Origin of the sequence: Streptomyces sp. NPDC059909, assembly GCF_042730885.1 — a bacterium.
Lineage (GTDB): Bacteria > Actinomycetota > Actinomycetes > Streptomycetales > Streptomycetaceae > Streptomyces.
Window position 1 is genome coordinate 1 of the sequence record NZ_JBHWKX010000051.1, and the last position, 52,873, is coordinate 52,873.

The window sequence follows — 52,873 nt, forward strand, 5'->3', positions numbered from 1 at the left end:
TGAGCCCCCACCGGGTCCGTCGGGGATTTCGGCATCTGCGGGATCGGCTGGGCACCCCGAGCCATCTGCCGAAAAGCAGTCGCCCCGGCCCCGGGCGACCACGCGGCGGGAAGAACACCCCGGCGCGACGACACCCCGTTACAACAAAAGCGATCAAAAAGGACACCGAGAAGACCAAGGGGCGCAAGAAGAAGGGTTAAATCTCAAGCTGAAACCGCGCAGGGCACTGAGGCCGGTCAGGCGGAGGTCTGGCCGGCCTCACGCTGTAGCCGGATGAGGAGGGCCATGAAGTCCAGCTCACCCAGGCCAGTCGACATGCAGGCCTGAAGCAGCTGCTGCACGACGCCGGTGACCGGCAGCGGAACTCCACCGGCTGCCGCCGACTCGAGGGCCAGGTCCAAGTCCTTGCGCATAAGCCGCGAGCTGAACGTCGACGTGTAGTCATCCGCCAGGAGGGGCCCGATCTTGTACTTCACGAACGGTGACGCGACCGCCGAGGCGCCGACGATCTCCAGAAGCTTGTCCCGTCGCACGCCGTGGGCCTCGGCCAATGCGACGCACTCGGCGAGGAGTTCGGCCGTCCCGGCGACCATGAGGTTGAGAGCCAGCTTGATGATGCGGGCAGCTTCCCCCTCGCCGACGTTGAACACATGGGGACCGATGTCGCGGAGGAGACCTTCGACGGACGTGAAGACGGCCTCCTCGCCCGAGGCGAGGATCGTGAGGTTCCCGGCACGTACGGCACCCGGGTTTCCGCTCACCGGAGCGCGCAGGTACCGGACGCCGCCGGCGGCGGCCGCGGCGGCCACGTGACCAGAGACCTCCGCCGAGACGGTGCTCATGTCGATGAGCGTCTTCCCCCTGCCGGCTGCGGCGTGCACGAGCCCGCCGTGGGGTGCGAGCGCGACATCGGCCAAGGCATGGGAGTCAGCGACCATCGTGATACAGACGTCCGACCGGGCCCACGCCTCGGAGGACGCGTCCAGCTCGAACGCGCCCCTGGCCACCAGGTCGTCCGCCTTGCCCTTCGACCGATTCCAGACGCTGACCTTGTGGCCCGCGCTGATGAGCCGTTCGGCAATGGCGGATCCCATCTGACCGAGACCCAGTACGGATACGTCCACGTTCATCTCCTGGGGATGTGGTGCGCGACATGCGCATAGGGTTGTTGATCGCACCCGGGCCAAGACGCGAGGTGATGCGCATGGCCGGCCCGGGCGCCTGGGCGGGGTCCCGCTACATCGACGCAGCGAGCTGCCAGTCGAACGCGAGCTGCGCATGGGAATGGGGATCGCAGAGGCTGCCGAATTTCCCACCGAAATAGACGAGCGGGTTCGAGTCGACGGAATAGCCGCAGCTGACGACCTCACCGACGAAAATGGTGTGGTCTCCCCCGGCGAACTCTTCCTTCACATTGCAGGCGAAGTGAGCGACGGCGCCTTCGACGACGGGGAGGTCGTGGTCCGCTCGCAGCCCGATGCCGGCGAACTTGTCGTCACACCGGCTCGCGAACCGCAGCGCGTGCCGTTCCTGGCCCTGTGAAAGAACGCTGACGGCGAAGACGCCGGAGCCGGAAATCGCGTCCCTCGTCGCAAGGGTGTTTCCGACGCACACCAGCAGCATGAGCGGATCGAGCGAAACGGACGCGACAGCGCTGGCCGTCATCCCCGCCGGCCCGTTCGGAGTCCTGGTGGTCACGATCGTCACGCCGGTCGTGAACCGTGCCATTGCTCCGCGATAAGTAGCGCGCATCTCCTGCGCGGTCAATGCACCCATCTTGCCCTCCGTTGCCTGTAACGAGACGGCTGAGCATTTCCTGCAACCCGGTGCTCGAGTGTGACTCACCGCGTGTTTACCGAGGCGAAATCGGCCAGGGCTATCGGCGCAGTTGCATGACGAGCCGGCGAACCTCGTCGGAAGGCGGCACTCCGAGCTCCCGCATCCGCGCGACGTACTGCTGGTAGAGCGCCAGCACGCCGTCGTCGCTGCCGCTGGCATGCGCAAGTCTGATGGCGAGCTGCCAGGCCTGCTCGCGGTACGGGTCCTCGCGAAGCACGCTGTCGACCAGCCCCTTCGCCTCGCGATAGCGGTTCATCCGATAGGCGAGCTTGGCCGCGTCGACCCGCGCCGACACGAAGGTCTCGGCCAGGACGACGCGGCGCTCGGTGACCCACTCACCTGAGATCGTCGCCAGGTAGGGCCCCTTCTCGGCGCTGCTGAGGGCGCGCGACAGCGTCTGGAGACGAATCTCTCCGTTCTGTCTCCCGGCCTGGGCAACGAGGTCGACCGCCCGCTGTGCCGACCCCCCGGCCAACGCGGGGCCGGCCATGTGAAAGACATCGCCGTCCTGTGCCGGGCCCAATCCGTCGGGAAGTGCCTCGCGCAGCCGGTACAGCGCCTGCCGTAGATAGCTGCGGCCGGCAGCGTCGTTGCGGCCGCCGAAGAGCGCCCCGAGAAGCTCTTCGCGAGTGGCTCTGCGGTCGGGTGTCCACAGCAGGTAGCTGAGGAGTTCGAGACTCTTCGTCAGCCGGGGCTGAGTCACGTGTCCGTCGACCGTGAGGACCGGCTCGCCGAATTCCTCGAGCACGAGTCGGGGCGTACTCACATTCACGCGTATCGGATGCTGGCCCGAGAGGGCGGCGAGGATCTCGTGCCAGGGCGACATACGACTGGACTTGGTGTCCGCGGCTCTGGCGGCGACCGAGGGCACGTCCGCCAGGGCCGTCAGCAGCAGGTGCTGAGTTCCGTGGGTCGAGGCGGAAACCATCGCGAGTTCGGCCGTGGCGTCGGACTCCTCCTCGAGGCCGAGCCGCCATTGCGCCTCGGAAAGGTACACGGCAGCCGTCGGAAGATCGAGATGGCGGTCCCCCTTCTGCATGCTCCTGAGGCATTCCGCGAGGTGCTCGTGTCCCTCGGCGTCCCGGTTCTGCAGGAGCATCGACAGACCCGACCACATCTGCCACATCTCCCGGGTGAGGGTGTACTCCGAGGCTCCGTTGGCGGTCGCCTCAGCCAGCACGCGGTCGGCGCGTTGTGCGTCGCCCTCGAGTCGCAGCCACAGCTTGGCCTCGACGAGCAGGCTCAGGTTCTTGTACACCCGCGAGCCGGTCGACGCGATGAGCTCCCTCCCGCGCTCGATGGACGCACGGGCCTCCTCTCCGCGGCCGAGGTCAAGCATGAGATCGACGGCGTCGACGGCATGCAGCCAGACCGGCTGTGACGAGCCACGGCGAGGCTCGAACATCGACATCGCGGCGTCGAGCCGCCCGGTGACGCGCAGCGCGGCAACGACCCAAGGGCCGCCGAGTATCGTGCGCCACGGATCGAACGACCCCGGGTCGTCGAGTCCGTCGAGGCGGCCACGCAGGAAGGCGAGCCGCATCAGCAATCCGTCGAGCGGGCCGGACGGCGTGGCCGAGAACTCGGGGAACGGTGGCGGCTCCTCGCCTGTGGCCAGCGCGATCAACGTCTGCGCGATGAGCCGGTTGCGGCCCGACGGCAGCTGATCGGCGATGGATCGCGCCTCCTCGATCCTCCCGGAGTGCCAAAGGCACCAACAGGCCAGGACGCGGGCCTCCTCGAAGTCGGGGGTCCTCGGCGCCGGAAGCCAGTCGAGTCCATGGCGATCGACGAGTTTCACTCCGCGATCACACTGCTCGAGTGCGAAAGCGACGCGCAGGATGACCGCACCCATCTCCGGGGTCAGAGTCCGCACCGACGCTCCCAGTGCGTCGAGCCACCGTGCCGCCGGCGCGAAGTCCATCCGCGCGACGAGGCTGGGGAGGGCTGCGGCAGCCAGCCGCCCTGCCGCCTCCAGGTCCCCGAGCCGGAGCAACTCGTCGACCGCTTCCTCGTGCGCGCCGCCAGCGATCAGGACCTCTGCATGCCTGCGACGAACCGCGGCGAGCGTCTTGACGTCCTCCCGTTCCAGGGCCTCGAGCAGAAAATCGCGGAACACGGGGTGCGGCGTCATGCGAGAGCCGTCCGAGGACCACGTCACCGGAAGATGCCGCGCACGCAGGCCCGCCATGACCTGCGCCGCGTTCTCCTGGCCCAGGGCCCGGGCGCCCCCGACCGAGACCTCCCCCAGCAGACTGGTGTGCAGGAGGAACGTTGTCTCCGTCAGGGTGAGTGAGTTGAGGACGTTCGCCGCGACATAGGACCGCAGCAGGTCGGGATCCAGCCCGCGAGACTGTGTATGGCGCCAGCCCTCGAACAGGACCCCGGTGACCCAGCCCCCCGTCGCCGCCACCGCCTGAGCCGGGTGCACGTCGACGTGACCGACGGTTCGCAGTGCCGCGGCGGCTTCCTGGGCGTCGAAGGAGAGGTCGCTCTCGACCAGCTCACCCACCCGGTCACGCTCGCTCGTCGAGCCGGTGTCGAGGCGGACGTCGACGCGTGAGACGAGCACCAGGTTCACGCCGGACGGCAGGTAGCGAGCGAAGGACGACAGCACCGAGATGCAGGCCTCGTCGGGGGCGATCCGTTCCACGTTGTCGCACACGAGGACGAGCCGGCTCCCCTGGAGGCTCTCTGCCAGCAGTCCGGCCGCCTCACCGATGTGAAGACTGCTGCGCAGGGCATCGGACGCAACATCGGCCGCGCTGGGGACGGCACCCTCGACAGCCGCCTCGAGGTAGACGAGCAGGCGGCCCGCCGCCTGCTCCGTACCGTCGAGTGACAGCCAGGCAACGGGCCTGTCGAGGTCGCGGACAGCCAGGGCCACTGCCGTCGTCTTGCCGGCCCCGGCTGTCGCGAAGACGTTCACCACGGTGTGGCGGTCGAGCAACCCCCTCAACCGTTGACTGAGCCTTTCGCGAACGACGATGTCCTTCGCCGGCTCCGGCATGGCCAGCTTCCGCCTGATGATCGCCCGATGCTGTCGACCTGGGGCCTTCGAGCCGCTCGGTCGATCGGGAACGGAGTCACCCATCGATCGTCGCGCCTCCGTGATTCTCAGTGCTCTTCCGGGAGCTTACGCCAGTCGTCCGGGAAGAAGAACCCGTCCGAAGTGGGAGGAATCGGCGACTGCACCTCGATCCAGCGGGCTGGCTCATTACGTTCGTTGACGAACCCATGTGTGCCGTTGGTGCCCGCCCACACCAGATCACCTGTCTCGACGACCTCGTCGTTGCCGTCGAGGGTTCCTCTCATCCCGCCGGAGGTGAAGTAGTAGATCTCCTCGAACGGGTGGTAGTGGACCTTCGCCGCCTGGCCCGGGCCGGACTTCGGCGCGATCTCGCACACGAAGACCGTGTGATGCTGTGCCCCCAGGAGCTGGTCGACCATCATCCTGAGGCTGATGTTCTTGACGTTGGGACCGTGGTAACCGGGCATCGACAGCTGCGCGTACGGGGCCATGTCCGAGTCCTCGAAGTGCCCGACGAAGCGATGCCGGGGATCCGTCTCCGACGGACGGCCGAGGTTCTCACCCGCAGCGGGCTTGGCGGCGATGCTGTTACGGGCACCGTCGAACGTCGGCGGCTTCGGTGCGCGCACGCCGAGCCACGTCAGTCCCTCATCACCCGCGGACAGCGCATGAGCGAGGCCCACGGGCGCCACACCGTAGTCGCCGGAACCCAGTTCGTAGCGCAGACCGGCAAGGGAGGCTTCGCCGTTTCCGCCCGTGATGAACCACGACTCCTCGAACGGGCAGCGGGCCCAGCCCGTCGTCGCCCCGGGAGCCAGCTCGTACAAGCTCACCTCCAAGTGCGCAGCACCCTGCTCATGCCCGACCAGGAGCGCCTGCCGAAGACCCGGCACGCCCTCGACATCGAAGAACTTCCGATCCGCCGCACGTGCGATGTAGTAAGCCATGTCAACCTCTCCGTTCATACGCGAAGGAGCCCGGGCCGGCATCCCTCGCCCAGTCGCTGCTTTTCCTCATCGGGCCCCTGCCCAGGGGAATGCTGAGGACGGCGGTCCGCGGCCGACACCGGCCGCGAACCGCCCCTGCTCGGTCGCCGGCTCAGCGGACCCGTGAGCCCTCAAGCCGCACGCCGTCAAGGCGGCGGGCGTATTCGGCCTGCTCGGTGTAAGCCGTCACCTCGGGAGCCTCGGGCTTCTGAAGGCCGCAGGTCTTCCGGGCGAGTTCGGTGAGCGGGCCGGCGGGTGACAGCTCCGAGCGCTTCATCGTGAGCATCCGGGTGGCGAGCATCGGAGTCCCGTTGAACTGCTCGAAGGTGCTGATCCGGTCGCCGAAGTCGGACAGGAAGAGGTCACGGATGACGCGCGAGATGCGCAGGCGGTCGTAGGGCTCGCCGACCGCACCCGCCTGCAGCGGCGCGAGCCAGTCATGGAGCTCGGGGTTGTTCCACTGCTCCTCGGTGGGGAACAGCAGCGAGGCACGACCGGCGAGGTCGATCACCTCGTTCCTCATCTCCGCGTACCTCTCCAGGTAGTACGACCGGCCGAAGTCGAAGAGCAGGACGTTCGGCTTGTAGAGCCCCGACGGCGAGATGAACCCTTCCGTCTCGGACGCGATCACGTGGGCTCGTATCGTCTGGTAGAACTCGACGAGACGCGCCAGGCGCGCCTGGACCGGCGGAAGCTGATAGGTGCCGAGGTGCTCGGTCATCAGCATCGCGAGGCCGGCCATGAGTTCGGCCCGGACCATCGTCCGGATGAGCGCCTCGTAGTGCACCCAGTCGAAGATGCGCTGCGGGTACAGCGAAGCGTGCTCGGGACTTCCGATGTGGAATACAAGCTCCCACGGGATGAACACGTTGTCGAAGATGACGGTGCATTCGAGCTCGTCACCGGCCGAAGCAATCGGGTGGTTATCGGGGTCGTCACGCACCGTCGCCTCGCGGGAAACTATCGTGACGCCCGGCTCGTTGGCCGGGCAGGCGCCGTAGATGACCTGTTCGCTCTCGATTCCCGGGCGGTAGAAGACGCCGATGTGAATGTAGTCGGCGAACGGCGTTCCGGTGCTCACGGCTTTGACACCGTTGACCACGATGCCGTCGTCGCGCGTCTCCACGACACGCAGCGCGGTCTTGGCCGCGTGCTGCTTGGACCGGTCGATCTGAGGGTCGATGAAGGCGAAGGCGCAGTTGAGGTCGCCCTCCTTCACCAGATCCAGGAACTTTCGGATGCCCACGGTCAGGTCACGCCCGCCAGTGCCCACGGACTGGTCGCTCCACGGCTGCGGGTCCTCTTGGTAGGTGATCAGACCGTAGTTGTTCGCGCACGGGGTCCGGCCCGACGATCCGCCGTCGAGCTCCCTGACCACGGTCTCCAGGTACACACGCTTGCGCCGCAACCCCTCGGCGTCCCCGTGCTTGAACCACATCATCGAACGACGCACCCCGTCGTCATCGAGGAAGGTCATGATGTCCTGCATCTCGGGCACGTGATGCAGGTCGTAGAACTTCGCCATACGCTTGGCCTGCGCCCTGGTCAGCGGGTGGGTCGTGACGTCGTCGATCCGTTCACCTCCGACCCAGACAACGCGCCCGTCCCTGAGAGACTCCAGGTACTGCTCGCCAGTTCGCATCAAGTGCCACCTCTCCACTTCACCCAAGTACCGTCGTGCACGCACTGTTCTCGTCGGGATCGTCAGTCAATTTCCCATCGATAGAACCTCGCTGGGAAGCTGCCGCGAACCCGTTTATGAACTTACTCTCAAGGCGTTAGAAGCTGGGAAATCAGCGTCACAATCGACTGGCCATTCGGAATGCTCGATCGGAATCTTCGAAAGCGCATCCTGCCCAGAAGTGGGGGACTCGTTCGGCCGTTGGTTCCTTCGACTTTAGCCACGAGATGTTAGTGGGGTGTTAATCGCGGCGAAGAGCCGTCGGCGGTGCCGTGAGGAAGCCTCTCAGCGGAGCATTGCGAGCTCGACCGGCGAAGAGACGACCGGCCTGTTTCACGACCGTGGCGGGTCACACGTGGACGGTGGTCACGCCGACTGCTGCCGCGAAGCTTCAGGCCTTCCTCGTCCGGGCACGGGGTGAGGCCGGCCGGACTCCTGTCCGCCCGGCCTCATCGACCTGCGAGGTTTCAGAGCTGAGCATCCACCGGTGCGGGCGGCGCCGGCATGTCCAGCTCGAAGGCCATGACACGGTGGAAGCGTGACAAGGCGTTCCACATGCTGATGCACATGACCAGCTCGACCAACTGTGCCGCGTCGAACACCCGCTGCACGTCGTCGCGGACACTCGCCGAGACACCGGTGAGGCCCTCGGCCGCGGGGACGGCCGGAAGGGAGACCGTCATCTCCTCGGCCAGCTGAAGTGCCAGCTGCTCCTGCTCGGTGAAGCCTTCGAGCTTGCCGGTCGCCACGGCTGCGAGCTCGTCGACCTCCACCCCCTTGGCCAGGGCCGACGTGCAACGGTGACTGGTGGTATAGCGGCAGTGGTTGAGCACGGCGACGCGTACGGCGACCAGGTCCTTCAAGCGCCCGTCCAACGCGCCCGGGCCGTTGAGCTGCCCGAGGAAGGGGAGGTACTTGGCGAGCAGGCCGGGGCTGTTCCCGATGGCCCCCCAAGTGTTCAGCACCTCGCCGTAGACCTTCACCCCCTGTGCGAGAGCGGGTTGGTCGGCCGATGAGAACTGATCGGATGTGAGGATCGGCACCAGCGACATGAGAATCACCTTTCGACGGTTCCTGCCTGGAAGCGACAGGGCTCGGGTTGAGGGTGGGGCGGCACGCTCAGGGGCCGCAGGGCGGCGTGAGCCCGGCATGATCCGCCGGAAACCCCTAGGGAGTGGCCCTGTCTGCGGGCGAGGTCCGGCGGCCCGGTGAAGCGCCGGGTTTCCGCAGGCCGATCGCGATCCCCATCGTCGCGTTGAGCCACGGCACGAGGAAGGTTAGGGCGACGCGCGAGGCGAGCGCCCATGTGAACGGGCCGTCCCGGACCTGCGAGTACAGGTTGACCATGAACAGAACCGACCCGACTGCCAGGGCGGCCACGATCGTCTGCGTCAGTGACCTGCCCCGTAGGGCACTGCGCAGCGCCACGCTCCAGGCGACAGGGGGAGTCTCCGTTCGAGGGTCTTGCTCAAGCCGGCTCATCGTGTCCCTGAACGCTCCGGCCTCACGCCACCATCCTTCGTGCTACGTCTCCCGTGGGATGCCTCGATGCAGCAGACCTCCATCACCCATCCCTCCTTCACCCTCGGAACAGGCTGAGCGCGGGCCAGTGTGCGCCTCCCACCGTTAGCCGTCGGGAAGGTGCGAGGTGGCCCGACTGCCCACGTGTGAACCCTCCGTTAACCGCGCTTGCAGCGGCCTCAGCTCGTCAGATCCACTCTGCAGCAAGCAATTGACCGCTGACTGGAGGGGCCGAACATGGCTGCAGGTTGGAACTTGGAGGGCCGCACGGCCTTCGTGACCGGTGGTAGTCGAGGCATGGGCTTCGCCATCGCACAGGCGCTGCTCGAGCGTGGTGCCAAGGTGGCGATCGCAGCCCGGGACGAAGCGGCGGTCAAGGCCGCGGCCGGTCGTCTCGCCGAGGGATCCGGCGCGGAGGACGTGCTCCCCATCGTCGCGGACGTCACCGACGCGGATTCCGTCAACCGCGCTCTGGCAGAGGTGCACGCGTGGCACGGCGCCCTCGACATCCTCGTGAACAACGCAGGGCCGCAGCTCACGCCGTCCCCGCTCGAGAAGATCGACGAGCAGAGCATCGCTTCCGCCTTCGACACGAAGCTGATCGGGTACCTTCGCGTCTCGCGGGCCGCTCTGCCCTTCCTGAGCCAGACCGGCAGCGGCAGCATCGTCAACGTCGTCGGCGCGACCGCACACGCGCTGATCCCCAACACCGGTGCCACGGCCATCGTGAACGCGGGCGCGGTCGCGCTCACGAGCTACCTGGCGGCCGAGGCGGCTCCCAGCAACATCCGGGTCAACGCGATCTCCCCCGGAATGACGAAGACCGAGGGCTGGCTCACCAAGACCGAGGCCATGGGCAAGCAGCAGGGCAAGAGCCCTGAGGAGGTCCGGGCCGGCATGGTTCAGGGGCTTGGCATCCGCCTCAGCCGCTGGGCCGAGCCCGCCGAGATCGCCGCCGCGACGGCGTTCCTGGCGTCCGACGACGCCTCCTACGTGACCGGTCAGGTGCTGCGCGTCGACGGCGGGCTGTCGAAGCCCGTCGCCTGATCGCAGACTCCCGGACAGGCGCCATCCAATGCCGCAGTCGCCTTGGATGGCGCTCCTGGTTTGCCCACCTGGGCATCCACCGCAGCTCGGGAACATCGACACCCTGGAGTGTTGAGCATGCTGATCGGAATCGTGAGTGAAGCCCGCCGTGGCGAGACGCGCGTTGCCGCGACTCCCGCCACGGTGGTCCAGCTGGTGAAGCTGGGGTACGACGTCGTCGTGGAGGCGGGTGCCGGTGCGCTGTCGAGCTTCCCGGACGAAGAGTATGTCGAGGCCGGTGCGAGGGTCGGTGACCCGCTCGCGGCCGACGTCGTGCTCGGTGTGGACGCTCTCTCGTCGGAGCAGTTGGACGGGTTGAAGCCGGGCACGACGGTCATGGGCATCATGAGCCCGGCGTGGAACCCCGCGCTGGTGGAGGACCTGGCGAAGCGGCCGATCACGGCGTTGGCGATGGATGCGGTGCCCCGCATCTCCCGCGCGCAGTCGTTGGACGTGCTGTCGTCGATGGCGAACATCGCAGGCTACCGGGCGGTGGTGGAGGCCGCGCACGTCTTCGGCCGGTTCTTCACCGGTCAGGTGACGGCCGCGGGCAAGGTGCCGCCGGCGAAGGTACTGGTCATCGGTGCGGGGGTGGCGGGTCTGGCCGCGATCGGTGCAGCAGGGAGCCTGGGTGCCGTCGTGTACGCCACCGATCCGCGGCCGGAAGTCGCCGACCAGGTGAGGTCGCTGGGTGGCGAGTACCTCTCGGTCGAGGCGGCGGACACCGGCGAGGTAGAGGTATCCGCGACGGGTTACGCCAAAGAGATGTCGGAGGACTACAACACCCGCGCGGCCCAGCTGTACAGAGACCGGATCACGGAGATGGACATCGTGATCACAACAGCGCAGATCCCCGGCCGGCAGGCGCCGACGCTGATCACCGCGGAGATGGTGGCGTCGATGAAGGCGGGCAGCGTGATCGTGGACATGGCCGCCGCGAACGGCGGCAACGTCGAGGGCACGGTCAGGGACGAAGCGGTGGTCACGGCCAACGGTGTGACGATCATTGGCTACACCGACCTCCCTGGTCGGTTGCCCGCGCAGGCGTCCCAGCTGTACGCCACCAACCTGGTCAACCTGATCAAGCTGATGACCCCGGGCAAGGACGGCCGGCTGGTGCTGGACTTCGACGACGTGGTGCAGCGATCGATGACCGTGGTGCGCGACGGCGAGTCGACCTGGCCGCCGCCACCCGTGCAGGTCTCCGCCACTCAGGCAGCCGCTCCCGCCCTCGCACCCGCTGAGGTGAAGCCGGTCGGCTCCAAGGCCGAGGTGCCAGTGTCGGCCCGGCGTAGGTTCACCGTGGCCGGGGTCGGCGCCACGGCGCTGTTCCTTCTCGCGGCCCTGTCCCCGGCGGCGCTGCTGGGACACCTGACGGTGTTCGCGCTGGCGATCGTGATCGGCTACTACGTGATCGGGCAGGTGCATCACGCCCTGCACACGCCTCTGATGAGCGTGACCAACGCGATCTCGGGAATCATCGTGGTCGGCGCCCTGCTGCAGATCGGGCACGGCGCGACCCCGAACGGCGAGGTGGTCACGGCGCTGTCGGCGATTGCGATCCTGCTGGCCTCGGTCAACATCGTCGGTGGCTTCGCGGTGACCCGCCGGATGCTCTCCATGTTCTCGAGAAGCTGAGGGGGCCGTCATGTCTGATCTGATGACTGTCGAAACAGCCGCTGCGGCCGCCTACATCGTCGCCGCACTGCTCTTCATCCTGTCGCTGGCCGGACTGTCCCGTCACGAGACCGCCAAGGCCGGCAAGTCCTACGGCATCGGCGGCATGGCGTTGGCCTTGGCCGCGACGATTGCGCTGGCGATCCACCAGGACATCTCCGGAGTCGGTCTGGCGTTGATGATCGGCTTCATGGCGGTCGGTGCCGCGATTGGGCTGTGGCGGGCACGCGTGGTGGAGATGACCGGGATGCCCGAGCTGATCGCCTTGCTGCACTCCTTCGTGGGTCTGGCCGCGGTCCTGGTGGGCTGGAACGGGTACCTGCACGTCGAAGCCACCCTGAACGGCCCGGTCAGTGGCGAGGCCGAACTGCTGAAGGCCCAGGAGCTGCTCGGGATCCATTCCGCCGAGGTGTTCATCGGCGTCTTCATCGGCGCGGTCACCTTCACCGGCTCGATCGTGGCGTTCCTCAAGCTCTCGGCACGGATCACGTCGTCCCCGCTGATGCTGCCCGGCAAGAGCTACCTCAACCTCGGTGCCCTGGCGGCGTTCGCGGTGCTGACCACGTGGTTCGTGATCGACCCTGCGCTGTGGCTGCTGATCGCGGTCACGGTCGTCGCGTTGGCCCTGGGCTGGCATCTGGTGGCCTCGATCGGCGGCGGTGACATGCCGGTCGTGGTCTCGATGCTGAACTCCTACTCCGGCTGGGCGGCCGCGGCGTCGGGGTTCCTGCTGGAGAACGACCTGCTGATCATCACCGGCGCCCTGGTGGGCTCCTCGGGTGCCTACCTGTCCTCCGTCATGTGCAAGGCGATGAACCGGTCCTTCATCTCCGTGATCGCCGGCGGGTTCGGCACCGAGGCCGGCCCGGCCGACGACAAGGACTACGGCGAGCACCGCGAGATCACCGCCGAGGGTGTCGCCGAGCTCCTCGGGTCGGCCGACTCGGTGATCATCACCCCCGGCTACGGCATGGCCGTGGCCCAGGCCCAGTACGGCGTCGCCGAGTTGACCCGCAAACTCAGGGACCGGAACGTCAATGTGCGCTTCGGCATCCACCCGGTCGCGGGACGACTGCCGGGCCATATGAACGTTTTGCTCGCCGAGGCCAAGGTTCCCTACGACATCGTCCTGGAGATGGACGAGATCAACGACGACTTCGACCACACCACCGTCGTCCTCGTCATCGGCGCCAACGACACCGTCAACCCCGCCGCCACCGAGGACCCGGGCTCACCCATCGCCGGCATGCCCGTCCTCCAGGTCTGGAACGCCGAGAACGTCATCGTCTTCAAACGCTCCATGGCCTCCGGATACGCCGGCGTCCAGAACCCGCTCTTCTACCGCGAGAACTCCTCCATGCTCTTCGGCGATGCCAAGGATCGCGTCGAAGACATCCTCCGGGTCCTCTGATACCAGCCTTGCCGAACACCGGCGCTTGGCCACGCATGTCCCTTTCACCTTGCACGTCCCTGAAAAGGAGTCCCCCCATGAGCGCGTCGGCAGAACCCCGCACTCACGCCGACTTCCCCACCGACTTCCGCGGCGCGGTGCTGCGGCCCGGCGACGTCCTGTACGACGCGGCGCGTGCGCTGTACCAAGGCCGTGCCGCCGATGAGGGACCCGCGCTGATCGCACAGTGCGTCGACGAGGAGGACGTCGCGACCGTGCTCCGCTATGCCTCGGCACACGCCATTCCGGTGGCCGTGCGCGGCGGTGGGCATGGTTCCGACGGCTATGCGATGCCCGGTGGCGCGCTGGTCATCGATCTCTCGGCGATGCGGGCGGTCACCGTCGACCCGGAGACCCGCCTGGTCCGGGCCCAACCGGGCGTCAGGCTCGGCGAGATGGACGCCGCCGCGCAGCTGCACGGCCTGGCCGTACCCGCCGGGACGGTCAGCAGCACCGGTGTCGCCGGGCTGACCCTGGGCGGCGGTATCGGCTATCTGATGCGGCGCTACGGGGCCACCGTCGACAATCTGCTGGCCTGTGACATGATCACCGTGGATGGGCGCAAGGTTCGCGCCGACGAGACGGAGAACCCCGACCTGTTCTGGGCGCTGCGCGGTGGGGGCGGCAACTTCGGGGTGGTCACCTCGCTCGAGTACCGTGCGCACCCGGTCGGCCCCGACGTCGTCGCAGGACAGCTGATCTTCCCGTTCGACCAGGCCGCCGAAGTCCTCGGCAAGCTTGCGGCGCACCTGGCCACAGCCCCGCGGGAGCTGGGCCTGCTGGTCGCGATCGCTCCTGCTCCGCCCCTGCCGATGCTGCCCGATGAGGTGCACGGGAAGCCGGCGCTGATTCTCGTGGTGGTCCACACCGGGGAGCCGGCCACGGCCCATGAGGTCGTCGAGCCGCTCGCCGCGCTCGGCCAACCGCTCGCCAATCTTGTCGCGAAGACCATGTGGGTCCGGGCGAACAGCATGCTCGACGCCGTCGCCCCCTACGGCAAGCGTATGAACCTGCGTGGTGGGTACCTGCCGACACTGTCCGGCGATGCCGTCGACGTGCTGCTGGAGCACGTTGCCACCGTGCCGGCGAACCCCGGCGACATCTACTCGTTCAACATCTCGTTCATGGGCGGCGCGATCTCCGAGGATGTCGACGAGGACGCCATGGCCTTCTCCCGTGCGGGAGCCGCCTGGCTGTGGGAGGCCATCTGCAAGTGGGACGCACCCGAGTCCGACGCGCAGTACGACGACTGGGCGACGGCCCTCACCGAGGCGATGCGGCCGCACACACTGACGAACGGCTACGCCAACCTCACCGACGACCTGGGCGAAGAGTGGCGGCGCGGAGTGCACGGCAGCGAGGCCAAGCACCAGCGGCTGCGTTCGATCAAGGCCGCCTGGGACCCTCACAACCTGCTCCGCTTCAACAAGAACATCGCCCCTGAGACCACCGACTGAACGCATACCGGCGGAGCGTCACACGAGCGGCCCCGCGTGTCGCTCCGCCCCTCGCCCCGTACCGGCGGGGTGAACTCCGGGATCTCCGCGGCAACCGGACTGCGGACCTCGACGCAGAACCTCCGGTGACCATATCCGGCGTTCCGGGAGTTCGCCGGGTGCTTCCGGACCCAGGCGTCGCGAGTTCGGCGAACCGCTCGAGTCCGGCCTCCTCGGTCGCCGCTCCGTCCAGGCGCTCGAACGCGACGTCCGCAGCGCGGCCGTCGCCATCGGTGAGACGGCCGGTGCCGCCCGGTTCAAGTCGAAGGATGCGTTCGCGCACTTCATCGGCACGGCTCCCATTCCCTGTGGTCGTCGAACAAGGTCCGCGTCCGCCTCAACCGGGGCGGGAACCGTTCGATCAACCATGCACTGCACATGATCGCGGTCACGCAGGTCCGACGCGGTGGTGAAGGCTCCGACTGGCACCAGCGCCATCTCAACCCCGCCCGCAAGACCCGCGACCTCGTCCGCCAGCTCCAGGCCCTCGGCCACCAGGTCACCCTCGAACCCGCGGGTGCCTGACCGACCCATCCCGACATCCGGTCCGCAAGCGGCCCGGATGCTGCCGCCTGCCCTCCCGAAGATCGATTTTCCGATCAGCATCGCCGAGCTCGACCGGCCACATCTACGCTCGTGAGATTCATCGACGAGCACCGGGACCGCTTCGGCGGCGTCGAGCCGATCTGCACCGTACTCACCGAGCACGGCGTCAGCATCACCCCTCCACCTACTACGCCGCCAAAACCCGTCCTCCGTCACGGCGGGCCACCCGCGACGCGGAACTGAAGATACTGATCCAGCAGGTATTCGACGCCAACTACCGTGTCTATGGCACTCGCAAGATCTGGCCGGAACTTCACCGGCAAGGCCACCAGGTGGCCCGCTGCACGGTGGAACGGCTCATGCGCGAGCTGGGCATCGCCGGAGCGGTCCGCGGCCGGAAGATCCGCACGACGATCGCAGACCCTGCTGCCGAGCGTGCGCCGGACCTGGTGGAGCGCGACTTCGTCGCCGACGCCCCGAACCGGTGCTGGGTCGCGGACTTCACCCATGTCGCGGCCTGGGCCGGCACCATCTACGTCGCCTTCGTCGTCGACACCTTCTCCCGCCGCATCGTCGGCTGGTGCGGAGGAGGAGCCGCCCTTCCGTCCCGGTGAGCACGGACGACAGTCCCCGGACGCATTCCAGGAACCGGGTCAGTGTGTTGTCGACGCAGGCGTGCTCGCCGGGCCAGCCCGACCCGAACAGGGCCCGTCCCGCGTTGTACCAGTCCGCTCGGGTCGGTACGCGGAGATTCTTCAGAAGGGGTGCCCTGCGGCCGCCGCTCTCCAGTGCGTGGGAGACCGCACAGGCGTAGCGCAGGCATGCGAGGCGTACGCCGTCGGCCACACCGTTGGCGCTCAATGCGGAGGCGACGACCTCAAGTACCCGGTCGGCCCCGTAGTCATGGACGAGGTTCGTGCTCCTGAGCCACTTGCGGCAATGGGCTCACCGCTTGCCCTGGGCTCTCCGCTTGCGGCCCTTGCTGGACCAGGCGATGCCCTCGTGTGCGAAGTGCAGGCGGTCGGACAGCCCGTCGGGCAGGGGTGCAAGGGAGCCGCCCTGCGGGGCGTCGCGGTCGAAGAAGACGCCTTCCCCGCCGGCCGAGGCCGTCGTCGACCGGGAACTGATGATGATCCGCTTGCCGGCCAGGGCCGACCCGTCAGGGAACGCCTGGGAGAGGTCGTAGTAGAAGTCCGCCCACCATCCGGGATCGAAAGGGCGCACAACTCGGCCACGGTGTCGAGCAGCAGGTCGTTCCACGGCACCGCCTCGTTGAACGAACGGCGGTTCATCTCCGCGAAGAACGGTGCGTGGATGTACCCCCGGACGGGCGCGAGGATCTGCTCGCCCGTCGGCAGGAAGGTGTAGAGCCGCCCGGCCCCCAGGGGATCGCCGGCCGGGACGGCCACGCGTACCTCAGGCTTCTTCTCCCAGGCCGCCCAGTCGCGCCGCATCCCGCTCTTCTCCATCGACGCGGCGATCGCGTCCCGGGCCCGGTCCCCGTCTGCCTTCCCGCACACGACGATCAGCCGAATCCGCCGGCGCGGCGTGACCTGCACCTTCAGGCCGCCGGAGTGGTGCGGCACCTCCACCTGACGGTCGTACGTCCTGCGCCGGGTCTCCCCCGTCGCCCGCCACTCCAGCCGCACACGTTCCAGGCGGTCCAGGAACAGTTCGAACGGGGCCGTGTCATCCATGAGCTCCCGCAGCTGCGCCCCTGGCGGCCGAGCGCGCGTCGGCCGACTTCAGCGGCAGGCTTACGACGGTGACGAAGCCCCGGCGCGCGAGGCGCTGGGCGGCCGCGGGGCGTCCTCCAGGAAGACCGGCACCTTCAGCGTGAGCAGGTTCTCCCTCAAGTGGGCCCCGAAACCGGTGCGTTCGGGCGCCACCTCCCGGGCGAGCGCGTCGAAGTCGTCGAGCCGGGCGAAACGGAAGGTGAACCCGTCGAGGATCCGGGACCCCTCCCGTGCCACGCTGTAGACCTCGGGGGCGTCACACAGGTGCAACACGCTCTTGAAGCCGACGCCCTTGTGACCGGTCCCGGAATCGGCACGCTTGCTGGACAGGGCGATGCTGCAGAGTGCATTGAAGTCCCTGCCGCCGAACGGTTTGCCGCCGTTGGCCACATAGAGAGTGCCGTGCTCTCCCTCGTCCTCGTCCTCGTCCTCGTCCTCGTCGAAAAGGATCTCGATGCGCCCGTCAGCGCTGCGCGCCGGGTGGGCGTCGTGCGCGTTCTGCAGCAGCTCGACGAGCACCCGGCCCTCGCACTCGGGCGAGATGATCGTCTCGGCCGCGCACGCACAAAACCGCAGGTCAGGAGCCCTTCGCGGCCGGTTCCAGGATTGCGACATTTCTGCAGGCTGCCTCAGCGCCCACGCTGCGCCGGGGACACCGGCTGATGCGGTCGTGTCCTCCACCTCCTCAGCACACCGCGCGATTATGAGAGGTCGGACAGCAATGTGTCGAGGATCGTCTCCTCCTCGACACGTACGCCTAGTTCCCCGAGAGCCGGGGACAGCTCCGGGTCCCAGGGCGCCTCGGTCGGCCGGCCGGTAAGGGGCGGACCGGCGATACCCGCGCGCACCGCGTCACGGTAGTCGGAGGCGGTGAAGCGCCAGGGGCGCCAGGGGACGTGGCGCAGCAGCACGGAGGCGATGCGCAGCCCACCCCAGTCGAAGTCCCCGTGATAGTGGAGCGTTGTTCCGCGTTCGTGAAGGTGGCGAAGGAGGACAAGGGCAGCAGCGGACGGCTGACCCTGGAGGCACACGAGCGGCGCGGACCGCAGGCCGTGTGTGTCGGCCGCAGCCGCGAGCACGGCGGGGTTCTCGCACAGCCGGAGCATCGGCACGGAGGCGGCGGGCGGACACCGGGACAACTGTCGCAAGGTCAATACCGCCGGCTCGCCCTGATCCGCCATCCAGTCCAACGCGGGTGTGCCGCGGAGGTTCAGGGTGAGGACGGTCGAGGACAGCTCGTCGCGGAGCAGGCCCGCTGACGCCCATGCCTGCCGGCGCCACTCGCCTCCAGTGCCGTCCGAAAAACCGGTCAGTGCCCGGACACCAGACAAGGTGAGCGTGGCGAGCGGGCTTCCGTCGTCCAGAGCGTGGGCGTCGCCCAAAGCGCGGGCCGCGAAGGCGGGAAGGGACTCCGGCTCGCCCACGGGGAGCGCGGACAGAGCCATGGCCACCCGCTCCAGCAGCTCACGAGCTGCGGCTGGGGTCCCGGCGAGGCGCCGTACCAGTCCGTCGCCGCGGAGCCGGTCGGCCCAGGCGGCGAGGGCCGGATCCCGGTCGGCGAGGGCGTCGATCACGGCGTACGTCTCTCGCCACGCCCGCTCCTCGGCCTCGCGCGCCGGGCCGAGCGGCACGACCGGCCCGGTGAGCACGATCACGGCTGCACCCAGGCCGTCGCGGCTGATGCCGGAACGGCGCAGAACCGCGTCCACCACGTCGAGCCGGACCGTCAGGGAACGCCCCCGCCCCGGGGAGCGACCCAGCAGGCGCTCGGCGGACGCCCGCTGGTCCTCTGTCGGCGTGCCGAGGGAGACGGGGCCGGTGAGCGGCTGCCCGCGCTCCAGGCGGCGTCGCGCGCGCTCGACCAGCCAGGCGAGGCCGGGGTCGCCGAGGAGACGGCGCAGCCTCAGCTCGTCGACGGGTGCGGTGGCAGGTGTCAGATCCACCGTTGGTCCCGCCCGGCCGTGGCCTCTGCGCGCGGTCCGGGCACGGAGGACCCGGGGCGAACCGGGTCCTCGCCCCGGGTCCTGCGGCTGCCGTCCCACTCCCAGCGGGTGACGAGCACCGCCGCGACCTCGTCGATCCGCGACAGCTGGGCAATGGCGATCCCGGGCACCTGCGGATAGCAGGCCCATTCGCGTTCGCTGGTCATCACCACGTCGAGGTCGAAGGCGTGCAGCAGGCCCAGGCACTTGGCGCGCGAGTCGTCGTCCACCCCGGCGAACGCCTCGTCGAGGGTGACGAGACGCGGCGCGTGGGGACTGCCCGCGCTGGCGTAGTGCGAGGAGGCGGCGGCGAAGAGGGGTACGGAGACGGCGAGGACGCGTTCGCCGCCCGACGCCGGCCCGGTGGCGGGGATCCAGCGGCCGTGCTGGTGCCGCTCGACGCCGAACTCGTGCCAGGAGCGGTAGTCGAGTGCGGCGGTGAGGTGTTCGAGCCAGCTTCCGGAGGTGTCGTCGGTCTGCTGGCGGGCGATCTGCGCCTGGAGGAACTCGCCCACGGCCGCGCGGTCCTCGGGGGTCCAGGCGTCCGCCGACTGGCGCAGCCGCTCCCGGGCCTGGGCGAGACCGGGCGGTGCCTTGCGGGAGGCCCGCCACACCAGGCGCAGCTTCATGCCGGTGGAGGTGGGACGGTCCTCAAGCTCGGCGTTCATGTCCCGCACCTGGCGCTCCGCAGCGCCGATCAGCTCCTGGAGGGTGCCCGCGACCTCGGTGATCAGGTGGGTTTCGAGGAGCTCGCGTTCGCGCGCGGAGAGGATGCGGGTGAGTTCGGCGACCTCGGCGGCCAACGCCTCTGCGAGTTCCGGGACGGCCCGCTCGCGGCCCTGGTAGACGATGTCGACGACCATGCCGTCCTCCACCATGCGCGCGGAGGCGCTGTGCCCGTGCCGGGACAGGGTGTCCTGGAGGGTCTTGAGCTCCTCGCTGAGCCGCCGCTGGACGCGCTCCCAGGCGCCGTCGGAGTCGTCGGCCGTCGACAGCCCGGCCTCGATGGCGCGGGCGAGTGCGATGGCGGGGGTGGCCGCCCAGGGGCCGTCGTCCACGGCGGGCACGGCGAGGTCCGGCAGGGAGACCGCGATCAGGCCGGTGGCGGTGAAGCGCTGGAGGGCCGCGATGGCCTCGGCTCGTGCCGCGGCGGCGTCCTTGAGGTCCTTCTCCAGCTGTTCGATCCGTCCTTCGGCGCGGCTTGCCGCCTTCTCCGCCTCTGTGTGGCGCCCCCGGGCGAGCCCTCGGTCCGCGTCGCAGGCGGCGAGCGTCTTGGCGGTTTCCACGAGACGTCGCTCGAGGTCGGCGACGGCGGCGCCGACCGTGGATCGCAAAGTGGTGTGGCGCTCGTCCGCGCCGACCGCCTCCCGCTCGGCCTCCTCCGCACGGAGCGACAGCTCAGCCACCCGCTCGGCCGCCTGTCCGGCCTCGGTTCGCTCCTCCTCGACCTGGCGGGACGCCTCTCCTCGCTCCCGCAGGGCCGGCCACAGGGATGCCAGGACGGTCACAAGGGAGCCGAGGGCCTGGCGTACAGCAGTCAGCCCGGGCCGGTCGGCGGGCAGGCCGAGGTCTGCGGCGCTCTCGGCGAGCTCGATGGCGGACCGCTCCGCGCGTTCGGTGGCCACAGCGAGGGCCGCAGCCCGCTCGGCGCGGCGGTCGCGGGCCCGGCGCACGGTCTCGGCGGCGGTGGTGGCCTCGACATGTGCCCGGGTGAGCGGGCCGTCATCCGGTACGTCGGCCAGCTCGGCGTCGAGGGTTCGGCGGCGGGCGGCGACGGCCTCCGCCCGAGCCGCGACAGCCTCCGACTCCTCCTGGAGCGCGGCGAGTTCGGTGCGCAGCTCGGCGATCCGGGCTCGGCGCGCAGCTTCCCGGGCACCCTCGCCGATGTACTCGGCGGCGGGCTTGGCCCAGCGGCCGGTGAGCGCGCCTGCCCGGAAGCGGCCGTCCTCCGTCACCCAGGTCCCCGCCGGGCTGTCCGTGCCGACGCCGACGGCGGCGAGCAGCCGGTCGACCGTCTGCTCGCCCACCGCCGCAGCTTGTACGTCGTCGGGGTCCGGGGCGGGACGGAGCAGCAGGGCGAGCGAGGGCCCCTCAACCGGTCCGGTTGCCGGGGCGAGCAGGATGTCGTGCCCGTCGGCAGCGAGAACGTGACCGTCGGGCAGCACCCACGCGTCCAGCAGCCCCGAGGCTTGCAGGGCTGCTTCCAGACCGGCCTGCTGCGGTTCCGGGAGCCCGTCGTGGAAGTCCACCAGGCGCCATAGCGTGGCCCCGGGCAGCCGCTCGCGCAGCCCCGGGGTGCGGGTGGGCGGGGGTTGGGGCGCCCGGCGCCCGCCCTCCTCCAGGACGGTCAGCTCCTCGCGTACGCGAGCGGTGCGGGCGGCCAGCTCCGACCGGAGGCGTGCGGCTTCGGCGGCTTGGTCGGCCAGGCGTGCCGAGGCGGCGCTGTGGGCGCGAGCCGCGTGCACGCGGGCCGGGTAGGGTCCGTGGAGGTGTCCGGTCCACTCCTGGAGTTCGTCCAGCAGGCCGACCGGGTCGGGGTAGGCAAGTTCGGTCCAGGCCCGGGCGCGGTTCCGTACGTCGTCGATGAGTGCCAGGCCGGCGACGGCCGCGGCCTCCACCGCCCGCAGCTGTGTCCCGGTCGCCTGATCGAGCTCTGTGTCGGCCTCGTCGAGGCGTACGGCTTCGCCCCGGCGTACGGCGGCCGCTCGCTCGGCCGCTTCGGCCAGGCTCTCCACGTGCGCGAGGGCGCGGCTCCGGCGTTCCACCGACTCCTGGGCTGCACGGCGCAGTTCGGGCTCGGGCAGCCGGTCGTCGTGGGGAAGGTCGATCCGGGCGGCAGCGGCGTCCTCCCGCGCACGGCGGTAGGTGTCCTCGGCCAGGTGTTCGGCGGTACGCAGCCGGTTCTCGGTGGTGCCGAGCCGCCCCAGCGCCTTCGTGTGGTCGTGCGCGGCCCGGTCGCGGTCGCCCCTGGCCTGGTTCAGGGCGTGGGCTGTGCGCTCGACCGCCTGGGCCGCCCGCTCCAACTCCCGGGCATCGCGCATCTCGGGGCCCTCGCGCAGCGCGGCGTCCTGGGCGCGTAGGCGCACCTCGGTCTCGTCGATCGCGTCGAGGTGCCGCTCGGCCGCCTCCCGTTCCTCCTCGGCCTGCGTGAGCTCGGCCTGCGCCTCGGCGAGATCCCGCTGCAGGTGCTCGTAGCGTGAGTGCTCGACGCGCGGCAGGCGGGCCCGGCGGCGGGTGGCGATCCTGGCGTAGCGGCGGTAGTGGTCGAGGAAGGCGGAGGCGGCCCGCTCGGCGGCGGAGGCGGCGGCCAGTACCTCCTTCTCTTCGTCCAGCGAGCGGAACGCCTCGGCCACGTCGGCGATGACCGCCTGGTCCATGGGTGGCAGGGCTTCGGTGAGGGCGCGGGAGAGGGCGGCCTCGTTGGGGCGTTTGGACAGCTGGGGCTGACGGAGCTGGATGAGCAGGTCGACGAGGGCCCCGTACCGCTGCTCGCCGAGCCCGAACAGTGCCTCGTCCACGGCCCTGCGGTAGGTCCTGGCCTGGTCGTACACCATGCCGTGCCCGGTGACCGTCTCGGCGAGACGGTCCCTGGAGAGTGCGGTGCCGGTGGCGTCGACGAGGCTGAGAGACCCGGCCGTGGCGGCTCCCGGGCGGTGGTCGACGCGCTGGCCGGTGACCGCGTACCAGTGGCGGGCGATGCCACGTCCGCTGACTGCCTTCAGTCCGCACAGCAGCGTACGGAAATGCTGCTCTCCGCCGGCCCCGTCGCGTCGGCCGAACTCGATCCAGGTGTAGCCGAGGCGTTCGGGGTGCGGGTGTTCGCCGCCGAGGAGCAGGTTCCACTCCATCCGCTTTCCGGGATCGCCGTCCGGTTCGACGCGACGTGAGGCGAGGTCTCCGTCGAGGAGGAACGGCAGGGTCAGGGCGAGCACTTTGGACTTGCCGGTGCCGTTGTTGCCGCGCAGCAGCAGTCGGCCGTCCCGGAAGTGGAACTCCTCCACGTCGTAGTGGAAGAGGTCGACGAGGCCGATGCGCAGGGGCTGCCAGCGGGAACGCTGGGGGGCGGGGAGGTCGGTCACGGCTGGCTGGCCTTTCGCTGCGCGGGCATCCGCGTGGTGCCGGGGGTACGGGCTTCGATGACGACGGCCTCGCCGACCGCGTATCGGGAGAGGGCCGGGCGGGGTGCCACCCCATTTGCCGTGCGGGAGACGAGCCCGAGAGCAGCGAGCCGCGCCACGGCCTGCTCGACGAGTTCGCCCTCCATGCCCGGTTCACGCGCGGACTTGGCCCAGAAGCCGGCGTGCTCATCGGCGAGTTCGCGTACCCGCTGGGCCAGTCGCTCGGTGGTGACCGAGCCGGTGGCGGCGGCCAGGTGCTCGGCGAGCAGCAGCGTGATGTGCCCGTTGGTGCCCTGTTCGGGCATACGGACGTCGGTGAGGTCGTCGTCGGGGTCGACCATGGCGATGCCCTCGGCGCGGACCTCAGGGACCAGACCGGTCAACTCGGCGATACGGGCGGTGAGGAAGCCGCGCTGGCGGGTGAGGTAGCCCAGTTCGGCGTCGGTCAGTTCGTCGTAGTACAGCACGGGGTCGTCCAGAAGGCGGCGGGTCAGGTGCCATCGCAGGGCTCGGAAGCGCAGTTCGTCGCTGTCCAGGGCTGTCTCGGCGACGAGTTCGCGCAACCGGTCGTCGAAGGACTCGGCGTGCACGGTGGAGGGGCCACGCCGGGGGGCGAGCAGCCCGGCCAGCACCCGCCGCTCGACGTCGTACAGGACGTCTCCGGCGCCGCTGACGTACGCCTCCTCGTCTCCCGCGACCCGGCGCAGTACGCCCTGGCTCAGCAGGAACCGTACGACGGCAGCGAGGTCGAGGCGCTCGTCACGCCGGTCCAGGGTGAACTCGACGCCGACGCCGACCAGTTGGGGGTCGGCTGCGTCGAGGACGATCTGGTCGGCGAGGCGGCCGAGGGCGATCTGGGCCTCCGAGCGTTCGAGGGCCGCGAGAGCGAGGCAGAGCAGGACGTAGCGGCGGCGGGTGAAGGGGGAAGCGGCTCGGGTGGCCTCGCGGGCGGGGTGAGTGGGGTCGGTGGGGACGCCGGGGATCTTGCGCAGCCGGGCGGCCTCGGCGTCCACCTGCAGGGACCAGCCGGTGTTGCGGTCGAACCACTCCCGCAGTTCGGAGGCGTGGCGGCGGACGAGGCGGAACTCGTCGGCGTAGCGGCCGCGCGCGAGCAGGAGCGGCTGCTTCAGCAACGCACGGGCGGCCTTGCGCAGGTCGGCGGCATGCTGTCCGTCGAGCACCTCGGCGAGCGGGGTGGTCACGGGTGGACCCTCCTCTCCGTCATCGGTCGCGGTCTCCGTCCGTCAGATCGACGATCTCGATGAGGTGGTCGGGGCCGCGGAAAGTCCCGGAAGGGGTACGGATCTGCGCGGTGCCGCCGTCGGCGAGGGCGCTGAGCCGGATCTCCATGGAGCCGTCATTGCTGGTGGCCACCGTGTGCCGCATGCCGGGCCGCCAGGTGGCCAGGGCGTCGCCGAGCAGCTGGAGGAAGAGCCCGAAGGCCATCGGGTCGAGTTCGCCGAGCTCGGAGAGCCGCGTGGTCCCGCCGGTGACGAGCCGGGCGCGGGCCGCCGCGGTCTCGGCGGCCTGTTTGGCGGCGACTTCGGCGAGATGCCGGCGGCGCTCCTGCCGGTCCTCGACCTTGCGTGGCTTGCCGCGCCGCTCGTAGCTGCCGGTGCGGCGCAGCTGGGGGCTGATGTGCAGCGGCTCGGCGGCGGCCCAGGGCGTGGCGGCGGGCACCGGCCGGGCCGCACGGGCGGCGAGGGTGTCGGCGTCGACGGTGAGATGGCGCGCGGGGTGGAGTCCGAAGGCGGTACGCCACAGCCGGTGGCGGGCGTCGTCGTCGGGGGCCTCGGCGAACCAGCGGGCGAGCGTCCGGAAGTCCGCGGACCGGTCGGAGCGCCCGGCCCGGCGCTCGCCCAGCGCCCTGACGACGGCGAGCAGTTGGGGGATCGCCCCGAGCGCCCGGCCGCGCAGCAGCCGGGCCTGCGACTCGCGCCCGTCCCGGCTTATGAACCACGCCCCGAGCCCGTCCCAGCGGCTGGCCCAGCGTTCGTACGCCTCCTGCTCGGCGTGCCCGGCCTCCTCGGGCGCGGCGTCGGCGGCCTCCCGTCCGGCGGCAGCCCGCAGCAGGATCTCGATGCGGCCGCCCTGCTCCAGTTCCAGGATGAGCTGGGCAATACGCCCGCCGAGGGTGATCAGGTCTTGGATGAACCGCTCCAGGTACTGGATGAGCCGGTCCTTGTAGGCGAGGAAGACGTCCTCCTCCACCTCGTGCAGGTCGATGGTGCGCTGCAGCGAGCCCATGAACGCGCGGGCGTTGTCGGCAAGGGCGCCGAAGCGGCTGGCCAGCGCGTCGAGCGCGAGATGCGTCTTGGCGGGGTCGGGCCGCTCGTCGGCGGAGAGCACGAGGAGGGCACGCAGCTGGGTCACGATGTCGTGCAGCGCGACGGCCTGGAGTGCGCCGCGCCGCCCGAGCGCCTCGTCGTATCCGGCGAGGGCCTCCTCGGCCGCTTCCCCTGCACGAGTGAGCTGGTAGATGAACCGCTTGCGGTAGAAGTCCTCGACGGCGGTGACGCGGGCGGTGTCGGGGTCGGCCCGCAGGTTCCCCCAGTGGACCAGACTGTCCAGGGCCTTGACCACGGCGTCCGGCTCGGCCGGACGCGCGTCGGCGGGCAGCGCGGCGTGCACGTCCTCGGGCCGCAGATGGACGGCGAACCGCTCCTTGGCGCCGACGAAGAGCCGCATCACCTGGCGGTAGAGCAGCATGTTCGGGGCGGTGAGGTGGGCGAAGGGACTGTACCCGTCGGGCCGGGGCTCGGTGGCGGTGGCGGTGGCGGTGGCGGTGGCGGTGGCGGTGGCGGTCATCGTCGGTCATTGTCCCGTACGCGGGTTTCGCGCGGGCGCGGTCGGCGTATTCAGGCCGCTGCCGAATCCGGCCGCGGTCCGTCGGCCGGCCGGGAAGGCCGGGGCCACACCCGAACGGAACGAGGACGTCACCGGTCGCACCAGAGGATGCGCACCGGCTCCTTGAGCACGGCGGCAGCGGAGCAGCCTCGGGTCCCCTCCCGCTGCTGCCACTGCGTCGGCCTCCCTCGCCGCTCGTCACCCCGAATGCCCTGGTGAGCCTATCGCCATGCGCTGACAGCACGGTTCGCTCACGTCGAGGCGGTCATGGCGCCGGAAACAACGACTCAGCCGGCAATGACTGGGAGCGGATCGGGGCCGACTACGCACTTCGCCGGGGCCTGTACCCTGTCGCGCCGTGGGCAGGTACGGGCTCTCTCCCCCTGCCACGCGGCGATCCGCGACCGCGTCTCCGTAGCCGCATCCCCCGCAGGCACCAGCTCGCGTCCTGTGCGAAACGCTGACAAAGACCTTCCTGCCGTGCAGCCTTGATCTGACAGCCAGGCAGAGCAAGCGGGTTTTCTGCCTTAGAGCGTCCGGCAAATGGTGGGGCGAGGGCTGTGCGGGCGGCCCCGAACGCAAGGCAGGCACGAGCCGGAGTGATCATGGAGTTCTTGACGCTCAGTGATCACTCGGAGGGCTCGTGCCTGCGGTCCCATCATGCCTTCTGGAGCCCTTGTGGGACCAGTTCGCCGCTCTGCTGCCCACGCGGGGCAGGTACGCCGAGAGCCATCCGCTGGGCTGTCACCCGCGACGGGTTCCGGACCGCACCGTCTTCGAGCACATCGTGCTCGCGCTGGTCCACGGCTCCGGCTATGAGCGCATCTCCAGTCCCGGATGCTCCGACCGGACGATCCGACGCCGCGTCAAACAGTGGGCTGAACTGGGGATATCCGAGAGCAGGGGTTGAAACGCTCGGTCGCCTCCGATGCCTGCGGTGTTCCGCTCGGGATCGTCTCCGACGGTGCCAACCGGCACGACTCACCCCTGCTCGGGCCGACCCTGGAAGCCGCGAAGGAGCAGGTCGGCGCGCTGCCGGAGGCCGTCAACGTCAACCTCGACCGCGGTTACGACAGTGCGAAGTCCCGCGTGCCAATAGCGCAGTTGGGGTTCACGGCCGAGATCGCCCGCAAAGGCATACCGGCCCCGATCCAGGCCGGCAAACGCTGGGTGGTGGAGCGCACGCACTCGTGGATGAACGACTACGGCAAGCTCCGGCGTTGCACGGAGAAGAGCGGGAGCGTCGTGGACTTCTACCTCTACCTCGCCGCCACACTCGTCACCCTCCGCATGCTCATCCGCCGAGCAACGAACCGCTACCGCTGGGACGGCCGCCCCACCACCCGACGCCTCAAGTGATCCATTTGCCGGTCGGTCTTAACCATCACCTCTGTAATCAGAACCATGCGGGTGGGGCCAGTCCTTCGGGTCGAGCGTCATTTGAGCGTCAAGAATCCTGAGCGATCCCCCGACACCGTAGCCGGTGCCGTCCTTGCCCTGCCGTAAACCTTCAGCCCCGCGCCACCGCCAGACCGAGACCGACGCCCGCGCCGCGCGGGGCGTCGCCGTAGCGCTGGAAGGCGCCGAATATGCGGTCCTTGGCCTCGTCGGGGACGCCGGGGCCGCGGTCGACGACCCGTAGTCCCAGGCGGTCGGCCAGGGCGCTCGCCGAGACGATGACGGGCTGCCCGGGCGGGCTGTACTTGACCGCGCTCGACGGGGTGTCGATGACAGTCCGGCCGACGCCGAGGCGCGGTGGGCGTCGAGGTCGGCCTGTACCCCGGCCCAGCAGCGGGGGTAGGCAACCGCATGACGTCACCATGACACACCACGCGGTGCCTCGGGGAACAGCTCGGCCAGGTGCCGCAGGGCGGATTCACCGATGGCAGGTCGAACCAACCGGCGGGCAGATACCGGGCGACGAACGACGGGTCCCCGTCGTGCACGCGCAGCACGTACACGGTGAACAGCACCTGGTTGACGTAGACCAGGCCCGTCACCAGCGCCGGCCACACGGCCGGCGAGAAGACGCGGCGGCCCGCCACCCCGAACGGATCGGGGCGGCGGGCCAGGACACGCGGGGCATCGCCAGGGCCGATACGACCAACGCGATCACCACCACGTCCACGAGTACCCGCATGTCCATCACGTGTGCAGAGCGCGAGACCTGCCCCTGTTCAGAACCGGCGCGGACCTTCGTAATCCCAGTGCTCGATCAGGGAAGGGACTTGCGTCCAGACAATGACGAGCACCACCAGAAACGTCAGGGAGACCACCCAGGCAGCCTTCCATCTGCGGGACACCACGGCGGCGGCCAGCAGAAAGAAGGCGGAGAACAAGAGGATGAAATTGGCCCCGGCGATGTCGTCGGGGTCACTCGTGGGCCCGACCTCATCACCCATGAACGGAAGGCTCATGGCCAACCAGAACAATGCGGCAAGGTACAGAACCGCGGCAACCACAGCCCTGAGCCGCAGGCCCCCTCGAGTTTCGGGGAAAACCACTTGCCGGTCCTTTCGTTCGTTCGAGATCCGGCATGGTGCGCCCAGGGCGAACCCGGGCGCACCACGCCGGCGGCGGATCCTACCCCAGGAGGTCGCGCAGCATCGGCTGCCACCCGACTATGCGGCCACCGTAGCCCCGTGAACTGGGATTGGTGGCGTAGTAGTCAGGACCGCCCTGATAGAAGGCGCCGACATTCTGGATGTCCGCGTCCGTGAATTCGGACGCCGTCTTGCCCGGAAGGATCTGATCCCGGGCCGTGGACAGATACCTTGCCGCCAGGAAGACGTTCTGGACGTTGTCCTGCAGCGATGCCTTGATCTCGCTCCGCTGATAACCCGTCAGATTGGCGGGGTCATAGCCGAGCAGATCAGCGGCGACATCGATCTGCATACTGATGTTTCCGTAGTAGGCGTCGTCTCCGCTCGTCACCTCGCCCATCAGGTCCGTGATCGGCGGCTTGCCCGATGTGCCGGGTCAGCGGTGCGACCCGTGCGGCGACCAGCACCGCGTCCAGCCGGCCCCGCACCTGGTCGGTTCGCCCGTCCGGGTCCGTGAGGTGCGAGGACTGCAGCCCGAGTGCGTCCTCGAACGTCACGAAGTCGAGCAGGCCGCGTTCGGCCTCCTTCACGAGGTCGGCCCAGTAGCCGGCGGTGCACAGGCCGTGGGGCCGGGCGCCCGGCTCGCGCCATGCAGCCGGGTGCCAGCCGGTGCCGTCCAGCGCCACGGCAAGGTGAAGAGGGGGAGATGCGGACACGAAAGGGTGCCTTCCTGGTCGACCGTATGTGATCACCAGCCCTCGTGCAGAGGGCTCGCCGGCGGGGAACAGGTCGTGAACGACAGAGGGCGCTGGCCACCCGTTGCAGATCGATGTGGGGTCGGGAGTACAGGCGGACGCAGCCGCGCGCGACGAGAGTCTCGGCAGCCGGGACGAGCCCGCGGGAGGGGCAAGACCGTCAACTCCGCTCTTCCGGCTGTTTGTCCTGCTCGGAATGGGGCCTGCCATGCTCCGACGGCAGGCCCCATGTCGTCGCAGGTTAGGCGGAGCTGGACGGACGAATATGGAGAGCGTATTGCGGTTCCATGAAACCGTCCGGACCCTCCTGGGAGGGCTGAGCGGACCCGTCCTTGATGTGAACCGCCCAGTCCAGGATCTGCACGGCCGCCCCCGCGGCCTCCAGCCCTTGGCAATGGGCATGGTGCCTGCGGGCGATGCCGTCCAGGTCGAGGCGTCGGCCGAAGGCTGGGTGGGCGGCCAGTCGTCGTGCGTAGGCCCACAGGTGCGGATGGTCGGCGATGCGGTGCACGGCGGCGGCGTCCAGGTGATGTCGGTGCACGGTGTCGAGCTGAACCAGGGTCACCCACAGCTGCACGTCGGCGGCGGTCATTTCGTCGCCCAGGATGAAGTCCTGGTGGGCGAGCCGCCACTCCAGTGAGCCGAGGACGCGGAGCAGGGAACCGAGGGCGGTCCGACGCGCCGTGGCGTCGGCGTCGGCCCGTCCGGCCTGCTGTGCGGCTTCGTTGATGCGGTCCTCGCAGAGGCGTTCGACGGCCTCGATCTCCGCCTCCGCGCCGGGCGGGTACAGCACGGGCCGGTCGGGGCCGTCACCGCCGAAGTGCCGGGCCAGGTCCCGGAGGATGTCCGGGGTGTGCGTGCTGACGATCCGTCCCGTCCAGTCGTCGCTCAGCACCGGTGCGGCGGCTGGTCCGGGATGCCGGTGCGAACTGGCCTCGTACAACGGGCGCAGAGCGGAGTGTCCGCCGTCGGGCCTGTCGGGCACGGCCGGCAGCAGCACCACCGGGAGGGTCTCTTCCAGACCCAGCAGGCTGTGTGTAATGGCGATCCGCAGACAGTGGGGGCAGGACAGCGCGAGGTGGAGGCGGTAGCGGCGCGACACGGTGTAGTAGCCGCTGCTCACGTCACAGCCGATCCTGCCCCGGAACGAGGGCAGGGAGCGGAGGGACGGCGTGGTGGTCAGGGGTGCGGCGGGCATGTGTCTCCCTGGGGCCGGGTCCGGCTTCTGGTTCTCAGAGGTATGGCGGGCGGCGCACGTAGGGTGATGGACGCGGCGGCGTCGGCGCGTACCCCTACGCGGCGGGAATGCGGTGCCGATGGGGCACCGCCGGTTCAGCGCCGAGGGCTCGCCGCGCTGCAGACACGCAGGAGATCGATGTGGCGGCGGGACGTCAGGAGGAGAGACGACCGCCCCGCGCGCACGGCGCGGTCGGCGGCCGACTCCAGACGCTCCATCATTTCCTACCTGTCCACTAGGGATCTCTGCTCTGGAGTGTCAGGCGACCTTCAAGCGTCGTCAAGAGGGCCTTCTCACCTTCGCCCGGTGTCTCACATGATGGGAGCAGGGCGTCATGCCGCCCGGTCCGCCTCTCAGGAGGCGAGCAGGGCGCGCACGGCCTCGACGGCGGCCCCGGTCAGGGAGGGATCGGAGCCCCGTCGCGCCAGGGCACTGAGCCAGACCGGCGGAACCGCAGGGAGATCCCTGCGCAAGGTGAGCCCGTCTGGTTTCCGCCCGCTGGGGACGGCGAGCAGCGGGGAGCCGAGCCCGCCACGGGCCGCGTCCAGGACGCCTGCCAGGTATCCGGCCTCGGCAACCACGGTGGCCGAGGTGCGACGGGCGGCCGACTCGGTGAGGGCTCGGCGCGCCTCCTCCAGCAGTTGGACGCCGTGGACGTGAACCGGGTCTAGCGGCCGTAACGTTCGACGACGGGAAGTCCCAGGGACTACTCGAGGCGTCGTACGTGCTGACTGACCGCGGACTGGCTGAGCGCGAGCACCCCGGCGGCCCGGCCAAGGCCGCCGTAGCCGGCGACGGCGACGGCGACGGCGACGGCGACGGCGACGAGGCTGCGCAGTGCGGCGATGTCCATAACCGGCCGCATGGCCGCAGGCTGACATCCATTGATGACGAATCGTTGATCGGTTTTGATGGCTGCGGCTTCGCAGTCCAATGTCACCGTCCTCTCACCGAGCCATCTGTGGAGTAGCTGGTCAGGGTGAGAAGTCGCGATGCCTCCCCCCTTCCACCCAAATCACCTACAGATCTGCACCAACCAGCAACATGGCAGCAACAAAGGACCGGAATCTGAGATTTCACTAGAGGGGCCATTGCTCCGACCTGCCCTCACCCCTACTCTCACCGACATGGCAGCAGTGAAGATCCTGGCTGCTGAGCCCGTGAAATCCACGTCATATCGCCACCGGGACATCCGGGCATCCCCACCAGCCGCACTCATTCGCCGCGGCTCGGCCACGGTCTTCTCCGTCCCGCTTCTTCTCGGCGCATTCACCCCATACCCGCATACCGCGCCCGGGAATTTCCGCACGCCATTTTTTCATGAGCCCGGCGACCGGAATTCACCGTGCCCATAAAGAAGAGGAAAACCGAATGAGTGAGAAAGAGCAGCCGCAGGTCAGCAGACGCGGCTTTCTCGCCGGTACGGCCGCGGCTGCCGCGGCGGTCGCCGTCCCCGCGGTCGCACAACTGGCGGCCGGCGGACCGGCATCGGCCGCCACCCGCCCGAACGTCCTTCTGATCGTCACCGACGACAACCCCAAGCAGACCGACTGGGCGCTCCAGAAGACCATCAACTGGCTCGGCGGACGAGGCGTGACCTTCACCAACGGTCACATCACCACCCCGCTGTGCGCACCCTCGCGGTCGTCGGTCTTCTCCGGCCGCTACGCCCACAACCACGGCGTGCGCAACAACGGAGCCTCGTACAGCCTGGACCAGAGCACCACGGTGCAGCGCTACCTGAAGCAAGCGGGCTACCGCACCGGCCTGTTCGGGAAATACCTCAACTCCTGGACACTGTCCGACAACCCGCCGCACTTCGAGGAGTTCGCGCTGCTCCAGCCGGGCTACGTCGACGCGCAGTGGAACGTCAACGGCACGGTCCAGACGATCAACGGCTACACCACCAACATCATCAAGAACAGGACGCTGAACTTCCTGGACAAGGCCGCCACCGACACACGCCCGTGGTTCGCGTACGTCACCCCGTACGCCTCGCACGAGCCCAACACGCCCGCCGCCCAGTACGCCGACACGGTCGTGCCGAATTGGAACGGCCGCCCCTCCGTCCCCGAGAACGACCGCAGCGACAAGCCGACCTACGTACAGAACGCGACCAACACCCTGGCCGACGGCAAGGCGGTGCGTCAGCGGCAGCTGCGCACCCTGCTGTCGGTCGACGACGCGGTGCAGGCGTTCAAAGACAAGCTCGCGGCCCTGGGGCAGCTGAACAACACCCTGGTCATCTACATCGGCGACAACGGCTTCCAGTGGGCCGATCACGGCCTCCTCGGCAAGGGGACGCCCTACTCCCCGGCCCATGAGGTGCCGTTCTACCTGTCCTGGCCGGCCGGCGGCCTGGGCGCCGGGACCACCGACAACCGCATCGTCGCCAACATCGACATCGCGCCGACCATCCTGGCCGCTGCCGGGATCACCCCGACCCACTCGGTGGACGGCAAGTCGCTGCTCGGCTCCTTCAACCGTGACCACATCCTGGTCGAGTGGTGGAAGCAGGGCAGCGCGGGCGTCAAGGACTCGTGGGCGTCCTACGTCGCCAAGAACAAGCAGTACGTCGAGTACTACGACCTGTACACCGACGCCACCGGCAAGGTGTCCGGCACCGGGCAGAAGACCTTCCGGGAGTACTACGACCTGGTGAACGACCCGTACCAGCTCACCAACAAGCTCTACCAGGCGACCCCGGCGGACGAGCAGGCTCTGGGCATCCCGGCCCTGGCCACCCAGCTCGCCGCCGACCGCACCAGCTAGGCACAGCCCCACCTTCCGTTCGGGCACCGGCAGCGGCGGCTGCCGGTGCCCGAACGGGCCCATCGACTCCTGGAGACGCCATGTCGTCCTGCTGCACACCCGGCCACGGTTCGGCCACGGCCGTCGGGCTCGAGCTCGCGGCGCCCCCGAAGACCGCGCCCGCACACCGAGCAGCCCGACAGCTGATCGACCTGCCCGGCGGGCGCTTCCTGATGGGCACCGAGGACGCGGACGGCTTCCCGGCCGACGGCGAGGGCCCGATCCGCGAGGTCGAGGTCGCCCCCTTCCGGATCGCGCCGACCACGGTGACCAACGCCCAATTCGCCACCTTCGTCAAGGCCACCGGCTACATCACCGAAGCCGAGCGCTTCGGATTCTCCTTCGCCTTCCACGGCCTGCTGCCGGACGACCTCGCCGACGCCTCGCAGTCGGTGCCGGAGGTGCCCTGGTGGCGCGCGGTGTCCGGCGCCACCTGGAAGCGCCCCGAAGGCCCCGGTTCCTCCATCGCCTCCCGGCAGAACCACCCTGTCGTCCATATTTCCTGGAACGACGCGCAAGCGTACTGCGAGTGGTCAGGCACCCGGCTCCCCACCGAGGCCGAGTGGGAGTACGCCGCCCGCGGCGGCCTGAAACAGGCCCGCTACCCCTGGGGCCACGAACTCGCCCCGGACGGACGGCAGATGCTCAACACCTACGAGGGGGTCTTCCCCAGCACCCATACCGGCCGCCTCGGGACCGTCCCGGTGAAGTCGTACCGCCCCAACGCCTACGGCCTGTACAACACCGTCGGCAACGTCTGGGAGTGGTGCTCCGACTGGTTCAGCGTGAGCTTCCACCACTCCGGCCCGCGCACAAACCCCACGGGCCCACCGACCGGCACCTCCCGGGTCATGCGCGGCGGGTCGTATCTGTGCCATGACTCGTACTGCAACCGCTACCGGGTGGCGGCGCGCAGCTCCAACACCCCGGACAGCTCCACGGGCAACATCGGCTTCCGAGTGGCGGCAGACGCGACGGACGGCGCTCAAGGCTGAAGCGGATGGTACAGCCGTTCAGCCCGAGATTGCGGTCAGGACCACCCGGCCATGGGTGCGTGCCACCACCTGCCGGCAGTCCTGCCAGCACCCGGGCACGGGGAAGTGGGGGCGCGGGGGCCGTGCGGCCCCGCGCCCCGGGACGGTCTGAATGGGCCGTGGCGGCGAAAGCCACACATAGCCGACGACGGCCTTTCCTCGCTGTCGTCCGCGCTGACCAGAACGCCTGGGATCCCTGTCAGGACGACCTGATCCGCCGCCGTGCGGCTGCGGCGCAGCCCATCAGCTCCGGCGCCGGGGCGCGGGCCTCCCGGCGCCGCCGGCGCCTGTATGTCAGCGAGCTGTGGGCGGCTCCACGGGCAGGCCGGCCCACCGTCATGCCTGGAACCCGCCGTCCAGGTCCGTTGCCCGGTGCAGCCCAAGCCGCCGCAGCGACACCGCTGCGAGGCTAGACGCGTACCGGGCCGCGTACCGTTCGCTGGATCACCCCGACGCTCGACGACTGGCCGGCGACGGTGTTCCTGCCACACCGCCTGGACGACACCATCGACGGGATGGCCGCCGAGCCCCAGGTCGAGTCCGCTGCCGCGACAGCCGCCCGCGTGGTGATCGCCGACTGCGACGCGAAGCTCGCCATCCACCGCGCGGCCTTGAGGCCGGAGCCGACCCAGCCCTGGGCACCCGGGCGAGGTTCGTGGGCAGCGCTCAGAGTGGGCGGAAAAGCCGCCCGGAACTGCGCAGGGCGTGCTCGGCCACATGCTTGCCGAGCGTGACTCCGGCCTCGTCGGCGGAGCGGGTGTGGATGCCCGAGAAGATCCGCGCGTCGACGTTCTCGGCCGTGAGCTGGTGCCAGCTGGTGTAGGTACGTGTCACACCCGGCGCAGTGGGGCTGGTGAGATCGAAGGGAGCGGTGTGCTCTCCGGCGAGGGCGGTGAGCACTTCTTCCGCCGCACCGGAGTAGGTGTTGTGGCCGCTCGGGTAGTCCGGGTATGCCGGCGTGGTGTGCAGTGGCGTCCAGGCGGGGTCCGGGTCGATGTCACCGGCCCGGATCGCGGTGACAGGACGCCACCGCAGATACGCGTACTTGCTGTCGGAGGTTGCGATCTGCGTGTCGACCAGCGCGATGTGCAACAGCGCCACGAGCTTGGCGCGCTCCTCGGTGGGCTTCGGCGACCGGGCCAGCGCGACCCTCAGCGGTTCGGTGTAGAGGGTCAGCGAGGAGCCGAGCCAGAAATTGGCGGTCTCCGTCTGGTGCACCGTGCGCTTCTCGCCGTCCAGCGCACCGTACCCACGCACCTCGGCCAAGTCTGACCGGTAGCGCTGGGAGTCCAGCGCGGGCGGCGGCCGAGGCGGAATTGGCCGGCGCTCTCCAGCAGGAACGGCCGCGCGAGCCGGTTGCCGTACTGGGCGGCCGGGGCATAGGTGGGTGGCGTCGGCTGCCAGACGCCGGGGGCGGGCTCCGGCACCGGGAAGGGGGCGTTCACCGATGCGGGGTCAAGGCCGTCGCCCTCTCGCGATTCCAGGACGAGCTCGGCCTGGCGCTCGCCGGCCGCCACGCCCCGGTCCTCGGCGGAACCATCCGGAATCCCGCCCAGGGTCTGGTGCAGCGCGGCGTCCAACTGCTCGGTGCGGTCAGGTGCCAGAGTGACCAGAGCGTGGTGGACCGCGGAGGCCAGTGCGGCGTCTTGGAAGTCACCGCGGTCGACACCGGCGGGCACCTGCCGGGTGGCCCGCGCTGCGGCGAGCCAACTGATGGCCCACGTCCGGCTGTTGGTGATCTGAGTCGGCGCACCGGCCGCCGCGATGGTCTCGGCCGTGGTGTCGTACCAGTCGTCAGTCACCGAGGTACGTACCGGGGCGGGGGCAGGGGCGGCCGGAGGGGCCGAGGATCACGGTGACCTCACCGGCGCGGACCTGGAGGTCGACACCGCGCAGCACTTCCAGCGGGCCGAAGCTCTTGTGGACGCCGCGGACGTCCACCACCACGTCGTCGGCCGTCGGCTTCCCGTCCGTGACGGCCACCGTCACGTCGATCATCGGCTGTCTCCCAAGGGCTTCAGAGGTAGGACGGGCTGGTTGCGCTGGGCGGCCGCCGCCCGCAGATTGCGTACGAAGCGCCGGGCGCGCTGGATCGGGGTGGGCGGCGGCGTGCGGTTGGCGCCTCGGGCGAAGTGCCGCTCCACGTAGTACTGGGCGACCGACAGCAGGGAGGTGAGGACCACGTACCAGGCGGTGGCGACCAGCAGCAGCGGGATCACCCGGCCGTTGCGGCCGTAGATCACCTGCACCTGGTAGAACAGCTCGCCGATCGACATGACGTAGACCACCGAGGTGCCCTTGAGCAGGCCGATGATCTCGTTGCCGGCCGTGGGCAGGATGGCACGCATGGCCTGCGGCAGCACGATCCGGCGGATCTGCCGCAGCCGGGGAACGCCCAGCGCCGCGGCGGCCTCCAGCTGTCCGTGGTCGACGGCGATGACGCCGCCGCGGACGATCTCGGCGGCATAGGCGGCCTGGTGCAGCGTCAGCCCGATGATGGCGGCGCCGATGGTGCCGATCAGGCTGTTGCTGTCGACGGACCAGAACACCGGGCCGAAGGGGACACCGACGCCCAACTCCTCATACAAGGCACTGAGGTTGAACCAGAACACCAGCTGGACGATCATCGGGATGGACCGGAAGATCCAGATGTAGGTCCAGGCGACGGTCTGCAGCACCGGGCTGCGCGACAGCCGCATGAACGCCAGCACGGTGCCGAGGAGGAAGCCCAGCACGGTGGCGTACGCGGTGAGCTGGAGGGTCACCCACACCGCCTGGACGATCGTCTCGGACAGCACGTAGTCGCTGAAGACACCCCACTCCCACACCGGGTTGGTGGCCAGACCGTGCACGAACTGGGCGACCAGCACGATCACGGCCACGGCTGCAACCCAGCGGGCGTAGTGGCGGGCGGGGACGACCATGAGCGAGGCCGGGTCGTCCGGGGCGGGCGGGGCCCCCGGGCCGGTGCCCGGGGAGGCCGCGCCGGGTGGCGCGGAGGCGGAATCGGTGGTGAGTCCCATCGTGGCGTTCCTGCTTGCTCGTTACGTGTGCTCGGGCGGGTTGATCCGCGACATGTCGATCGCGGAGGCGGAGGTACCCCACTTCTTGAGGATCCGGGCGTACGTGCCGTCCTTGATCAGCTCGTTGACGGCGGCCTGGAACGCCTTGGTGAGCGGGGAGCCCTTCTTGAAGGCGAAGCCGACGTCGAGGCGGTGGAACTCGCCGAGGAAGGTGGTCTGGGAGGCGGGCTGGGCCGCCTGGTAGCGCAGGCCGTTGATGGTCGACATGATCACGTCGATCCGGCCCTGCTGTAGCGCGGTGAGCGTCGCCCCGTTCTCCGAGTAGACCTTCACGTCGTACGGCTCCTTGCCCGCCTTGGCGCACACCCCCTTCTGCGCGGTGAGAGTCGCCTCGAAGGTGGTGCCGGCACCGGTGCCGATGGTCAGCCCGCACAGCTGGGTGAGGTCCGTGACCTTCGTCTTGAGCGCGGTGTTGCCCTCCTTCACCGCGAAGCCCTGGCCGTCGTTGATGTAGGTGACGAAGTCGATGGTCTTCAGGCGTTCGGCGGTGACCCCGAAGTTCCCGGTGCCGAAGTCGTACTTGCCGCTGCCGAGGGCGGGCAGGATCGTCTCGAAGGAGGCGTCCTGCCGCTGCGGCTTGACGCCGAGGACCTTGGCCACCGCGTCGGCGATGTCGATGTCCTGGCCGGCGGGCGGCTTGTCCTGCCCGTTCGGGTAGTAGGCGCCGGGCGGGAATCCGATCGAGCTGCCGACCCGCAGCGTGCCGGACTTGCGGACGTCGGCGGGCAGCAGGGCGGCGACGGAGTCCACCTTGCGTACGGCGACGACCGGGTCGTCGGTCGGCGCGGGGGATGCCTGGGCGCCCGCCGGTGTGGTGCCGGGGGTGTCACCGGAGCCACAGGCGGTCAGCGCCAGTACGGGCAGCAGCGCGATGGTGGCGGCGATGCGCAGACGTGTTCTGATGCCACGGACGCTCACAGGTAGGCTGCCTTTCCTTGGCGTGTTGCTACTGGCAGGTGCTTTTCGAAGGGCAGCGGGCCGATGGTTTCCGGGTCGGCCTCCGTGTCGAACAGCGGGGTGTAGCCGGTGGCCAGGTACAGGCCGCGGGCCTCGGGCTGGCGCGGGCCGGTGGTCAGGTAGATCCGCCGGTAGCCGCGGGCGCTCGCCTCGCGCTCCAGTTCGGCGACGACACGGCGGGCGAGGCCCCGCCGCCGGTGGGCGGAGTGGGTCCAGATCCTCTTCAGTTCGGCCGCGGTCGCGTCGTACCGGCGGAAGGCACCGCCCGCGACCGGCTCACCGCCTTCGAGGAGCAGAAGCAGGACGCCGCCGTACGGGGCAGTGAACTCCTCGTCGGGGTAGCGGGCGAGTTCGGCGTGCGCGTCCTTGCCATAGCGGGACGAGTACTCGTCCCCGAGTTCGCGCAGCAGCGGTCTCACCCGCGGGTCACCCACGGTCACTTGAACGACGGTCAGCTCGACCGAGGACGAGGGCGGCTGCGCCACGGAGGTCATCCGCTCGCCGCCGCGAGGGTCTGCGGGCCGCGTGCCGCCCGCTCGGCGTCGCGCTTGGCGACCTCCTCGCGGACGATCGGGATCACGTACCGGCCGAAGTCGATCGCGTCGCCCAGCAGGTCGTAGCCGCGGGCGGAGAGGATGTCCACGCCGAGGTCGTAGTAGTCGAGAAGCGCCTGGGCCACGGTCTCAGGCGTACCGACCAGGGCGTTGGAGTTGCCCGCACCACCGGTCGCGGCGGCGGTCGGGGTCCACAGGGCGCGGTCGTAGCGCTCCCCCGCCTCGGCAATCGCGATCAGCCGCTGCGAGCCGGTGTTTTGCGGCTGTGCCTGCCCGTTGTGCCGCTTGGTGACGGGCTCGCCGTTGGCCCTACGGGACTTGATGGCCCCTACTGTGCGATGCGCCTTCTCCCAGGCCAGTTCCTCGGTCGGAGCGATGATCGGCCGGAACGCCACCTGGATGCGAGGAACGTCGATGCGGCCCGCGGCCGCCGCCGCGGCCTTCACCGCCTCGATCTGTTCGGCGGTCCTCGCCAAGGGCTCGCCCCAGAGGCAGTAGACGTCGGTCTCCCCTCCCCCGGCCTCGTACGCAGCCGGCGACGAGCCGCCGAAGGAGACGTTCGGGCGCGGCTGCTGGACGGGGAAGACATCGCTGACGAAGTCATGGAAGCGGTAGTGCTCGCCCTCGTGGTCGAAGGGCTCGTGGGTGGTCCAGATCTTCTTGACGATGCTGATGTATTCGCGGGTGCGGGCGTAGCGCTCATCCTTGGTGAGGGTGTCGCCCTCGCGGCCCTGTTCGTGGTCGTTGCCGCCCGTGATGAAGTGCACGGTCAGCCTGCCCTCGCTGATCTGGTCGAGGGTGGCAAAGGTCTTCGCGGCGAAGGTGGGGTAGGAGACGTTGGGCCGGTGGGCGAGCAGGATCTGGAGGCGCTCCAGCCTGCTCGCGATGTACGCGGCGGCCGGCGCGGGATCCGGCGATCCGGATCCGTAGGCGAACAGCACCCGGTCCCAGCCGTGCTCCTCGTGCGCCCGGGCGAGCCGGAGCGTGTACTCCTTGTCAAAGGCGGCGCCGGAGCGCGGGGTGGTTTCGGAGCCGTCATTGGTGGCGGCGATGCCAAGGAACTCCACGGGCATGGGAGATGGCCTTTCTCAAGTCCTCTGGGCCGTGCTGTCGGCAGCACGCGGGCACGGCGGAGCAGCCCTCGGCGCGGTCGGCTGTGACGGCGCTTCAGGGTGCTGGGAACCAGGTGGTGAGCAGGTGTGATGACGCCGGGGGAGGGGCCTCGGGCGAGGTCGGGCGGCGGCAGCGTGTGTCAGGTCTCGCAGGCCCGTCCGTACGTGGGTTCAGCGCGTGCGTACGACGGTGCTGCGAAGGCAGGAACTCGGCCCGCGACGGGGTCACCGAGGGAGGGAAAGGGCCGGTCAGACGGCCCGCTGCCGCGTCAGGCGCAACACGCGGCGGACCACACCCGACCGAAGTCGATGTGGTCACGGGTGACCAGGCGCTGCTCGGCATTCATGCGACTAATTGAGCAGTACATCTCGCTTCTCGTCAACTGCGGCCCGGATGCCGGACCGGCGTTGAGCAGTTCCTGTGCGTGGTTGACACATGCGCGCGGTGCGCCCATACGATCGAGGACGGACCGGCTCCGCCGCGCGCGGCAGCCGTACAGGCCGCGTTGAGGGACGCGGCGAGCGTGATGACGCCGAAACCCAGCCACCGCCCCGTCGCCCGCGCTGCGTGTGCGCGGCATCCACGAACGTGCACTGCCGCGTGGTCACCGCCGACGCCCGCGTCTCCCTCCCCCTGGAGAAGCTCCTGATGGTCTCGCCATCCGACATCACCGTTTCCTCCCGCGTCTCCGCAGCTGCCCCGCTCCCAGGACACCTCAAAGGCTCCAGCAGCCAAGGCCCCGACGACGATCTGCCGCGGATCGTGCCGCGCCGGCGCGTCGGCCGCTGGCTGACCGCTGCCGCCGCGCTGCTGGTCGTCGCGATGGTGGTCAACTCCGTCGTGCGCAACCGCGCCTTCCAGTGGGACGTGGTCGGCCGGTACTTCACCACCGCCGCTGTGCTCGACGGGCTGCTGCTCACCCTGTGGCTGACCGGCGTGGTGATGGTCCTCGGCTTCCTGCTCGGCACCCCGCTGGCCGTGATGCGGCTGTCCGCCAACCCGGCACTGCGTACGCTCAGTTGGGGCTATGTATGGATTTTCCGGTCCACCCCACTGCTGGTGCAGCTGCTTTTCTGGTTCAACATCGGCGCCCTCTACCCGACGCTCGGCCTCGGCATCCCCTTCGGGCCTCAGTTCGTCACCGTCAAGACGGTCAACCTGCTCGGTCCCACCCTCACCGCCGTCATCGGCCTGACCCTGCACGAAGCCGCCTACGCGGCCGAGGTGGTGCGTGGCGGCATCCTCTCCGTCGACTCCGGCCAGACGGAGGCCGCCCAGGCTCTCGGCATCGGCAGGCGGCGAACCCTGCGCCGGATCGTCATCCCGCAGGCGATGCGCTCCATCGTCCCGACCGCGGGGAACATGCTGATCGGCACCCTGAAGGGCACCAGCATCGTCAGCGTGCTGGCCGTGCACGACCTGCTGTACTCGGTGCAACTGGTCTACAACCAGACGTACCAGGTCATCCCGCTGCTGATGGTGGCCACCCTCTGGTACATCGCCGTCACCACTGTGCTCAGCGCGGGGCAGTTCTACGTTGAGCGCTACTACGCGCGTGGCTCTGCCGGCGCCCTGCCGCCCACCCCTCTGCAGAGGCTCAGGGTCCAGCCGGCAGCACTTCGTGCCCGGCTGCAGAGGGCGACCGCACCCGAGGCCCGCCCGGCCGTCGACGGTGACCGGTGAGCCCACCCGTAGTGTTACCTTCCCTACATTTCCCATCGATTTACTAGGGAAACATTGACGGTCTGCCCAGCGGGTGCGCAGGATGATGCACATGTCCCACACGCAGCAACGACTCGTTCGTCGTCGGCATGTCGACTTTGGTCACGTCGTCAGCGCCGCCTGCTGTCGCGTGTAAGGCACGCGGCTCACACGTTGCGCGTGCCGCTCCGCTCCTTCTCCCTCCTCCCAGGTGATCAAGCGCGCCCACCCACTGGGCCTGATGGCCCGACGTACTTCTGAAGGACGACCGCCATGACCACGGCACTCCCGGCCCAGGCCACTCCATCGGATTCCCCACTCCCCGACATGCGCCATCTCCGCCTCGTGGGCGACACCGCTCAGGAAGGCGACGAGGGAAACGGTTCCGCACCCCTCGTCGGCTACCTCGTCCTCGTCCCCGAGGGCACCGACCCCGCCCAGCTCTTCGCCAAGGACGTGACACGGCCGGAGATCCGGCCGGTCGCCTACACGGACTCACCTCCCGTGCAGCAGACGGAAGCGGGAGGCAGTGTCGTCCGGATCGATCCCGCGCGACATGTCGCCGAGGTGGACGGACGCGAACTCGACCTCACCTACCTGGAGTTCGGGCTGCTGGCCCATCTCGTACAGCATCCCCACCAGGTGCATTCGCGCGAGCAGTTGATGGCCGGCATCTGGGGCTACGACCACATCGGCGACGGCCGCACCGTGGATGTCCACATCGCGCGGCTACGCCGCAAGCTGGGCAAGGCTCACCGGCACCAGATCGTCACCGTACGGCGCATGGGCTACAAGTACGTGCCCGACCAGCAAGAAAGCCCCACCACCGCACCTTGCCGCCGACCTTGAGGAGACCACCATCATGGGCGTTGCCACCGCGCCGTCCGGCCCCGTCTCGGAGTCCGACCAGCCCGGGCACGGACGTGCGCACTGGCTGCGCGTGGCCCGCGATACGGCGGACGACCTGGCCACGGACGCGGTGGCCAGGGAGCAGGCGGGCAAGGCCCCGTTCGACGAGGTGTCCCGGCTACGCGAGTCGGGACTGCTGACGCTCCTCATACCGGCCGAGCTCGGGGGAGGCGGCGCGGACTGGCCCACGGCCTACGCCGTCGTCCGGGAAATCGCCGCCGCCGACGGTGCGATCGGTCAACTCCTGGGCTGTCACTACTTCCTGTCGTGGAGCGCCAGGTTCTTCACCGAGCCCTCTCTCGCCGCTCAGGTCGAGCGGCAGTCCGCGGCGGAGCAGTGGTGCTGGGGCGGTGGTTTAGCCCGCCAGGAACCGCCTCTGGCACTGGCCAGGACAGCCGCCGGCTATGTGCTCGACGGTCGGCAGAGCTACGCCACCGGGGTCCTGGTCGCCGACCGCCTCGCCGTGCGGGCCGTACGGCCCGATAACGGCGAACCACTCGCCGTCGTCGTCGATCCCGCCCATCACGGCGTGAGGATCCACGGCGACGCCGACACCTTCGGCCAGCGGCTCGCGGCCGGCGGGAGCGTGGAGTTCGACGGTGTGCCGGTCGCCGCCGACGACGTACTCGGCTCCCTGTCCGTGGATGAGGACGTCCTCTCGCCCCTGGCTGCAATGACATCGCCGGTCGGGCGCCTCCTCTCCGCCCAGCTCCGTCTCGGCATGGCGGAGGGAGTGCTCGCCGAGGCCCGTGAATACAGCAGGGCGGTCCACTCCCCCTGGCACCCCGCCTGGCCGGTCGGTTCCCCCCAGGACCCGCAGGTGCTGACCGCCTACGGAGAGCTCACCGTCCTCACCCGCTCCGCGTCCGCGCTCGCCGATCAGGCACTGGAAGCCGTGCACGGCGGGCTGGGATGCGGTGAAGACCTCAGCTACGACGAGTACGCGGAGATCTCTGTCCTCGTGGCCATGGCCGAAGCCGCAGCCTCCAGGGCTGCGCAGGAGTCCACCGCCCGCGCCCTCGACATCGTCGGCGCCCGCTCCGCGTCCTCGCGGCTGGGCTTCGACCGCTTCTGGCGCAATGCCCGGACCCACACCTTGTACGAGCCCGTCGCTCACCGGCTCCGCGATGTCGGGGACTATTTCCTCAACGGTGCGCACCCTCCGTTCGTCCTGCCCGTCTGACCGTGCGATGCCGCTCGAAATTCCCGGCCGGCTTGGCACCAGCGGCATTCGCCACGCGACCCGACATCCAGGCAATTATGAACGCCATACTTCACCCACATGTCGAGCGGTTCAGAATATGAGATGTCCACGCAGGCTACATTGACTTGGCCGGATTTCGCTGCAACTCTCATGAATGTGAGCAAGTCCGAGAACCTCGCCGCGCGCCTGCACGTCGATCTGCGACGTCAGGCCAGCGCCATCTGTGCCGTCGGCCGCTGAACACGCTGACGCGCGCCGCGCTCCTGCTCCAATTTCACAGTCGGCCACCACGACCGTTGTCGGCGTAGACGACCGATTCCTAGCAGGCGTTCCTGGTGGGTCTCTTTCCCCCTTTGGCGTGCGCCCTTCTTGCGCCCAATTGCCGAGCACCCCTCTCGGTTATGGCTTCTTCATGCCATCGATTCCGCCGCAGTCCCCATTCGTGTGAACAGGACCTTTCCATGGCCACTACGGCATCGACCCGACGCCAGTTCCTCTCCCTGCTCGGTCTTTCTGCGGTGGCCGTGAGCTGCGGCACGACCGCCGGAGCCACTTCCGGCAAGGGCCAGACCAAGACGCTCCGGTACCAGGGCTGGGTGGGTCAGGTGACCTTGCCGGAGTTGGCCGAGGATCTCGGCTATCTGGAGGACGTGAGGCTGAAGTGGGTCGGCAACACCATCAGCGGGCCGCAGGACATCCAGTCCGCGGCCACGGGCCAGGTCGACTTCGGCGGCGCGTTCAACGGCGCGGTCGTCAAACTGGCCGCGAACAACGCCCCCATCAAGGCCGTCATCAGCTACTACGGATCCGACAAGTACGCCTACAACGGCTTCTACGTCCTCGAGGACAGCCCGATCCGCTCGGCCAGGGACCTGATCGGCAAGAAGGTCGGGATGAACACACTCGGAGCCCACTCCGAGGCCATGCTCGACATCTATCTGCAGCGCGGCGGCCTGTCCCGGGCGGAGATCGGCAAAGTCGAGCCACTCGTGATTCCACCGGTCAACACCGAGCAGACGCTGCGGCAGAAGCAGATCGACGTGGCCGTGCTCGGCGGCATTCTGCGCGACAAGGCACTGGCGACTGGGGGCATCCGCCCGCTGTTCACGGACCATCAACTGCTCGGCGCCTTCAGCGCCGGCACGTACGTGATGACGGACCGCTTCCTGAAGCAGAACCCCGACACCGCCCGGATCTTCGTCACCGCCGTGGGGCGGGCCATCGAGTGGTCCCGTTCCACACCGCACGAAGAGGTCATCGCCCGGATGACGGACATCGTGAAGAAGCGCGGCCGCAACGAGGACACAGCACCCCTGAAGTATTGGCGCTCCTACGGCGTCGCCGAGAAGGCGGGCCTGATCACCGGCAAGGAACTCAAGCTGTGGATCGACTGGCTGGCCGACCGCGGTGACATCAAGAAGGGCCAGGTCACGTTGTCGGACCTTTACACCAATGAGTTCAATGGCAACACGAAGTCCTCCCCCGCTGCGAAGAGCGGGAGCTGATCCCATGCCGGAATCCACCACGGAACCCACCACACCCAAGATCGTGTTCGAGGACGTAACGAAGGACTTCACCGTCAAGGACCGGACGAGGGCTCGACGGGCGACCCGGTTCACCGCCCTCGACGGCATCGATCTGGAGATAGCGGCCGGCGAGTTCGTCGTCCTGGTCGGTCCCAGCGGCTGCGGGAAGTCCACGCTGCTGGATCTGCTCGGCGGCCTCACCCAACCCACCGGCGGACGGATCCTGTTGGACGGCAAACCCGTCACCGGCCCGGGCCTGGACCGAGGCATCGTGTTCCAGCAGTACGCGCTGCTGCCGTGGCGGACGGCACAGGGCAATGTCGAGTTCGGCCTGGAGGCCACCGGCGTCCCACGACGTCAACGTGCTGCTCGAGCCAGCAAGTTCCTGGACCTGGTCGGCCTCTTCGGGTTCGAGGACCGCCACCCTCATGAGCTGTCGGGCGGGATGCGGCAGCGGGTGGCGATCGCCCGCAGCCTCGCCTACGACCCCGATGTGCTCCTGATGGACGAGCCGTTCGCCGCGCTGGACGCCCAGACCCGGGAGTCGTTGCAGGACGAACTGGTGCGCATCTGGCAGCGCACCGGCAAGACCGTCGTCTTCATCACGCACGGCATCGACGAGGCCGTCTACCTGGGGCAGCGCGTCGCCGTGATGACGTCCAGGCCGGGCCGTATCAAGCAGATCGTGCCGATCGCCTTCGACTCCCGTACGGGGACGGACGACCTCCGTTCCAGTCCCGAGTTCGCACACCACCGGCACGAGATCTGGTCGCTGCTGCACGACGAGGTGGCCAGGGCCCAGCAGTTGGAGAAGGAAGAGGCTTCCGTATGAGCTCCACAACCGGCACGGCCACCCAGAAGACCACGGCGCTGAGCTCTGTGACGGCCGCCGAGCCCGTCCCGGCCCCTTCCTCTGCTACGTCTGCGGCATCCATGCCACCCGGGGCATCGCCGTTGGACGTGCGCCGAATCGCCCCTACGGCGGTCCGGGTCCGCCGGGCAGCCCGCCGACTGGGGTACCTGCTGGTCAAAGGGGCGACCAAGTCCGTTGCGATCGTGGCTCTGCTGCTGCTGTGGGAGACCGCACCGCGGCTGGGTCTGGTCGACCGGACCTTCCTGCCGCCGTTCAGTGAGGTCGCCGCCGCCTGGTGGGAGCTGGCAGCCGACGGGCAGCTCGCCGACAACACATACGCCAGCCTGGTGCGCTCGTTCAGCGGATTCGGACTGGCCGTAGCCGTCGCCGTACCCCTCGGCCTGCTGATCGGCTGGTACCGGCCGGTCGCCGACCTCCTCGGACCGCTGCTGGAGGTGTTCCGCAACACCGCCGCCCTGGCCCTGCTGCCGGTGTTCGTGCTGCTGCTGGGCATCGGCGAGACCTCAAAGATCTCCATCGTGGTGTACGCATGCACCTGGCCGATCCTGCTCAACACCATCAGCGCGGTCCGCAACGTCGACCCGACCCTGCTGAAGCTGGCGAAGTCGATGAACCTCTCCGCACCCCGGCTGTTCCAGAAGGTCATCCTGCCGGCCTCGGTGCCGGTGATGTTCACCGGCATCCGGCTCGCCGGAGCCGTGTCCATTCTGGTACTGGTCGCCGCCGAGATGATCGGCGCCAAGGCGGGCCTCGGCTACCTGATCAACGCCTCCCAGTACAACTTCGCGATCCCCCAGATGTACGCGGGCATCATCACGATCTCCGCCATCGGCGTGGCCTTCAACCAGTTCCTGGTGACCGTGGAACGGCGGCTCAGCTCCTGGCGCGTACCGGCCGACGGCTGACCCGGCCGCCCGCTCGTCTCACTGCCACCCCGTCCCGTCGCCCCCCCCGCTCGCCTCCTGCCCGATGGTCTCACTGCCCCTGCGTCTCATCGCCCCCGACCCGAGGTACCCCATGACCGCGACCAGCCCCCGACGCCTGCATCTCAACGCCTTCCTGATGAACGCCGGCCACCACGACGCCGCCTGGCGCCATCCCCGTACCCAGCCCGAACGGGTCACCGATCTGCGCTACTTCCAGCAGCTCGCGCAGACCGCCGAGCGCGGTCTGCTCGACTCGGTCTTCCTCGCCGACGGCCTCGCCCTGTGGGGGAAAGTCCGGCACAACGCCCTCGGCGGCTTCGAACCCCTCACCTTGCTGTCCGCCCTGGCGGCGGTCACCGAGCACGTCGGTCTGATCGCCACCGTCTCCATCACGTTCAACGAGCCCTTCCACACCGCCCGCAAGTTCGCCTCCCTGGACCACATCAGCGGGGGCCGGGCCGGCTGGAACATCGTCACCTCCGGCACCGTGAACGAGGCCCGCAACTTCGGCCAGGACGCGCACCTGGAGCACCGGCTGCGCTACGAGCGGGCACGGGAGTTCGTCGAGGTCGCCACCAAGCTGTGGGACAGCTGGGAGGACGACGCGATCCTGCTCGACCGGGAGCGCGGAATCCACGCCGTCACCGACAAGGTGCGGGAGATCAACCACCGCGGGGAGTACTTCGGGGTGCAGGGCCCCCTGAACGTACCGCGCAGCCCGCAGGGATACCCGCTGCTGGTGCAGGCCGGTTCGTCGGAGGACGGCAAGGAGTTCGCCGCCCGGTACGCCGAGGCCGTCTTCACCGCTCAGCAGACCCTCGCCGACGGCCAAGCCTTCTACAAGGACCTCAAGTCCCGGCTGGCCCGCTACGGACGCACCGAGGAACAACTGCTGATACTTCCGGGCATTGCCCCCGTCATCGGCTCGACGGAGGCCGAAGCCCAGGCGCTGGAACAGGAGCTGACGGATCTCCAGGTCCCCGAGTACGGGCTCGCCCAGCTGTCCGGGATGCTCGGCACCGACCTGACCGGGCTGCCGCTGGACGGTCCGCTGCCCGAGCTGCCCGAGGAGCGGGACATCAACGGCAACAAGAGCCGCTTCACGCTCGTCGCCGAACTCGCCCGCCGCGACGGCCTCACCCTGCGCGAGCTCATCGCCCGCCTCGGTGCCGGCCGCGGGCACCGGGTGTTCGCCGGCACCCCGGAACAGATAGCCGACCAGCTCCAGGAGTGGTTCACCGAGGGTGCCGCCGACGGCTTCAACATCATGCCGCCCCATCTGCCCGGCGGCCTGGAGGACTTCGTCGACCACGTCGTGCCGATCCTGCAGCAGCGCGGCCTGTTCCGCACCGAGTACACCGGCCGCACCCTGCGCGAGCACTACGGCCTGGCCCGCCCCGCCAACCGGCTGGCCGCGGCGGCCGCGGCAGCAGGAGGGCCCGCATGACCGGGCTGGACCTCACCACGGACGTCCTGGTGGTCGGCGGCGGTCCCGCAGCCACCTGGGCCGCGCTCAAGGCGGCCCAGGACGGAGCGGACGTCGTCCTCGCCGACAAGGGCTACTGCGGCACCAGCGGCGCCACCGCCTCCGCCGGAACCGGCGTCTGGTACGTCCCGCCGGAGCCCGCAGCACGGGAGGCGGCCATGGCGAGCCGCGAGGCACTGGGTGGATTCCTGGCCGACCGGCGCTGGATGGCGCGGGTGCTGGACCAGACGTACTCCGGGATGAACGAGTTGGCAGCAGCCGGACGCTACCCCTTCCCCACAGGGCCGGACGGAAAGCAGCTCAGGAACGGGCTGCAGGGACCGGAGTACATGCGCAGGATGCGCATCCGCGTCCAGCGGGCCGGGGCCCGTATCCTCGACCACAGCCCGGTCACCGAACTGCTCACCGACCCCTCCGGAGCGGTCGCCGGAGCCAGGGGGCACCGACGTCAGGCCGGGCAGCCGTACCGGGTGCGCGCCGGGGCGGTCGTCCTGGCCACCGGCGGCTGCGCGTTCCTCAGCGGTGCGCTGGGCTGCAATGTCAACACCGGCGACGGAGCGCTGTTCGCCGCCGAGGTGGGCGCGGAGCTGTCCGGGATGGAGTTCTCCAACGCGTACGGCATCGCACCCGAGGGCACCTCCGTCACCAAGACCGCGTTCTACTTTTTCGCGACCTTCTACCGCGAGGACGGCACGGTCCTGGAGGGAGCGGCCAGCCAGGGCGGCCGTTCCGTGATCGCGCGTGCGCTGCTCAGCGAGAAGGTGTACTGCCGCCTCGACCGGGCGGACGCGGCGGCCCGCGAGGCGATGCGGCTGGCCCAGCCCAACTTCTTCCTCACCTTCGACCGGCTCGGTATCGACCCCTTCACCCAGCGCTTCGCCGTCACGCTCCTCGCCGAGGGCACCGTGCGCGGCACCGGCGGCATCCGTATCGCCGGAGACGACTGCTCCACCACCGTCCCCGGACTGTACGCGGCCGGGGACGCGGCGACCCGTGAGCTGATCTGTGGCGGCTTCACGGGCGGCGGCAGCCACAACGCCGCCTGGGCCATCTCCTCCGGCACCTGGGCCGGCCGGGGCGCGGCCCGCCACGCCCGCTCGCTCGGCATCCGCGCCGACACGAGGCGCCTGGTGGCCGCGGGCGGCGCCGGGCTCCGGCCCACCGGGACACTCGGTCCGGCCGACGGCTTCCGCCAGGTCGTCACCGCGGTCCAGGGTGAAGTGCTGCCGTACGAGAAGAACTACCTGCGTCGTGGCGACCGGCTCGCCGCCTCGTTGGAGGTGCTCGACAGCGTCTGGGCGGAGTCGCGCGCCTCCCTGCACGCCGCGGGCGGGGACACCGTACGGGCCCGGCAGGCGGCGGCGATGGCGGCGCACGCCCGCTGGATGTACGCCTCGGCGCTGGCCCGCACCGAGACCCGCGGCATGGCCAAGCGGCTCGACTTCCCGACACAGGACCCCCGGCAGCACCACCGCATCGTCACGGGTGGCCTCGACCGGGTGTGGACCCGCACCGAGCCCCTGACGACGGCCCCGCCGGTATCAGCCGCACCACCGGAGGTGGCCTCATGATCGAACTGGTCTCGGCAGAACGCTGCATCACCTGCGACAAGTGCATCAAGGTCTGCCCGACCAACGTCTTCGACCGGGGCGGGGACGGCATCCCCGTGCTCGCCCGCCGCGACGACTGCCAGACCTGCTTCCAGTGCGAGGCGAACTGCCCGGCCGACGCACTGTACGTCGCGCCCCTGGCCCACCCGCTGCCCGACGACTCCACCGCCCGCGACGAGGAGCACCTGGACCGTACCGGCCTGCTCGGCAGCTACCGCCGGCACATCGGCTGGGGACGAGGCCGCACACCCGGCGCGCTGAGGGCCGTCGGCCCTCCCCTCGACCCACCGGGGGCCAAGGGAGCCTCACTGCCCATCACCTCCTGACGACCTCCCGACCGATCACATCCCCGCTGATCACCTCCTGAAAGGAACACCCGCACATGACCACCAGCACCGGCTTCGACATCCGCAGGATCGGCGGCCGTATCGGCGCCGAGATCCTCGGCGTGGATCTCTCCACCGACCTCGACCCCGCCGTCGTCACCGAGATCAACTCCGCGCTCCTGGAACACAAGGCACTCGTCTTCCGCGACCAGAACCTCGACGACGCGGACCAACTCCGCTTCGCCTCCCTCTTCGGCGAACTCACCACCGCGCACCCCACGGTCCCCTCCGTCGACGGGCAGCCCCAGATCCTGCCCGTAGACGGCGACGAGGGCATCCGCGCCAACCACTGGCACACCGACGTCACCTTCGTCCGCACACCCCCGAAGGCGTCCACGCTGCGCAGCATCGTGATCCCGCCCTACGGCGGCAGCACCCTCATCGCCAACGCGGCCGCCGCCTACCGGGACCTGCCCGAGCCGCTGCGCGAGCTGGCGGACAAGCTGTGGGCAGTCCACACGAACGACTACGACTACGCCGCCCCGAAGAGTGAGAAGGCGGCCGAGCACCACAGGCGGTTCGTGTCCCGGAAGTACCGCACCGCCCACCCGGTCGTCCGCGTCCACCCCGAGACCGGGGAGCGCGGGCTGTTCATCGGCGGCTTCGCCCAGAGCATCGTCGGCCTCGGCCCCTCCGACTCCCGGGACCTGCTGCGCATCTTCCAGTCGTACGTCACCCGCCCGGAGAACATCGTGCGGGTGGCCTGGACGCCGGGCGACCTCGTCCTGTTCGACAACCGCATCACCCAGCACTACGCCCCCGACGACTACGGCGACCTGCCGCGACTGCTGCACCGGGTGACTGTCGCGGGCGACGTCCCCGCCGGGGTCGACGGCACTCTCAGCCACGTCGTCGAGGGCGACGACGCCGCCCACTACACCCCCACCGCGGCCTGAGCCCCGCGGCCCGCCGGGCAGGGACACCTGCACCCTGCCCGGCGGGCCACCCTCAGCGGATGCCAAAGGAAGCCTTGCGGGATAATGGGCGCATGCGGATCTCAGCCAGGGCGGACTACGCGGTACGTGCCGCGCTGCAGCTCGCCGCGTCACGGGATGAGGGGCCACTGAAGGCCGAGGCCATCGCCGACGCCCAGGACATTCCGCACAAGTTTCTCGAAAGCATCCTTAACGACATGCGCCGGGGCGGTCTCGTACTCAGCCAGCGCGGCGGCAACGGCGGCTACCGGCTGGCCAGGCCCGCCGAGTCCATCAGCATCGCGGACGTCATACGCGTCGTGGACGGACCGCTGGTCTCGGTGCGCGGCGTCCGCCCCCCGGACCTTTCCTACGCCGGCCCCGCCCAGTCGCTGCTCCCCCTGTGGATCGCGTTGCGGTCCAACGTGCGCGAGATCCTCGAGGGCGTGTCCCTCGCCGACGTCGCATCGGCCGAACTGCCCGCCGACGTATCCGCACTGACCGACGCCCCCGGCGCCTGGACGAACCCCTGATCCGCCGCGCCACCAGCGTGATCTCACACTGCGAGATACAACCGTCCACCATACGGTCTCCCTCTTGGGGCGACTTCCAGCCTCTGGCAATATCCCTACCAGCCAGGTGGGAAAACTAGGGATTCTGTGAGGTGGCCGTGCGAACGCTGAACCACGCAGGCCGTTTGCTTCCCCTGCTGACCTCCCGCCGGCACATCGATCTGGGCCGTACGTCCAGTGCCATCTGTCAGCCCGTCTGACGCCGTCCACAGGACCTGGCTCCACACGCAGAGCGCCGCTGTGCTCCTTGCCACCCCGCCTTCCGTCGGCCGGGCGGGCCCCCTTCGGCTGACCACGCCGCTCCGCTTCCCCATGTCCGCATGTCTTCGGGCGCGGCGTGGCACTTTGCGGCGGCTCGACATCCACCTCCGCATCCCCGCGGATGCGACACGTATCCGCTTCTCAGCCTGCGACGGCGATCCCGTCGCCGACGGCCGGGGAGCAGGTGCAGTGCGTCCCGACGGCTTTGCGTCGCGTATTTCCGCACCTCCCTGAACACCCATACCGTGAAAGGACACCTCCGTGTCTGCCGCAAGACCGCTCACCACCCTGCGCGCCATCGCCGTCATAACGGCGCTTCCCCTCCTGCTCACCGCCTGCGGCTACGGTTCCACGGCCGACGACGACAAGAAGACCGAGGTGGCCGCCAAGGGCGAGAAGCTCTCCGCCGAGAACGTCCGCA

46 protein-coding genes and 5 pseudogenes are annotated in these 52,873 nt (G+C 69.5%); 22 read left to right on the plus strand and 29 right to left on the minus strand.

Features of this window, described 5'->3' with window-relative positions; genetic code table 11:
• Positions 1-236: 236 nt before the first annotated feature.
• The 7 genes from ACFV9O_RS28175 to ACFV9O_RS28205 form a co-directional block, all read right to left on the minus strand.
• Positions 237-1,124 carry an NAD(P)-dependent oxidoreductase gene (locus tag ACFV9O_RS28175; protein WP_385422585.1) on the minus strand — a complete coding sequence of 296 codons (888 nt, stop codon included), beginning with the start codon at positions 1,122-1,124 and terminating at the stop codon, positions 237-239.
• A 112-nt stretch (positions 1,125-1,236) separates the two neighbouring features.
• Entirely contained in the window at positions 1,237-1,776 is a 540-nt protein-coding gene (locus ACFV9O_RS28180) for a flavin reductase family protein (RefSeq protein ID WP_385422587.1), read from the minus strand.
• A 100-nt stretch (positions 1,777-1,876) separates the two neighbouring features.
• Entirely contained in the window at positions 1,877-4,849 is a 2,973-nt protein-coding gene (locus tag ACFV9O_RS28185) for a BTAD domain-containing putative transcriptional regulator (RefSeq protein WP_385422589.1), read from the minus strand.
• Between the two features lie 107 nt (positions 4,850-4,956).
• Positions 4,957-5,817: a cupin domain-containing protein gene (locus tag ACFV9O_RS28190; protein ID WP_266386336.1), complete on the minus strand. Its 861-nt coding sequence runs from the start codon at positions 5,815-5,817 to the stop codon at positions 4,957-4,959.
• A 151-nt stretch (positions 5,818-5,968) separates the two neighbouring features.
• The gene (locus tag ACFV9O_RS28195) at positions 5,969-7,498 is read right to left on the minus strand and encodes a 4-hydroxyphenylacetate 3-hydroxylase N-terminal domain-containing protein (protein WP_385422592.1); all 1,530 of its coding nucleotides are present in this window, start codon (positions 7,496-7,498) and stop codon (positions 5,969-5,971) included.
• A gap of 506 nt (positions 7,499-8,004) precedes the next feature.
• A complete protein-coding gene (locus ACFV9O_RS28200) occupies positions 8,005-8,589 on the minus strand; it encodes a carboxymuconolactone decarboxylase family protein (RefSeq protein ID WP_385422594.1) in 585 nt (194 codons plus the stop codon).
• A gap of 115 nt (positions 8,590-8,704) precedes the next feature.
• Positions 8,705-8,917 carry a hypothetical protein gene (locus ACFV9O_RS28205; protein WP_385422596.1) on the minus strand — a complete coding sequence of 71 codons (213 nt, stop codon included), beginning with the start codon at positions 8,915-8,917 and terminating at the stop codon, positions 8,705-8,707.
• Between the two features lie 378 nt (positions 8,918-9,295).
• Between ACFV9O_RS28205 and ACFV9O_RS28210 the strand changes: the two genes are divergently transcribed.
• From ACFV9O_RS28210 to ACFV9O_RS28235, 6 genes are all read left to right on the plus strand, one after another.
• Positions 9,296-10,105, plus strand: a complete 810-nt coding sequence (locus ACFV9O_RS28210) for an SDR family NAD(P)-dependent oxidoreductase (protein WP_385422598.1) — start codon at positions 9,296-9,298, stop codon at positions 10,103-10,105.
• 117 nt (positions 10,106-10,222) lie between these two features.
• On the plus strand, positions 10,223-11,782 hold the full coding sequence (locus ACFV9O_RS28215; RefSeq protein ID WP_385422664.1) for a Re/Si-specific NAD(P)(+) transhydrogenase subunit alpha: 1,560 nt from the start codon (positions 10,223-10,225) through the stop codon (positions 11,780-11,782).
• Positions 11,783-11,804: 22 nt separating this feature from the next.
• Complete coding sequence (gene pntB, locus ACFV9O_RS28220; RefSeq protein WP_385422600.1) at positions 11,805-13,232, plus strand: Re/Si-specific NAD(P)(+) transhydrogenase subunit beta; 1,428 nt, start codon at positions 11,805-11,807, stop codon at positions 13,230-13,232.
• Between the two features lie 77 nt (positions 13,233-13,309).
• A complete protein-coding gene (locus tag ACFV9O_RS28225; RefSeq protein ID WP_385422602.1) occupies positions 13,310-14,728 on the plus strand; it encodes an FAD-binding oxidoreductase in 1,419 nt (472 codons plus the stop codon).
• 417 nt (positions 14,729-15,145) lie between these two features.
• On the plus strand, positions 15,146-15,292 hold the full coding sequence (locus ACFV9O_RS28230; RefSeq protein WP_385422604.1) for a hypothetical protein: 147 nt from the start codon (positions 15,146-15,148) through the stop codon (positions 15,290-15,292).
• Between the two features lie 260 nt (positions 15,293-15,552).
• Positions 15,553-15,927, plus strand: a complete 375-nt coding sequence (locus ACFV9O_RS28235; RefSeq protein WP_385422666.1) for an IS3 family transposase — start codon at positions 15,553-15,555, stop codon at positions 15,925-15,927.
• A 331-nt stretch (positions 15,928-16,258) separates the two neighbouring features.
• On the opposite strand, the gene ACFV9O_RS28240 is transcribed toward ACFV9O_RS28235, so the two are convergent.
• The 6 genes from ACFV9O_RS28240 to ACFV9O_RS28265 form a co-directional block, all read right to left on the minus strand.
• The gene (locus tag ACFV9O_RS28240) at positions 16,259-16,537 is read right to left on the minus strand and encodes a hypothetical protein (RefSeq protein ID WP_385422606.1); all 279 of its coding nucleotides are present in this window, start codon (positions 16,535-16,537) and stop codon (positions 16,259-16,261) included.
• Positions 16,538-17,070: 533 nt separating this feature from the next.
• Positions 17,071-17,664 (minus strand): sacsin N-terminal ATP-binding-like domain-containing protein, encoded by a 594-nt coding sequence (locus ACFV9O_RS28245; protein WP_385422608.1) that lies wholly within the window; start codon positions 17,662-17,664, stop codon positions 17,071-17,073.
• 86 nt (positions 17,665-17,750) lie between these two features.
• Complete coding sequence (locus tag ACFV9O_RS28250) at positions 17,751-18,992, minus strand: TIGR02679 family protein (protein WP_385422610.1); 1,242 nt, start codon at positions 18,990-18,992, stop codon at positions 17,751-17,753.
• Positions 18,983-23,110, minus strand: a complete 4,128-nt coding sequence (locus ACFV9O_RS28255; protein WP_385422612.1) for a TIGR02680 family protein — start codon at positions 23,108-23,110, stop codon at positions 18,983-18,985. The genes ACFV9O_RS28250 and ACFV9O_RS28255 overlap by 10 nt, the downstream gene beginning before the upstream one ends.
• A complete protein-coding gene (locus ACFV9O_RS28260; RefSeq protein ID WP_385422614.1) occupies positions 23,107-24,351 on the minus strand; it encodes a TIGR02678 family protein in 1,245 nt (414 codons plus the stop codon). Before ACFV9O_RS28260 ends, ACFV9O_RS28255 begins: the two co-directional genes overlap by 4 nt.
• Before the next feature lie 19 nt (positions 24,352-24,370).
• Positions 24,371-25,957: a TIGR02677 family protein gene (locus ACFV9O_RS28265; protein ID WP_385422616.1), complete on the minus strand. Its 1,587-nt coding sequence runs from the start codon at positions 25,955-25,957 to the stop codon at positions 24,371-24,373.
• Between the two features lie 682 nt (positions 25,958-26,639).
• Between ACFV9O_RS28265 and ACFV9O_RS28270 the strand changes: the two are divergent.
• Positions 26,640-27,355: pseudogene (locus ACFV9O_RS28270) on the plus strand (transposase).
• 154 nt (positions 27,356-27,509) lie between these two features.
• Here the strand turns inward: ACFV9O_RS28270 and ACFV9O_RS28275 are convergent.
• The 8 genes and pseudogenes from ACFV9O_RS28275 to ACFV9O_RS28310 all read right to left on the minus strand — a co-directional run.
• Positions 27,510-27,710 (minus strand): annotated as a pseudogene (locus ACFV9O_RS28275) (sensor histidine kinase); the annotation flags it as partial.
• Between the two features lie 463 nt (positions 27,711-28,173).
• Positions 28,174-28,500, minus strand: coding sequence for a hypothetical protein (locus ACFV9O_RS28280; protein WP_385422618.1), 327 nt, complete (start codon positions 28,498-28,500; stop codon positions 28,174-28,176).
• 79 nt (positions 28,501-28,579) lie between these two features.
• Positions 28,580-28,891 (minus strand): hypothetical protein, encoded by a 312-nt coding sequence (locus ACFV9O_RS28285; RefSeq protein ID WP_385422620.1) that lies wholly within the window; start codon positions 28,889-28,891, stop codon positions 28,580-28,582.
• Between the two features lie 70 nt (positions 28,892-28,961).
• Positions 28,962-29,255: pseudogene (locus ACFV9O_RS28290) on the minus strand (FMNH2-dependent monooxygenase); the annotation flags it as partial.
• Between the two features lie 82 nt (positions 29,256-29,337).
• Positions 29,338-29,394, minus strand: a pseudogene (locus tag ACFV9O_RS28295) (putative leader peptide); the annotation flags it as partial.
• Positions 29,395-29,535: 141 nt separating this feature from the next.
• Positions 29,536-30,492: a glutathione S-transferase C-terminal domain-containing protein gene (locus ACFV9O_RS28300; RefSeq protein ID WP_385422622.1), complete on the minus strand. Its 957-nt coding sequence runs from the start codon at positions 30,490-30,492 to the stop codon at positions 29,536-29,538.
• Between the two features lie 392 nt (positions 30,493-30,884).
• Positions 30,885-31,112, minus strand: coding sequence for a hypothetical protein (locus ACFV9O_RS28305; RefSeq protein ID WP_385422624.1), 228 nt, complete (start codon positions 31,110-31,112; stop codon positions 30,885-30,887).
• Positions 31,113-31,237: 125 nt separating this feature from the next.
• On the minus strand, positions 31,238-31,396 hold the full coding sequence (locus ACFV9O_RS28310; RefSeq protein WP_385422626.1) for a LysR family transcriptional regulator: 159 nt from the start codon (positions 31,394-31,396) through the stop codon (positions 31,238-31,240).
• Positions 31,397-31,902: 506 nt separating this feature from the next.
• Here ACFV9O_RS28310 and ACFV9O_RS28315 point away from each other — a divergent pair.
• Both ACFV9O_RS28315 and ACFV9O_RS28320 read left to right on the plus strand, forming a co-directional pair.
• Positions 31,903-33,303 (plus strand): sulfatase, encoded by a 1,401-nt coding sequence (locus tag ACFV9O_RS28315; RefSeq protein WP_385422628.1) that lies wholly within the window; start codon positions 31,903-31,905, stop codon positions 33,301-33,303.
• Positions 33,304-33,383: 80 nt separating this feature from the next.
• On the plus strand, positions 33,384-34,337 hold the full coding sequence (locus ACFV9O_RS28320) for a formylglycine-generating enzyme family protein (protein ID WP_385422630.1): 954 nt from the start codon (positions 33,384-33,386) through the stop codon (positions 34,335-34,337).
• Positions 34,338-34,712: 375 nt separating this feature from the next.
• Here the strand turns inward: ACFV9O_RS28320 and ACFV9O_RS28325 are convergent.
• The 8 genes and pseudogenes from ACFV9O_RS28325 to ACFV9O_RS28360 form a co-directional block, all read right to left on the minus strand.
• Positions 34,713-34,796, minus strand: a pseudogene (locus ACFV9O_RS28325) (sulfurtransferase); the annotation flags it as partial.
• 246 nt (positions 34,797-35,042) lie between these two features.
• Positions 35,043-35,594 carry a vanadium-dependent haloperoxidase gene (locus ACFV9O_RS28330; RefSeq protein ID WP_385422632.1) on the minus strand — a complete coding sequence of 184 codons (552 nt, stop codon included), beginning with the start codon at positions 35,592-35,594 and terminating at the stop codon, positions 35,043-35,045.
• The gene (locus ACFV9O_RS28335; RefSeq protein WP_385422634.1) at positions 35,549-36,178 is read right to left on the minus strand and encodes a hypothetical protein; all 630 of its coding nucleotides are present in this window, start codon (positions 36,176-36,178) and stop codon (positions 35,549-35,551) included. Before ACFV9O_RS28335 ends, ACFV9O_RS28330 begins: the two co-directional genes overlap by 46 nt.
• Positions 36,171-36,374 (minus strand): hypothetical protein, encoded by a 204-nt coding sequence (locus tag ACFV9O_RS28340; RefSeq protein WP_385422672.1) that lies wholly within the window; start codon positions 36,372-36,374, stop codon positions 36,171-36,173. The genes ACFV9O_RS28335 and ACFV9O_RS28340 overlap by 8 nt, the downstream gene beginning before the upstream one ends.
• Complete coding sequence (locus ACFV9O_RS28345) at positions 36,371-37,399, minus strand: amino acid ABC transporter permease (protein ID WP_385422636.1); 1,029 nt, start codon at positions 37,397-37,399, stop codon at positions 36,371-36,373. The genes ACFV9O_RS28340 and ACFV9O_RS28345 overlap by 4 nt, the downstream gene beginning before the upstream one ends.
• Positions 37,400-37,420: 21 nt before the next feature.
• The gene (locus ACFV9O_RS28350; RefSeq protein WP_385422638.1) at positions 37,421-38,377 is read right to left on the minus strand and encodes an ABC transporter substrate-binding protein; all 957 of its coding nucleotides are present in this window, start codon (positions 38,375-38,377) and stop codon (positions 37,421-37,423) included.
• Positions 38,374-38,910 carry a GNAT family N-acetyltransferase gene (locus ACFV9O_RS28355; protein WP_385422639.1) on the minus strand — a complete coding sequence of 179 codons (537 nt, stop codon included), beginning with the start codon at positions 38,908-38,910 and terminating at the stop codon, positions 38,374-38,376. The genes ACFV9O_RS28350 and ACFV9O_RS28355 overlap by 4 nt, the downstream gene beginning before the upstream one ends.
• The gene (locus ACFV9O_RS28360; RefSeq protein ID WP_385422641.1) at positions 38,907-40,043 is read right to left on the minus strand and encodes an LLM class flavin-dependent oxidoreductase; all 1,137 of its coding nucleotides are present in this window, start codon (positions 40,041-40,043) and stop codon (positions 38,907-38,909) included. Before ACFV9O_RS28360 ends, ACFV9O_RS28355 begins: the two co-directional genes overlap by 4 nt.
• Positions 40,044-40,731: 688 nt before the next feature.
• On the opposite strand from ACFV9O_RS28360, the gene ACFV9O_RS28365 reads away from it, so the two are divergent.
• From ACFV9O_RS28365 to ACFV9O_RS28425, 13 genes are all read left to right on the plus strand, one after another.
• Positions 40,732-41,766, plus strand: a complete 1,035-nt coding sequence (locus ACFV9O_RS28365; protein ID WP_385422668.1) for an amino acid ABC transporter permease — start codon at positions 40,732-40,734, stop codon at positions 41,764-41,766.
• Positions 41,767-42,057: 291 nt separating this feature from the next.
• Positions 42,058-42,633 (plus strand): winged helix-turn-helix domain-containing protein, encoded by a 576-nt coding sequence (locus ACFV9O_RS28370; protein WP_385422643.1) that lies wholly within the window; start codon positions 42,058-42,060, stop codon positions 42,631-42,633.
• Positions 42,634-42,646: 13 nt separating this feature from the next.
• Positions 42,647-43,876 (plus strand): acyl-CoA dehydrogenase family protein, encoded by a 1,230-nt coding sequence (locus ACFV9O_RS28375; protein ID WP_385422645.1) that lies wholly within the window; start codon positions 42,647-42,649, stop codon positions 43,874-43,876.
• A 171-nt stretch (positions 43,877-44,047) separates the two neighbouring features.
• Positions 44,048-44,137 (plus strand): putative leader peptide, encoded by a 90-nt coding sequence (locus ACFV9O_RS28380; protein ID WP_189888648.1) that lies wholly within the window; start codon positions 44,048-44,050, stop codon positions 44,135-44,137.
• Between the two features lie 221 nt (positions 44,138-44,358).
• Entirely contained in the window at positions 44,359-45,402 is a 1,044-nt protein-coding gene (locus ACFV9O_RS28385; protein ID WP_385422647.1) for an ABC transporter substrate-binding protein, read from the plus strand.
• Between the two features lie 4 nt (positions 45,403-45,406).
• The gene (locus tag ACFV9O_RS28390) at positions 45,407-46,255 is read left to right on the plus strand and encodes an ABC transporter ATP-binding protein (protein ID WP_385422649.1); all 849 of its coding nucleotides are present in this window, start codon (positions 45,407-45,409) and stop codon (positions 46,253-46,255) included.
• 224 nt (positions 46,256-46,479) lie between these two features.
• On the plus strand, positions 46,480-47,202 hold the full coding sequence (locus tag ACFV9O_RS28395; protein ID WP_385422651.1) for an ABC transporter permease: 723 nt from the start codon (positions 46,480-46,482) through the stop codon (positions 47,200-47,202).
• 112 nt (positions 47,203-47,314) lie between these two features.
• Positions 47,315-48,670: an LLM class flavin-dependent oxidoreductase gene (locus ACFV9O_RS28400; protein WP_385422653.1), complete on the plus strand. Its 1,356-nt coding sequence runs from the start codon at positions 47,315-47,317 to the stop codon at positions 48,668-48,670.
• A complete protein-coding gene (locus ACFV9O_RS28405; RefSeq protein ID WP_385422655.1) occupies positions 48,667-50,280 on the plus strand; it encodes an FAD-binding protein in 1,614 nt (537 codons plus the stop codon). The genes ACFV9O_RS28400 and ACFV9O_RS28405 overlap by 4 nt, the downstream gene beginning before the upstream one ends.
• The gene (locus tag ACFV9O_RS28410) at positions 50,277-50,645 is read left to right on the plus strand and encodes a 4Fe-4S dicluster domain-containing protein (RefSeq protein ID WP_385422657.1); all 369 of its coding nucleotides are present in this window, start codon (positions 50,277-50,279) and stop codon (positions 50,643-50,645) included. Before ACFV9O_RS28405 ends, ACFV9O_RS28410 begins: the two co-directional genes overlap by 4 nt.
• Positions 50,646-50,701: 56 nt before the next feature.
• Positions 50,702-51,601 carry a TauD/TfdA dioxygenase family protein gene (locus tag ACFV9O_RS28415; protein ID WP_385422660.1) on the plus strand — a complete coding sequence of 300 codons (900 nt, stop codon included), beginning with the start codon at positions 50,702-50,704 and terminating at the stop codon, positions 51,599-51,601.
• 92 nt (positions 51,602-51,693) lie between these two features.
• The gene (locus ACFV9O_RS28420; protein ID WP_385422662.1) at positions 51,694-52,152 is read left to right on the plus strand and encodes an RrF2 family transcriptional regulator; all 459 of its coding nucleotides are present in this window, start codon (positions 51,694-51,696) and stop codon (positions 52,150-52,152) included.
• A gap of 137 nt (positions 52,153-52,289) precedes the next feature.
• Positions 52,290-52,391: a putative leader peptide gene (locus ACFV9O_RS28425; protein ID WP_385422670.1), complete on the plus strand. Its 102-nt coding sequence runs from the start codon at positions 52,290-52,292 to the stop codon at positions 52,389-52,391.
• Positions 52,392-52,873 lie beyond the last annotated feature (482 nt).

Bases quoted from the DNA above. Each gene is read 5' to 3' on its own strand.
- ACFV9O_RS28195 (WP_385422592.1), bottom strand. From the start codon at position 7,498: ATGCGAACTGGCGAGCAGTACCTGGAGTCTCTCAGGGACGGGCGCGTT.
- ACFV9O_RS28380 (WP_189888648.1), top strand. From the start codon at position 44,048: ATGAATGTGAGCAAGTCCGAGAACCTCGCCGCGCGCCTGCACGTCGAT.
- ACFV9O_RS28375 (WP_385422645.1), top strand. From the start codon at position 42,647: ATGGGCGTTGCCACCGCGCCGTCCGGCCCCGTCTCGGAGTCCGACCAG.
- ACFV9O_RS28405 (WP_385422655.1), top strand. From the start codon at position 48,667: ATGACCGGGCTGGACCTCACCACGGACGTCCTGGTGGTCGGCGGCGGT.
- ACFV9O_RS28370 (WP_385422643.1), top strand. From the start codon at position 42,058: ATGACCACGGCACTCCCGGCCCAGGCCACTCCATCGGATTCCCCACTC.
- ACFV9O_RS28385 (WP_385422647.1), top strand. From the start codon at position 44,359: ATGGCCACTACGGCATCGACCCGACGCCAGTTCCTCTCCCTGCTCGGT.
- ACFV9O_RS28345 (WP_385422636.1), bottom strand. From the start codon at position 37,399: ATGGGACTCACCACCGATTCCGCCTCCGCGCCACCCGGCGCGGCCTCC.
- ACFV9O_RS28265 (WP_385422616.1), bottom strand. From the start codon at position 25,957: ATGACCGCCACCGCCACCGCCACCGCCACCGCCACCGCCACCGCCACC.
- ACFV9O_RS28245 (WP_385422608.1), bottom strand. From the start codon at position 17,664: ATGTCGCAATCCTGGAACCGGCCGCGAAGGGCTCCTGACCTGCGGTTT.
- ACFV9O_RS28215 (WP_385422664.1), top strand. From the start codon at position 10,223: ATGCTGATCGGAATCGTGAGTGAAGCCCGCCGTGGCGAGACGCGCGTT.
- ACFV9O_RS28315 (WP_385422628.1), top strand. From the start codon at position 31,903: ATGAGTGAGAAAGAGCAGCCGCAGGTCAGCAGACGCGGCTTTCTCGCC.
- ACFV9O_RS28200 (WP_385422594.1), bottom strand. From the start codon at position 8,589: ATGTCGCTGGTGCCGATCCTCACATCCGATCAGTTCTCATCGGCCGAC.
- ACFV9O_RS28310 (WP_385422626.1), bottom strand. From the start codon at position 31,396: ATGCGGCCGGTTATGGACATCGCCGCACTGCGCAGCCTCGTCGCCGTC.
- ACFV9O_RS28300 (WP_385422622.1), bottom strand. From the start codon at position 30,492: ATGCCCGCCGCACCCCTGACCACCACGCCGTCCCTCCGCTCCCTGCCC.
- ACFV9O_RS28410 (WP_385422657.1), top strand. From the start codon at position 50,277: ATGATCGAACTGGTCTCGGCAGAACGCTGCATCACCTGCGACAAGTGC.
- ACFV9O_RS28365 (WP_385422668.1), top strand. From the start codon at position 40,732: ATGGTCTCGCCATCCGACATCACCGTTTCCTCCCGCGTCTCCGCAGCT.
- ACFV9O_RS28230 (WP_385422604.1), top strand. From the start codon at position 15,146: ATGATCGCGGTCACGCAGGTCCGACGCGGTGGTGAAGGCTCCGACTGG.
- ACFV9O_RS28185 (WP_385422589.1), bottom strand. From the start codon at position 4,849: ATGCCGGAGCCGGCGAAGGACATCGTCGTTCGCGAAAGGCTCAGTCAA.
- ACFV9O_RS28320 (WP_385422630.1), top strand. From the start codon at position 33,384: ATGTCGTCCTGCTGCACACCCGGCCACGGTTCGGCCACGGCCGTCGGG.
- ACFV9O_RS28180 (WP_385422587.1), bottom strand. From the start codon at position 1,776: ATGGGTGCATTGACCGCGCAGGAGATGCGCGCTACTTATCGCGGAGCA.
- ACFV9O_RS28285 (WP_385422620.1), bottom strand. From the start codon at position 28,891: ATGCAGATCGATGTCGCCGCTGATCTGCTCGGCTATGACCCCGCCAAT.
- ACFV9O_RS28190 (WP_266386336.1), bottom strand. From the start codon at position 5,817: ATGGCTTACTACATCGCACGTGCGGCGGATCGGAAGTTCTTCGATGTC.
- pntB (WP_385422600.1), top strand. From the start codon at position 11,805: ATGACTGTCGAAACAGCCGCTGCGGCCGCCTACATCGTCGCCGCACTG.
- ACFV9O_RS28420 (WP_385422662.1), top strand. From the start codon at position 51,694: ATGCGGATCTCAGCCAGGGCGGACTACGCGGTACGTGCCGCGCTGCAG.
- ACFV9O_RS28415 (WP_385422660.1), top strand. From the start codon at position 50,702: ATGACCACCAGCACCGGCTTCGACATCCGCAGGATCGGCGGCCGTATC.
- ACFV9O_RS28340 (WP_385422672.1), bottom strand. From the start codon at position 36,374: ATGATCGACGTGACGGTGGCCGTCACGGACGGGAAGCCGACGGCCGAC.
- ACFV9O_RS28400 (WP_385422653.1), top strand. From the start codon at position 47,315: ATGACCGCGACCAGCCCCCGACGCCTGCATCTCAACGCCTTCCTGATG.
- ACFV9O_RS28210 (WP_385422598.1), top strand. From the start codon at position 9,296: ATGGCTGCAGGTTGGAACTTGGAGGGCCGCACGGCCTTCGTGACCGGT.
- ACFV9O_RS28360 (WP_385422641.1), bottom strand. From the start codon at position 40,043: ATGCCCGTGGAGTTCCTTGGCATCGCCGCCACCAATGACGGCTCCGAA.
- ACFV9O_RS28225 (WP_385422602.1), top strand. From the start codon at position 13,310: ATGAGCGCGTCGGCAGAACCCCGCACTCACGCCGACTTCCCCACCGAC.
- ACFV9O_RS28355 (WP_385422639.1), bottom strand. From the start codon at position 38,910: ATGACCTCCGTGGCGCAGCCGCCCTCGTCCTCGGTCGAGCTGACCGTC.
- ACFV9O_RS28390 (WP_385422649.1), top strand. From the start codon at position 45,407: ATGCCGGAATCCACCACGGAACCCACCACACCCAAGATCGTGTTCGAG.